The sequence below is a fragment of the Streptomyces sp. NPDC048751 genome (genome assembly GCF_043198595.1).
Classification (GTDB): domain Bacteria; phylum Actinomycetota; class Actinomycetes; order Streptomycetales; family Streptomycetaceae; genus Streptomyces.
In genome coordinates this window covers 1-55,845 of the sequence record NZ_JBICUX010000010.1, presented here as the reverse complement: position 1 = coordinate 55,845, position 55,845 = coordinate 1, and the positions used below count along the sequence as shown (strand labels likewise).

General features: G+C 70.6%; 55 protein-coding genes, 1 pseudogene and 1 riboswitch (1 of these 57 only partly in view). Of the genes and pseudogenes, 39 read left to right on the top strand and 17 right to left on the bottom strand.

Annotation, left to right across the window (positions count from 1 at the left end):
• The 3 genes from ACGFNV_RS29855 to ffh all read left to right on the top strand — a co-directional run.
• Positions 1 to 135, top strand: partial view of a P-II family nitrogen regulator gene (locus ACGFNV_RS29855; protein WP_030990174.1) — the 3' end only. The gene continues 204 nt to the left of window position 1, outside the view; the window shows 135 of its 339 coding nt (coding positions 205–339); the start codon falls outside the window, past its left edge; its stop codon occupies positions 133 to 135.
• Positions 136 to 171: 36 nt separating this feature from the next.
• The gene (locus tag ACGFNV_RS29850; RefSeq protein WP_393626517.1) at positions 172 to 2,622 is read left to right on the top strand and encodes a [protein-PII] uridylyltransferase; all 2,451 of its coding nucleotides are present in this window, start codon (positions 172 to 174) and stop codon (positions 2,620 to 2,622) included.
• Between the two features lie 125 nt (positions 2,623 to 2,747).
• Positions 2,748 to 4,301 (top strand): signal recognition particle protein, encoded by a 1,554-nt coding sequence (gene ffh / locus ACGFNV_RS29845; protein WP_393626515.1) that lies wholly within the window; start codon positions 2,748 to 2,750, stop codon positions 4,299 to 4,301.
• A gap of 89 nt (positions 4,302 to 4,390) precedes the next feature.
• On the opposite strand, the gene ACGFNV_RS29840 is transcribed toward ffh, so the two are convergent.
• Complete coding sequence (locus ACGFNV_RS29840; protein WP_393626513.1) at positions 4,391 to 5,248, bottom strand: SAM-dependent methyltransferase; 858 nt, start codon at positions 5,246 to 5,248, stop codon at positions 4,391 to 4,393.
• Positions 5,249 to 5,453: 205 nt separating this feature from the next.
• Between ACGFNV_RS29840 and proS the strand changes: the two genes are divergently transcribed.
• From proS to ACGFNV_RS29750, 18 genes are all read left to right on the top strand, one after another.
• Complete coding sequence (gene proS, locus ACGFNV_RS29835; RefSeq protein ID WP_393626511.1) at positions 5,454 to 6,869, top strand: proline--tRNA ligase; 1,416 nt, start codon at positions 5,454 to 5,456, stop codon at positions 6,867 to 6,869.
• Positions 6,870 to 7,130: 261 nt separating this feature from the next.
• Positions 7,131 to 7,727 carry a hypothetical protein gene (locus ACGFNV_RS29830; protein ID WP_133930233.1) on the top strand — a complete coding sequence of 199 codons (597 nt, stop codon included), beginning with the start codon at positions 7,131 to 7,133 and terminating at the stop codon, positions 7,725 to 7,727.
• Between the two features lie 374 nt (positions 7,728 to 8,101).
• Positions 8,102 to 8,521 (top strand): 30S ribosomal protein S16, encoded by a 420-nt coding sequence (gene rpsP / locus ACGFNV_RS29825; protein WP_393626510.1) that lies wholly within the window; start codon positions 8,102 to 8,104, stop codon positions 8,519 to 8,521.
• A gap of 2 nt (positions 8,522 to 8,523) precedes the next feature.
• A complete protein-coding gene (locus ACGFNV_RS29820; RefSeq protein WP_003973401.1) occupies positions 8,524 to 8,763 on the top strand; it encodes an RNA-binding protein in 240 nt (79 codons plus the stop codon).
• Between the two features lie 99 nt (positions 8,764 to 8,862).
• Positions 8,863 to 9,405, top strand: coding sequence for a ribosome maturation factor RimM (gene rimM, locus ACGFNV_RS29815; protein ID WP_393626508.1), 543 nt, complete (start codon positions 8,863 to 8,865; stop codon positions 9,403 to 9,405).
• Entirely contained in the window at positions 9,405 to 10,238 is an 834-nt protein-coding gene (trmD, locus tag ACGFNV_RS29810) for a tRNA (guanosine(37)-N1)-methyltransferase TrmD (protein ID WP_393626506.1), read from the top strand. The genes rimM and trmD overlap by 1 nt, the downstream gene beginning before the upstream one ends.
• Positions 10,239 to 10,372: 134 nt before the next feature.
• Entirely contained in the window at positions 10,373 to 10,723 is a 351-nt protein-coding gene (gene rplS / locus ACGFNV_RS29805; protein WP_013000407.1) for a 50S ribosomal protein L19, read from the top strand.
• A 45-nt stretch (positions 10,724 to 10,768) separates the two neighbouring features.
• Positions 10,769 to 11,485, top strand: a complete 717-nt coding sequence (gene lepB, locus ACGFNV_RS29800) for a signal peptidase I (protein ID WP_393626505.1) — start codon at positions 10,769 to 10,771, stop codon at positions 11,483 to 11,485.
• Positions 11,478 to 12,572, top strand: coding sequence for a signal peptidase I (gene lepB / locus ACGFNV_RS29795; protein WP_393626503.1), 1,095 nt, complete (start codon positions 11,478 to 11,480; stop codon positions 12,570 to 12,572). The genes lepB (ACGFNV_RS29800) and lepB (ACGFNV_RS29795) overlap by 8 nt, the downstream gene beginning before the upstream one ends.
• Positions 12,460 to 13,467, top strand: a complete 1,008-nt coding sequence (lepB, locus tag ACGFNV_RS29790; RefSeq protein WP_393626501.1) for a signal peptidase I — start codon at positions 12,460 to 12,462, stop codon at positions 13,465 to 13,467. Before lepB (ACGFNV_RS29795) ends, lepB (ACGFNV_RS29790) begins: the two co-directional genes overlap by 113 nt.
• Positions 13,468 to 13,518: 51 nt before the next feature.
• Positions 13,519 to 14,295 (top strand): signal peptidase I, encoded by a 777-nt coding sequence (gene lepB, locus ACGFNV_RS29785; RefSeq protein ID WP_393626499.1) that lies wholly within the window; start codon positions 13,519 to 13,521, stop codon positions 14,293 to 14,295.
• Between the two features lie 64 nt (positions 14,296 to 14,359).
• A complete protein-coding gene (locus ACGFNV_RS29780) occupies positions 14,360 to 14,836 on the top strand; it encodes an NUDIX hydrolase (protein ID WP_393626893.1) in 477 nt (158 codons plus the stop codon).
• Positions 14,837 to 14,892: 56 nt separating this feature from the next.
• Positions 14,893 to 15,201: a DUF2469 domain-containing protein gene (locus ACGFNV_RS29775; protein WP_003993268.1), complete on the top strand. Its 309-nt coding sequence runs from the start codon at positions 14,893 to 14,895 to the stop codon at positions 15,199 to 15,201.
• An 88-nt stretch (positions 15,202 to 15,289) separates the two neighbouring features.
• Entirely contained in the window at positions 15,290 to 15,691 is a 402-nt protein-coding gene (locus ACGFNV_RS29770; protein WP_393626498.1) for a YraN family protein, read from the top strand.
• A 1-nt stretch (position 15,692) separates the two neighbouring features.
• On the top strand, positions 15,693 to 17,318 hold the full coding sequence (locus ACGFNV_RS29765) for a YifB family Mg chelatase-like AAA ATPase (protein WP_393626496.1): 1,626 nt from the start codon (positions 15,693 to 15,695) through the stop codon (positions 17,316 to 17,318).
• Entirely contained in the window at positions 17,315 to 18,475 is a 1,161-nt protein-coding gene (dprA, locus tag ACGFNV_RS29760; protein ID WP_393626494.1) for a DNA-processing protein DprA, read from the top strand. Before ACGFNV_RS29765 ends, dprA begins: the two co-directional genes overlap by 4 nt.
• 262 nt (positions 18,476 to 18,737) lie before the next feature.
• On the top strand, positions 18,738 to 19,580 hold the full coding sequence (gene whiG, locus ACGFNV_RS29755; RefSeq protein WP_393626492.1) for an RNA polymerase sigma factor WhiG: 843 nt from the start codon (positions 18,738 to 18,740) through the stop codon (positions 19,578 to 19,580).
• 132 nt (positions 19,581 to 19,712) lie between these two features.
• A complete protein-coding gene (locus tag ACGFNV_RS29750; protein ID WP_393626891.1) occupies positions 19,713 to 20,270 on the top strand; it encodes a TetR/AcrR family transcriptional regulator in 558 nt (185 codons plus the stop codon).
• Between the two features lie 161 nt (positions 20,271 to 20,431).
• On the opposite strand, the gene ACGFNV_RS29745 is transcribed toward ACGFNV_RS29750, so the two are convergent.
• Positions 20,432 to 21,016: a M23 family metallopeptidase gene (locus ACGFNV_RS29745; protein WP_393626491.1), complete on the bottom strand. Its 585-nt coding sequence runs from the start codon at positions 21,014 to 21,016 to the stop codon at positions 20,432 to 20,434.
• A gap of 280 nt (positions 21,017 to 21,296) precedes the next feature.
• On the opposite strand from ACGFNV_RS29745, the gene rpsB reads away from it, so the two are divergent.
• The 6 genes from rpsB (at position 21,297) to ACGFNV_RS29715 (ending at position 26,783) form a co-directional block, all read left to right on the top strand.
• The gene (gene rpsB / locus ACGFNV_RS29740; RefSeq protein ID WP_393626489.1) at positions 21,297 to 22,214 is read left to right on the top strand and encodes a 30S ribosomal protein S2; all 918 of its coding nucleotides are present in this window, start codon (positions 21,297 to 21,299) and stop codon (positions 22,212 to 22,214) included.
• 184 nt (positions 22,215 to 22,398) lie between these two features.
• Positions 22,399 to 23,235, top strand: a complete 837-nt coding sequence (tsf, locus tag ACGFNV_RS29735) for a translation elongation factor Ts (protein WP_393626487.1) — start codon at positions 22,399 to 22,401, stop codon at positions 23,233 to 23,235.
• 200 nt (positions 23,236 to 23,435) lie between these two features.
• Positions 23,436 to 24,194 (top strand): UMP kinase, encoded by a 759-nt coding sequence (gene pyrH / locus ACGFNV_RS29730; RefSeq protein ID WP_393626485.1) that lies wholly within the window; start codon positions 23,436 to 23,438, stop codon positions 24,192 to 24,194.
• Positions 24,195 to 24,327: 133 nt separating this feature from the next.
• Positions 24,328 to 24,885: a ribosome recycling factor gene (frr, locus tag ACGFNV_RS29725; protein ID WP_030168208.1), complete on the top strand. Its 558-nt coding sequence runs from the start codon at positions 24,328 to 24,330 to the stop codon at positions 24,883 to 24,885.
• A gap of 140 nt (positions 24,886 to 25,025) precedes the next feature.
• Positions 25,026 to 26,054: a phosphatidate cytidylyltransferase gene (locus ACGFNV_RS29720; protein WP_393626483.1), complete on the top strand. Its 1,029-nt coding sequence runs from the start codon at positions 25,026 to 25,028 to the stop codon at positions 26,052 to 26,054.
• A gap of 279 nt (positions 26,055 to 26,333) precedes the next feature.
• Positions 26,334 to 26,783, top strand: coding sequence for an SRPBCC family protein (locus ACGFNV_RS29715; RefSeq protein ID WP_393626481.1), 450 nt, complete (start codon positions 26,334 to 26,336; stop codon positions 26,781 to 26,783).
• A gap of 6 nt (positions 26,784 to 26,789) precedes the next feature.
• Here the strand turns inward: ACGFNV_RS29715 and ACGFNV_RS29710 are convergent, their stop codons facing one another.
• A complete protein-coding gene (locus tag ACGFNV_RS29710) occupies positions 26,790 to 27,083 on the bottom strand; it encodes a hypothetical protein (protein ID WP_393626479.1) in 294 nt (97 codons plus the stop codon).
• Between the two features lie 177 nt (positions 27,084 to 27,260).
• Between ACGFNV_RS29710 and rlmN the strand changes: the two genes are divergently transcribed.
• The 5 genes from rlmN to ACGFNV_RS29685 all read left to right on the top strand — a co-directional run bounded on the left by rlmN (position 27,261) and on the right by ACGFNV_RS29685 (position 33,139).
• Positions 27,261 to 28,367 carry a 23S rRNA (adenine(2503)-C(2))-methyltransferase RlmN gene (gene rlmN, locus ACGFNV_RS29705; protein WP_133930253.1) on the top strand — a complete coding sequence of 369 codons (1,107 nt, stop codon included), beginning with the start codon at positions 27,261 to 27,263 and terminating at the stop codon, positions 28,365 to 28,367.
• 34 nt (positions 28,368 to 28,401) lie between these two features.
• A riboswitch (TPP riboswitch) is annotated at positions 28,402 to 28,509 on the top strand.
• A gap of 71 nt (positions 28,510 to 28,580) precedes the next feature.
• Positions 28,581 to 29,657: a thiamine ABC transporter substrate binding subunit gene (locus ACGFNV_RS29700; RefSeq protein ID WP_393626476.1), complete on the top strand. Its 1,077-nt coding sequence runs from the start codon at positions 28,581 to 28,583 to the stop codon at positions 29,655 to 29,657.
• 38 nt (positions 29,658 to 29,695) lie between these two features.
• Positions 29,696 to 31,297 carry an ABC transporter permease gene (locus ACGFNV_RS29695; protein ID WP_393626890.1) on the top strand — a complete coding sequence of 534 codons (1,602 nt, stop codon included), beginning with the start codon at positions 29,696 to 29,698 and terminating at the stop codon, positions 31,295 to 31,297.
• Positions 31,297 to 32,316, top strand: coding sequence for an ABC transporter ATP-binding protein (locus ACGFNV_RS29690; RefSeq protein WP_393626475.1), 1,020 nt, complete (start codon positions 31,297 to 31,299; stop codon positions 32,314 to 32,316). The genes ACGFNV_RS29695 and ACGFNV_RS29690 overlap by 1 nt, the downstream gene beginning before the upstream one ends.
• A gap of 25 nt (positions 32,317 to 32,341) precedes the next feature.
• Complete coding sequence (locus ACGFNV_RS29685) at positions 32,342 to 33,139, top strand: maleylpyruvate isomerase family mycothiol-dependent enzyme (protein WP_393626473.1); 798 nt, start codon at positions 32,342 to 32,344, stop codon at positions 33,137 to 33,139.
• Positions 33,140 to 33,230: 91 nt separating this feature from the next.
• On the opposite strand, the gene ACGFNV_RS29680 is transcribed toward ACGFNV_RS29685, so the two are convergent.
• The 7 genes from ACGFNV_RS29680 to ACGFNV_RS29650 all read right to left on the bottom strand — a co-directional run bounded on the left by ACGFNV_RS29680 (position 33,231) and on the right by ACGFNV_RS29650 (position 40,392).
• On the bottom strand, positions 33,231 to 33,935 hold the full coding sequence (locus tag ACGFNV_RS29680; protein ID WP_393626471.1) for an LAETG motif-containing sortase-dependent surface protein: 705 nt from the start codon (positions 33,933 to 33,935) through the stop codon (positions 33,231 to 33,233).
• Positions 33,936 to 34,128: 193 nt separating this feature from the next.
• On the bottom strand, positions 34,129 to 35,250 hold the full coding sequence (locus tag ACGFNV_RS29675) for an LOG family protein (RefSeq protein ID WP_393626469.1): 1,122 nt from the start codon (positions 35,248 to 35,250) through the stop codon (positions 34,129 to 34,131).
• 24 nt (positions 35,251 to 35,274) lie between these two features.
• A complete protein-coding gene (locus tag ACGFNV_RS29670) occupies positions 35,275 to 35,691 on the bottom strand; it encodes a VOC family protein (protein ID WP_393626467.1) in 417 nt (138 codons plus the stop codon).
• A gap of 111 nt (positions 35,692 to 35,802) precedes the next feature.
• Positions 35,803 to 37,542 (bottom strand): hypothetical protein, encoded by a 1,740-nt coding sequence (locus ACGFNV_RS29665; RefSeq protein WP_393626465.1) that lies wholly within the window; start codon positions 37,540 to 37,542, stop codon positions 35,803 to 35,805.
• On the bottom strand, positions 37,524 to 38,264 hold the full coding sequence (locus ACGFNV_RS29660; protein WP_393626463.1) for an ABC transporter ATP-binding protein: 741 nt from the start codon (positions 38,262 to 38,264) through the stop codon (positions 37,524 to 37,526). Before ACGFNV_RS29660 ends, ACGFNV_RS29665 begins: the two co-directional genes overlap by 19 nt.
• 242 nt (positions 38,265 to 38,506) lie before the next feature.
• Entirely contained in the window at positions 38,507 to 39,871 is a 1,365-nt protein-coding gene (locus ACGFNV_RS29655; RefSeq protein WP_393626461.1) for an aspartate aminotransferase family protein, read from the bottom strand.
• 2 nt (positions 39,872 to 39,873) lie between these two features.
• Complete coding sequence (locus ACGFNV_RS29650; protein WP_393626459.1) at positions 39,874 to 40,392, bottom strand: Lrp/AsnC family transcriptional regulator; 519 nt, start codon at positions 40,390 to 40,392, stop codon at positions 39,874 to 39,876.
• 168 nt (positions 40,393 to 40,560) lie between these two features.
• Between ACGFNV_RS29650 and ACGFNV_RS29645 the strand changes: the two genes are divergently transcribed.
• From ACGFNV_RS29645 to ACGFNV_RS29635, 3 genes are all read left to right on the top strand, one after another.
• A complete protein-coding gene (locus tag ACGFNV_RS29645) occupies positions 40,561 to 42,000 on the top strand; it encodes a gamma-aminobutyraldehyde dehydrogenase (RefSeq protein ID WP_393626457.1) in 1,440 nt (479 codons plus the stop codon).
• A 101-nt stretch (positions 42,001 to 42,101) separates the two neighbouring features.
• Positions 42,102 to 43,223: a spermidine/putrescine ABC transporter substrate-binding protein gene (locus ACGFNV_RS29640; RefSeq protein ID WP_393626455.1), complete on the top strand. Its 1,122-nt coding sequence runs from the start codon at positions 42,102 to 42,104 to the stop codon at positions 43,221 to 43,223.
• 388 nt (positions 43,224 to 43,611) lie between these two features.
• Positions 43,612 to 44,910 (top strand): SNG1 family protein, encoded by a 1,299-nt coding sequence (locus ACGFNV_RS29635; RefSeq protein ID WP_393626453.1) that lies wholly within the window; start codon positions 43,612 to 43,614, stop codon positions 44,908 to 44,910.
• 220 nt (positions 44,911 to 45,130) lie between these two features.
• On the opposite strand, the gene ACGFNV_RS29630 is transcribed toward ACGFNV_RS29635, so the two are convergent.
• The 3 genes from ACGFNV_RS29630 to ACGFNV_RS29620 all read right to left on the bottom strand — a co-directional run bounded on the left by ACGFNV_RS29630 (position 45,131) and on the right by ACGFNV_RS29620 (position 47,937).
• Positions 45,131 to 45,904, bottom strand: a complete 774-nt coding sequence (locus ACGFNV_RS29630; RefSeq protein ID WP_393626452.1) for a maleylpyruvate isomerase family mycothiol-dependent enzyme — start codon at positions 45,902 to 45,904, stop codon at positions 45,131 to 45,133.
• Between the two features lie 418 nt (positions 45,905 to 46,322).
• Entirely contained in the window at positions 46,323 to 47,093 is a 771-nt protein-coding gene (locus ACGFNV_RS29625; protein WP_393626450.1) for a transposase, read from the bottom strand.
• A gap of 226 nt (positions 47,094 to 47,319) precedes the next feature.
• Positions 47,320 to 47,937 (bottom strand): TetR/AcrR family transcriptional regulator, encoded by a 618-nt coding sequence (locus ACGFNV_RS29620; RefSeq protein ID WP_393626448.1) that lies wholly within the window; start codon positions 47,935 to 47,937, stop codon positions 47,320 to 47,322.
• A gap of 289 nt (positions 47,938 to 48,226) precedes the next feature.
• On the opposite strand from ACGFNV_RS29620, the gene ACGFNV_RS29615 reads away from it, so the two are divergent.
• Positions 48,227 to 49,036, top strand: coding sequence for an SDR family NAD(P)-dependent oxidoreductase (locus tag ACGFNV_RS29615; RefSeq protein ID WP_393626446.1), 810 nt, complete (start codon positions 48,227 to 48,229; stop codon positions 49,034 to 49,036).
• Positions 49,037 to 49,619: 583 nt separating this feature from the next.
• Entirely contained in the window at positions 49,620 to 50,723 is a 1,104-nt protein-coding gene (locus tag ACGFNV_RS29610) for a 4Fe-4S binding protein (RefSeq protein ID WP_393626444.1), read from the top strand.
• A 56-nt stretch (positions 50,724 to 50,779) separates the two neighbouring features.
• Here ACGFNV_RS29610 and ACGFNV_RS29605 read toward each other — a convergent pair whose 3' ends face one another.
• Genes ACGFNV_RS29605 through ACGFNV_RS29590 form a run of 4 tightly spaced genes read right to left on the bottom strand, consistent with a single transcriptional unit; the run spans position 50,780 to position 54,609 of the window.
• On the bottom strand, positions 50,780 to 51,448 hold the full coding sequence (locus tag ACGFNV_RS29605; RefSeq protein ID WP_393626442.1) for a response regulator: 669 nt from the start codon (positions 51,446 to 51,448) through the stop codon (positions 50,780 to 50,782).
• Positions 51,445 to 52,818 carry a sensor histidine kinase gene (locus ACGFNV_RS29600; RefSeq protein ID WP_393626440.1) on the bottom strand — a complete coding sequence of 458 codons (1,374 nt, stop codon included), beginning with the start codon at positions 52,816 to 52,818 and terminating at the stop codon, positions 51,445 to 51,447. Before ACGFNV_RS29600 ends, ACGFNV_RS29605 begins: the two co-directional genes overlap by 4 nt.
• A 25-nt stretch (positions 52,819 to 52,843) precedes the next feature.
• Positions 52,844 to 53,680, bottom strand: coding sequence for an ABC transporter permease (locus ACGFNV_RS29595; protein ID WP_393626438.1), 837 nt, complete (start codon positions 53,678 to 53,680; stop codon positions 52,844 to 52,846).
• A complete protein-coding gene (locus tag ACGFNV_RS29590) occupies positions 53,680 to 54,609 on the bottom strand; it encodes an ABC transporter ATP-binding protein (protein WP_393626436.1) in 930 nt (309 codons plus the stop codon). The genes ACGFNV_RS29595 and ACGFNV_RS29590 overlap by 1 nt, the downstream gene beginning before the upstream one ends.
• Before the next feature lie 309 nt (positions 54,610 to 54,918).
• Between ACGFNV_RS29590 and ACGFNV_RS29585 the strand changes: the two genes are divergently transcribed.
• Both ACGFNV_RS29585 and ACGFNV_RS29580 read left to right on the top strand, forming a co-directional pair.
• Positions 54,919 to 55,449 carry a hypothetical protein gene (locus ACGFNV_RS29585; protein WP_393626434.1) on the top strand — a complete coding sequence of 177 codons (531 nt, stop codon included), beginning with the start codon at positions 54,919 to 54,921 and terminating at the stop codon, positions 55,447 to 55,449.
• Between the two features lie 163 nt (positions 55,450 to 55,612).
• Positions 55,613 to 55,845 (top strand): annotated as a pseudogene (locus ACGFNV_RS29580) (helix-turn-helix domain-containing protein); the annotation flags it as partial.

The window sequence follows — 55,845 nt, the reverse complement described above, 5'->3', positions numbered from 1 at the left end:
GACGCCGAGCAGCTGATCGAGGTCATCGTCAAGGCCGCCCGCACCGGCAAGATCGGTGACGGCAAGGTCTGGTCCCTGCCGGTCGAGACGGCCGTCCGGGTCCGCACCGGCGAGCGCGGTCCGGACGCGCTGTAAAGAAAGAACCACCTGAATACAGGCAGGAGTCGCTGGGTGACGGGTACGGAGATGCGCACGGAAGCAGAGGACTCGGGACCCAGCGGCTACGCGGCGGCCCGGCTGCGCCTCCTCCAGGAGGGGGCGCGGTCCGGGCCGCCGCGCCGTGCCGCCCTCGCCGAACTGACCGACGAATGGCTCTCCGGCCTCTTCGACGCGGGCAGCGAGGAACTGCGCGGTGTCTCCCTGGTCGCGGTCGGCGGCTACGGCCGGGGCGAGCTGTCCCCGCGCAGCGACCTCGACCTGCTCCTGCTGCACGACGGGCAGGACCCCAAGGCCGTCGCCGCCCTGGCCGACCGACTCTGGTACCCCGTGTGGGACCTCGGCCTGGCCCTCGACCACTCCGTACGGACCCCGGCGGAGGCCCGCGGGACCGCGGGCGAGGACCTCAAGGTCCAGCTCGGCCTGCTCGACGCCCGCCACCTCGCGGGCGACCTCGGCCTCACCGCCGGCCTGCGTACGGCGGTCCTCGCCGACTGGCGCAACCAGGCACCCAAACGCCTCCCCGAACTCCAGGAGCTGTGCGCCGAGCGCGCCGAACGGCAGGGCGAGCTCCAGTACCTCCTCGAGCCGGACCTGAAGGAGGCCCGGGGCGGGCTCAGGGACGCCACCGCGCTGCGCGCCGTCGCCGCCTCCTGGCTGGCCGACGCCCCGCGCGAGGGCCTCGCCGACGCCCGGCGCCGCCTGCTCGACGTGCGCGACGCCCTCCACCTCACCACCGGGCGGGCGACCGACCGGCTCGCGCTCCAGGAGCAGGACCAGGTCGCCGCCGAGCTCGGGATGCTCGACGCCGACACACTGCTGCGGCAGGTGTACGAGGCGGCGCGGGTCATCTCGTATGCGAGCGATGTCACCTGGCGCGAAGTGGGGCGCGTGCTGCGCTCGCGCGCCGTACGGCCGCGTCTGCGCGCCATGCTGGGCGCCGGGAAGCCGGCCCCCGAACGGTCACCTCTCGCTGAGGGCGTCGTCGAGCAGGACGGCGAAGTGGTGCTCGCGCGCGCCGCACGCCCCGAACGCGACCCCGTACTCCCGCTGCGTGCCGCGGCCGCCGCCGCGCAGGCCGGCCTGCCGCTCTCCCTGCACGCCGTGCGGCGCATGGCGGCCGCCACCCGCCCCCTGCCCACTCCCTGGCCCGCCGAGGCGCGCGAACAACTCGTGACCCTGCTCGGCTCCGGACAGCCCACCATCGACGTCTGGGAGGCACTGGAGGCCGAGGGCCTGATCACCCGGCTGCTGCCGGACTGGGAGCGGGTGCGCTGCCGCCCCCAGCGCAACGCCGTCCACCTGTGGACCGTCGACCGGCACCTGATCGAGACCGCCGTCCGCGCCTCCGAGTTCACCCGCCGCGTCAGCCGCCCCGACCTGCTGCTCGTGGCCGCGCTGCTGCACGACATCGGCAAGGGCTGGCCCGGCGACCACTCCGTCGCGGGCGAGATCATCGCGAAGGACGTGGCCACCCGCATCGGCTTCGACCGCGCGGACGTGACGGTTGTCTCCTCGCTCGTACGCCATCACCTGCTGCTGATCGAGACGGCCACCCGGCGCGACCTGGAGGACCCGGCCACCGTCCGCTCCGTCGCCGAGGCGGTCGGCTCGCAGGGCACGCTGGAGCTGCTGCACGCGCTCACCGAGGCGGACGCGCTCGCGACCGGCCCGGCCGCCTGGTCGTCCTGGCGGGGCTCCCTCGTCGCCGACCTCGTCAAGCGGGTCTCGGCCGTGCTCGCCGGGGACGACCCCGAGGAACCCGAGGACACCGCGCCCACCGCCGAGCAGGAGCGGCTCGCCGTGGAGGCACACCGCACGGGCGGCCCGGTGCTGGCGCTGCGCGCGCAGACCGAGCCGCCCTCCGACGGCGAACCGTCCGGCGACCCCGAGCCACTGGGTGTGGAGCTGCTCATCGCCGTACCCGACCAGCCGGGCGTGCTGCCCGCGGTCGCCGGTGTCCTCGCCATGCACCGCCTCACCGTCCGCACCGCGGAACTGCGCTCCCTCGGCCTGCCCGACGGCGTCGACGAGGGCTCCGTCCTGCTGCTGAACTGGCGGGTCGCCGCCGAGTACGGCTCCCTGCCCCAGGCCGCCCGGCTGCGCGCCGATCTCGTACGGGCCCTGGACGGCTCCCTGGACATCGCCTCCCGCCTCGCCGAACGTGACGCCGCCTACCCGCGCCGCCGGGGCGTCGTGGCACCCGCGGCCCACGTGAAGGTGGCCTCCGCCGCCTCCCGCCTGGCCACCGTGATCGAGGTCCGTGCCCAGGACGCCCCCGGCCTGCTCTTCCGCATCGGCCGCGCCCTGGAGGACGCCGCGGTCCACGTCCGCAGCGCCCACGTCAGCACCCTGGGTGCCAACGCGGTCGACGCGTTCTACGTCACCGGCCCGAAGGGCGATCCGCTGCCGGCCGACGAGGCGGCGGGGCTGGCCCGGAAGCTGGAGGAGACGTTGCGGGCGTGACCGTGCGGTCACGTCACGCGTTCGTCCCCGCCTGCTGAATGCGGCAGGCGGGGACGAATGTCTTGCGCGGCCAGATACCCTGGAAGACGCTCAGACCGCCCCCGACCCCGAGGACCGACGCCGCCGTGTTCGATACTCTTTCCGATCGCCTCTCAGCGACCTTCAAGAACTTGCGCGGCAAGGGGCGCTTGAGCGAAGCGGACATCGACGCCACGGCGCGCGACATCCGCATCGCCCTCCTCGAAGCCGACGTCGCCCTGCCTGTCGTCCGCACGTTCATCAAGAACGTCAAGGAACGCGCACTCGGAGCCGAGGTCTCGCGGGCGCTCAACCCCGCCCAGCAGGTCCTGAAGATCGTCAACGACGAACTCGTCACGATCCTCGGCGGCGAGACCCGGCGCCTGAGGTTCGCCAAGCAGCCGCCGACCGTGATCATGCTGGCCGGTCTGCAGGGTGCCGGTAAGACCACCCTCGCGGGCAAGCTCGGCCGGTGGCTCAAGGAGCAGGGACACTCGCCGCTGCTCGTGGCGTGCGACCTCCAGCGTCCCAACGCCGTCAACCAGCTGAGCGTCGTCGCCGAGCGCGCCGGCGTCGCGGTCTTCGCGCCCGAGCCGGGCAACGGCGTGGGCAATCCGGTCCAGGTCGCCCAGGACTCCATCGAGCACGCCAGGACCAAGGTCCACGACATCGTGATCGTGGACACCGCGGGCCGCCTCGGTATCGACCAGGAGCTGATGCAGCAGGCCGCGGACATCCGCGACGCCGTCAGCCCCGACGAGATCCTCTTCGTCGTCGACGCGATGATCGGTCAGGACGCCGTCAACACCGCCGAGGCGTTCCGCGACGGTGTCGGCTTCGACGGTGTGGTGCTCTCCAAGCTCGACGGTGACGCCCGCGGTGGTGCGGCTCTCTCCATCGCCTCGGTCACCGGCAAGCCGATCATGTTCGCGTCGAACGGTGAGAAGCTCGAGGACTTCGACGCCTTCCACCCGGACCGGATGGCCTCCCGCATTCTCGACATGGGTGACCTGCTCACCCTGATCGAGCAGGCGGAGAAGACGTTCGACCAGGCCGAAGCCCAGAAGATGGCCGAGAAGCTGGCCTCCAAGAAGGGCCAGGACTTCACCCTCGACGACTTCCTGGCCCAGATGGAGCAGGTCAGGAAGATGGGCTCCATCTCCAAGCTGCTCGGCATGCTGCCCGGCATGGGGCAGATCAAGGACCAGATCAACAACCTCGACGAGCGGGACGTCGACCGCACGGCCGCGATCATCAAGTCGATGACCCCGGCCGAGCGCCAGGAGCCGACGATCATCAACGGCTCCCGTCGCGCCCGTATCGCCAAGGGTTCCGGTGTCGAGGTCAGCGCGGTGAAGAACCTCGTCGAGCGGTTCTTCGAGGCCCGCAAGATGATGTCCCGCATGGCCCAGGGCGGCGGTATGCCGGGCATGCCGGGGATGCCCGGCATGGGCGGCGGACCCGGCCGCACCAAGAAGCAGCCGAAGAAGGCCAAGGGCAAGCAGCGCTCCGGCAACCCGATGAAGCGCAGGCAGCAGGAGCAGGAGGAGGCCGCCCGCCGGGCCGCCGCCGCACAGGGCGGCAACGCCTTCGGCGTGCCGGGCCAGCAGGCCGGCCAGGACTTCGAACTGCCCGACGAGTTCAAGAAGTTCATGGGCTGACACGGCTCGTACGGCACGGCGACGCGTACGTCGCTGGGGGCGCTCCTCGTGAGAGGGACGCCCCCGGTGCTTTTTCGGCCAGATCGAGGTCAGGGCGTCCGGGCCACCAGGTACCGGAACACGTTCGGCATCCACACCGTCCCGTCCGGACGCTGGTGCGGATGCAGCGCCTCGGCCAGCTCCTTGTCGACCTGTTCCTGGTCCGTCGCGGCGATGGCCGCGTCGAACAGCCCCGTCGACAGCAGTCCACGCACCGCGCTGTCGAGGTCGGCGTAGCCGAAGGGGCAGGAGACCCGTCCCGAGCCGTCCGGCCTGAGGCCGGCCCGCTGGGCGACCTCCTCCAGGTCGTCGCGCTGGGCGGGACGCCAACCGCCCGAGGGGCGCATCGGATCGGCCAGCTTCGTGGCCACCCGCAGCACGGACGAGGTGTCGCACCGCTCGGGCGGACCCCAGCCCGCCAGCACCACGGGCGCCCCGCGCTCGGCGAGCGGCGCCGCCGCCGTGAGCAGCTCGCTCAGCCCCTCCGAGTCGCCCGCGAGGCACCCGATGGGCTCGAAGGCGGTCACCAGGTTGTACGGGGGTGTCTCCGCGTCGGCCGCGTCCGCGGGCCCGCCGTCGACGAGCCGGGTGGCCGCACGCGTGCGAGTGCCCCACGACTCCGGCAGCAACCGCTCCCGCGCCAACGCCAGGCGCTCCGGGCAGCGGGATTCGACACCGGTGACGGCGGCGCCTCTCGAGGCCGCCATCAGCAGGGAGAGCCCCGAGCCGCAGCCCAGGCCCAGCAGCCGGGTGGCCGGGCCCACGTCGAGCCGCTCGTGGACGGCCTCGTAGAGCGGGACCAGCATCCGCTCCTGAATCTCGGACCAGTCACGCGCGCGTGCACCGCGGTCCACGCGGGATTCGGGTCCCGCGTGGGGCAAGTGCTGCCGCACGAGCGTAGGTGTCATATGAAAGCGCCCCAATCCGCCGAGAGTTGTCAGATGTGTGCTCGTCGTGTCCGAGGCCCCCGTGGTGCGCGCTCGCGCTTCCCCCGTATGCCAGGAAACTCCCGGCTCGCGGCGGCGTCCAGGGGTTGTGGAGTCCGGCTTGGGGCTTTTCGGCGCCTGTGGCGAGAATTCACATTCCGGCAACGTGGGCCCGTACCATTTCGCCATGGCAAAAGCACCCGTTCTCACGCCCAGGGCGGACGACTTCCCGCGCTGGTACCAGGATCTGATCACCAAGGCCGAGCTGGCCGACAACGGGCCGGTGCGCGGCACCATGGTGATCCGACCGTACGGGTACGGGCTGTGGGAGCGCATGCAGGCCGAGATGGACGCCCGGATCAAGGAGACGGGCACCCAGAACGCCTACTTCCCGCTGCTGATCCCGCAGTCGTACCTCACGCGTGAGGCCGACCACGTCGAGGGTTTCGCGCCCGAACTCGCCGTGGTCACGCACGGCGGCGGCAAGGAGCTGGAGGAGCCGGCGGTGGTCCGGCCCACCTCCGAGACCATCATCAACGAGTACTTCTCCAAGTGGGTGCAGAGCTACCGCGACCTGCCGCTGCTGATCAACCAGTGGGCCAACGTGGTCCGTTGGGAACTGCGGCCCCGGCTCTTCCTGCGGACGTCGGAGTTCCTGTGGCAGGAGGGCCACACCGCGCACGCCACGTACGAGGAGGCCCGCGACTTCGCCGCGCGCATCCAGCGGCACGTCTACGGCGACTTCCTGGAGAACGTCCTCGCCGTCGACTTCGTCTCCGGTCGCAAGACGGTGAAGGAGCGCTTCGCGGGCGCCATCAACACGCTCACGCTCGAGAGCATGATGGGCGACGGCAAGGCCCTCCAGATGGTCACCAGTCATGAGCTGGGGCAGAACTTCGCCAAGGCCTTCAACACCTCGTACCTGTCGAAGGACGGCACCCAGGAACTGGTCTGGCAGACCTCCTGGGGCTCGACCACCCGCATGATCGGCGCCCTGGTGATGATGCACGGCGACGACGACGGCCTGCGGGTCCCGCCGCGCCTGGCGCAGATCCAGGCCGTCGTCCTCGCGATCAAGGGCGACGAGGCGGTTCTGGCCAAGGTCCGCGAGATCGGCGACCGGCTGAAGGCGGCCGGCGTCCGCGTCCAGGTCGACGACCGCACCGACACCCCCTTCGGCCGCCGCGCCGTCGACTGGGAACTCAAGGGCGTTCCGGTCCGCGTCGAGATCGGTCCCCGCGACCTGGAGAACGGCACCGCGATGCTGGCCCGCCGCATCCCCGGAGGCAAGGAAGCGGTGTCCCTGGACGCCCTGGCCGAGCTGCTGCCCACCGTCCTCGAAGAGGACCAGGCGCTGCTGCTGGAGCAGTCCCGGGAGCGCCGGGTCTCCCGTACGACGAACGTGTCCTCGATCGAGGAGGCCGTCGAGGCCGTCACCGCCGGCAACTGGGCGCGCATCCCGTGGGCGACCCTCGGCGAGGAGGGCGAGAACAAGCTCGCCGACCACGCGATGACCGTACGGTGTCTGGTCGCCGAGGACGGGTCGGTCCCGGAGGACGGCGACGCGCCGGGTAACGTCGCGATCGTTGCACGCGCTTACTGAGGTGAAGCCCTCCGCGCGCGAGAGCGACCGAAACGCCCCTTGCGCGCCTGTGAACCTCATATGCCCCGGCGCGCGGACACCGTCTACGCGCCGGGGCGTAGGGGGAACTACGCACCAGCTTGGTATGAGCTGTGAGGCTTCTCCACAGATCGACGCACCCGCCCTCGTCAGGGCGCATCATTCGCAACTGACGGGTACGTGCAAATTATTTGGGATGGCCCGGAATCGGAACACACGGGCACCCTGGCTCGTTGTCATTACGTGAGCACGACACAGACACCACCTGTTCTCGCCGCAGAGCTGGCACAGGCGTGGGCCGATATTCAGCGGTACCACCCCGAGCTGCCGGATCTCGCCGCGCCAGAGTCCCTGATCGGGGAGTCGTCGTCCGCGTGCGGTCACGAGCTCTCCTTCGAGCGACTGCTTCACGAGGCAGTCCACGGCATCGCGGCCGCCCGCGGGGTTCGCGACACCTCCCGCGCCGGCCGCTACCACAACCGCAGATTCCTCGCGATCGCCGAGGAGCTGGGTCTGGACCACCCCGAGGAGCCGCATCCCAGCAGCGGATTCTCGCTGGTCACGCTCAACCCCGAGGCGAAGCGCCGCTACCGGCCGACCATCGAGCGCCTGCAGCGCGCCCTGAAGGCGCACACGGCGGCCACCACCGCCGAGACCACCCGCGCCTTCCGTGGTCCCGCCGCCCGGCACGGCTCCTCCGGCGGCGGGGTCCGCGTCAAGGCGGTGTGCGACTGCGGCCGCAACGTCCGCGTCGTCCCGTCGGTCCTGGCCCAGGCCCCGATCGTCTGCGGCGGTTGCGGAAAGCCGTTCCGCATCCCGGAGGTCATGGGCGCGGCATAAGGGCCGCCCGACGCGACACCGGCATCTCGTGGCTGCCGGTTCGGTGTGCGGTGCGGGGTGGTGCTGTCCTGCTGAGCTGCGGGCAGTCGTGCCGCTTGGGCGGCACGGGTGGGCGCAGCGGCACCCCGTAGGGCGCCGGGTTGCGCGACCGACCGTGAGGGCACCCTTCGCGCCGGGTGCCCCTCAGGCGTGCCCGCGCACACCCGCGGCTCAAGGCGACCCGCAGGGTGTGGCACAATGGCTAGCTGTACTCGACAGCCGCACAGGACCCCTCTCTCCTCCGGCTGACGCGTCCATCGGGCACTCGGGTACCGCAACCCCACGCGGCCATCTCGCCGTGCCCAACCACGTCAAATCCAGGAGAACCCACTCCCGTGGCAGTCAAGATCAAGCTGAAGCGTCTGGGCAAGATCCGTTCGCCTCACTACCGCATCGTCGTCGCCGACTCCCGTACCCGTCGTGACGGCCGTGCGATCGAGGAGATCGGCAAGTACCACCCGACGTACCACCCCTCGGTCATCGAGGTGGACGCCGAGCGCGTCGCGTACTGGCTCGGTGTCGGCGCCCAGCCGACCGAGCCCGTGCTCGCCATCCTGAAGAAGACCGGCGACTGGCAGAAGTTCAAGGGCGAGCCCGCCCCGGCGCCGCTGCTCGTCGCCGAGCCGAAGTCCACGCGCGTGTCGTTCGAGTCCCTCGGCGGCGACGACGAGGGCAAGGGTGAGGCGATCACCCAGAAGAAGAAGGCTGAGAAGAAGGACGAGGCTGCGGCTGAGTCCGAGTCGACCGAGGCCTGAGCATGCTCGAGGAGGCTCTCGAGCACCTCGTGAAGGGCATCGTCGACAACCCTGACGATGTGCAGGTCGCCTCACGCAACCTGCGTCGCGGGCGTGTGCTCGAGGTCCGGGTCCACCCGGACGACCTCGGCAAGGTGATCGGCCGCAACGGCCGCACCGCACGCGCCCTGCGCACCGTCGTGGGCGCCATCGGCGGCCGCGGTGTCCGCGTCGACCTCGTCGACGTGGACCACGTCCGCTGACGCTTATCGCAACCGGCGGGATTCGCCGGACCGGCTCGGGCCGGGGAGGGCCACTGGGCCGTCCCCGGCCCGTAGTCGTACGACAGGAGACGTACACAAGTGCAGCTGGTAGTCGCTCGCGTCGGCCGCGCCCACGGCATCAAGGGCGAGGTCACCGTGGAGGTACGCACCGACGAGCCGGAGCTGAGGCTCGCGCCGGGCGCCGTCCTGGCCACCGACCCGGCCTCGGCCGGCCCGCTGACCATCGAGACGGGCCGCGTCCACAGCGGCCGCCTCCTGCTGCGCTTCGAGGGCGTGCGCGACCGCACCGCCGCCGAGGCGCTGCGCAACATCGTCCTGATCGCCGAGGTCGACCCGAACGAGCTGCCCGAGGACGAGGACGAGTACTACGACCACCAGCTCATGGACCTCGACGTGGTGACCGCGGACGGCGTGGAGGTCGGCCGGATCACCGAGATCTCGCACCTGCCCTCGCAGGACCTGTTCATCGTCGAGCGGCCGGACGGCACCGAGGTCATGATCCCGTTCGTCGAGGAGATCGTCACCGAGATCGACCTGGAGGAACAGCGGGCCGTCATCACCCCGCCGCCCGGGCTCATCGACGACCGAGCCGAGACCGCCTCGTCACGGGAAGAGTCCTGATGCGCCTCGACGTCGTCACGATCTTCCCCGAATATCTGGAACCCCTGAACGTCTCCCTCGTCGGCAAGGCACGCGCGCGTGGACAACTCAACGTCCATGTGCACGACCTGCGCTCCTGGACGTACGACCGCCACAACACGGTCGACGACACGCCCTACGGCGGCGGCCCCGGCATGGTCATGAAGACCGACCCCTGGGGCGACGCCCTGGACTCCGTCCTCGCCGACGGCTACGAAACCGGCTCCCGCGCGCCGGCCCTGATCGTGCCGACCCCCAGCGGCCGCCCCTTCACACAGGAACTCGCCGTCGAACTCTCCGAGCGCCCCTGGCTGATCTTCACACCGGCGCGCTACGAGGGCATCGACCGCCGGGTCATCGACGAGTACGCGACCCGGATGCCCGTATACGAGGTGTCCATCGGCGACTACGTCCTCGCCGGCGGCGAGGCGGCCGTACTCGTCGTCACCGAGGCCGTGGCGCGGCTGCTTCCCGGCGTCCTGGGCAACGCCGAGTCCCACCGGGACGACTCCTTCGCGCCCGGCGCCATGGCCAACCTCCTGGAGGGGCCCGTCTACACCAAGCCGCCCGAGTGGCGCGGCCGCGCGATCCCGGAGGTGCTGCTCAGCGGCCACCACGGGAAGATCGCCCGCTGGCGCCGCGACGAGGCACTACGGCGTACGACGGCCAACCGCCCGGACCTCATCGAGCGTTGCGACCCCAAGGCCTTCGACAAGAAGGACCGCGAGATGCTCTCCATCCTGGGCTGGGCACCCGACCCGGAGGGTGAGCCCCACGGGCGATTTTGGCGCAGGACAGAGGGCATGGAACAATAGGTCGCTGTTGTGCGCCGTCCGGTGTGCGCCCCTGCCACAGGGGGACACGACGCCCGCCCCGACGCGCACGGCTCTCATCCAGAACCTCTAGTTCCCGTTGATGACCTGTGGCATCAGCGAAGAAAGCAGACGAAATGTCTCACCTGCTCGACTCCGTCGACTCCGCGTCGCTGCGCAGCGACATCCCGGCCTTCCGCCCGGGTGACACCGTCAACGTCCACGTCCGCGTCATCGAGGGCAACCGCTCCCGTGTGCAGCAGTTCAAGGGCGTTGTGATCCGTCGCCAGGGCGCCGGTGTCCGTGAGACCTTCACGGTCCGCAAGGTCTCGTTCTCCGTCGGCGTCGAGCGCACCTTCCCGGTGCACACCCCGATCGTCGAGAAGATCGAGCTCGTCACCCGCGGTGACGTGCGTCGCGCCAAGCTGTACTACCTGCGCGAGCTGCGCGGCAAGGCCGCGAAGATCAAGGAGAAGCGCGACAACTGAGCGCTTCCCGGGGTTCACAGCGAGGCCGGATAGCATCTGGCCTCGATGGACACCGAAGCACAGCCGACGGAGCGCGACCGCTCCTCCCGCCCCTCCGAATCCGAGGCGATCTCGGACACAGGGGGGCAGGAGGGACGGTCGCGTTTCTCGTTGGTGTCGCGGATCACCGACTGGCTTCCGGGCGGCTGGATCAGTCTGACCCTGCTCGTCTGCCTGCTGTTTTTGCTGATCCTCAACAGGTTCGTGGTGCAACCGTTCCAGATTCCGAGCGGATCCATGGAACAGGGATTGAGGATCGGGGACCGCGTTCTCGTAAATAAGTTGGCGTACCGTTTCGGGGCCGAGCCGCGGCGGGGCGACGTGATTGTGTTCGACGGCACTGGGTATTTCGGGGACGCCGACTACGTCAAGCGCGTTGTGGGTGTGGCGGGAGACCACGTGGTCTGCTGCGACAAGGAGGGGAGGATCCGGGTGAACGGCCGGTCGGTCGACGAGTCGGGGTTTCTGTACCCCGGCGACAGTCCGTCCTCGGTGCCCTTCGACGTCGTCGTGCCGGACGGCACCCTCTTCGTCCTCGGCGACCACCGCAGCGACTCCAGCGACTCCCGCGACCACCTCGGGTCACCGGGCGGCGGCATGATCCCCGTCGGTGAGGTGATCGGGCGCGCCGACTGGATCGCCTGGCCCTTCGCCCATCTCACCCACCTGCAACGGCCCGACGCCTACGCGCGCGTGCCCGCCGCGGAGGGCGCCCATGGGTAACCGCGGCAAACCACGCGGCGCGGGGAGCAGTCCCGCCGACAGCCTGCTGCCCACCGGCTCCCGCCGGGCCGGCCCCGGCCCGTCCGCCGGCCGCAGCCGTGCCGAGCGGCGCAAGCTCCAGCGCAAGGTCAAGCGCCGCCGCAGGCGCTCGGCGGTCAAGGAGATACCCCTCCTCGTCGGCGTCGCGGTGCTCATAGCGCTGGTGCTGAAGACCTTCCTCGTGCAGGCGTTCGTGATCCCGTCGGGCTCCATGGAGCAGACGATCCAGATCGGCGACCGCGTCCTGGTCGACAAGTTCACCCCGTGGTTCGGCTCCAAGCCGCAGCGCGGGGACGTCGTCGTGTTCAAGGACCCCGGCGGCTGGCTGAAGGACGAGCAGACGACCACGAAGAGGAACGACCCGGTCGTCATCAAGCAGGCCAAGGAGGCGCTCACCTTCATCGGCCTGCTGCCCTCCGACGACGAGAAGGACCTCATCAAGCGGGTCGTGGGGGTCGGCGGGGACCGGGTGAAGTGCTGTGACGTGCAGGGGCGGGTCACCGTCAACGGCGTCCCGCTGAGCGAGGACTACCTGTATCCCGGGAACGCGCCGTCCGACACGCCGTTCGACATCACCGTCCCCCAGGGACGGCTGTGGGTGATGGGCGACCACCGGGCCAACTCCGCGGACTCCCGCTTCCACCAGGACACCGACTACGGGGGCACGGTCTCCGAGGAGGAGGTCGTGGGGCGGGCCATGGTGATCGCGTGGCCCTTCAACCACATGACCACCCTCGACGAGCCCGGCACCTACGCTTCCGTGTCCGACTCGGTGGCCGGGTCGACCGCTGCCCCCCGGCTGTCGCATAGGGTTGCCCCGGACGATTCGAACGGAACGATCCAGCTCCCGAGCCCTGCGGAACTCCCGCTCGTTATGGGAGTGGTGGGCCTGCGCCGCGTAGGGGGCAGGCGGCGGCACAGAGTTAGGAGTTGGCGTGGGGGATGTGGCGGTTGGCGCACGGTCCGGACACGACGGCGAGGAGCACCGCGGGCGTCCCGTGGAAGCTGCCGTCCCGGCCGCGGACAGCGCCGTGACCTCCGGGAGTGACTCCGGAGCGACTGAGGACGGCAGGCCGGTGGACATGGTGACCCAGGGTGGCGGCGAGGGGCCCGGAGCCCCTGGGCCCAAGCAGAAGAAACCCCGCTCCTTCTGGAAGGAGCTGCCCATCCTGATCGGTATCGCGCTCGTGCTGGCGCTGCTGATCAAGACGTTCCTGGTGCAGGCGTTCTCGATCCCCTCGGACTCGATGCAGAACACTCTCCAGCAGGGTGACCGCGTCCTCGTCGACAAGCTGACCCCGTGGTTCGGCTCCGAGCCGGAGCGGGGCGAGGTCGTCGTCTTCCACGACCCCGCCCAGTGGCTGGCGGGTGAGCCGACCCCCGACCCGAACGCCCTGCAGACGTTCCTCAGCTGGATCGGCCTGATGCCGTCCGCGGAGGAGAAGGACCTCATCAAGCGGGTCATCGGCGTCGGCGGCGACACCGTCGAGTGCAAGAGCACCGGCCCGCTGCGGGTCAATGGCAAGGCGCTGAACGAGCCGTACGTCTACCCGGGCAACACCCCGTGCACCATGGACGACCAGGGCGGACAGTTCAAGGTCAAGGTGCCCAAGGGCTACATCTGGGTCATGGGCGACCACCGCCAGAACTCGCGCGACTCGCGCTACAACCAGTCGGACAAGAACCACGGCATGGTCCCCGTCGACGAGGTCGTCGGACGCGCCATCGTCAAGGCCTGGCCGATCAACCGCTGGGGCACACTGCCCGTCCCGGACACCTTCGACCAGGACGGCCTGAACGACCAGTCGTCGGCGGCCGCCGGCCTCACGGTCGCCCCGCAGGGTCTCGCCCTCGCCGGCGTGGTGCCGGTGGCGCTGTGGCGGCGCAGGCGGCTGACCCCGGCCGAGCCCGCGCAGCAGCGCCGGCTCAAGGGCCGGTCATGATCTCGACCATGGGCTGACCCGGGCCCGTACCCCCGGGTAGGGTGCGGGTCCATGAGTGGCGAGAGCGCGACACGTACGGTCCCGCGCAGCGGTGGCGCGGGCAAGGGCCCCGTGGGCAGCCGGACCGGACAGAGACTGTCCGGGCTGGCCGTCGCACTGGGCCTGCTGCTGTTCCTGGGCGGTTTCGGCTGGGGAGCGCTGGTCTACCGGCCGTACACCGTTCCGACCGGCTCCATGACGCCGACGATCGGTGTGGGCAACCGCGTGCTGGCGGAGCGAATCGACAGCGACGAGGTGCGCCGCGGTGACGTCGTCGTCTTCCAGGACACCGAATGGGCCAACGCTCCCGTGGTCAAGCGTGTCGTCGCCGTCGGCGGGGACACGGTCGCCTGCTGCACCGACGGCAAGTTGACCGTCAACGGCAAGCAGATCGACGAGCCGTATCTCGCTCCGGGCAGCCCGGCCGAGGAGAAGAAGATCCCGACGGTGGAGGTTCCCAAGGGGCGACTCTTCCTCCTCGGCGACGAGCGGCACAGTTCCCTGGACTCCTCCGCACACCTCACGGACGCGGCCAGTGGCACGGTGGCCGTGAAGGCCGTGCGGGCCCGCGTGGACGCCGTCGTGTGGCCCATGAACGGCATGCTGAAGCGTCCCACCGGCTTCGAGGCGCTCGGCGCCATCTCCTCGCCCGGACCGCTCGGCACGATCGGCCTCATGATCGTCGCGGGTGCGGTGCTGGTCCTGGGCGGCGGGGCCTACGGTCCCATCGCCAAGCGGCTGGGCGGCGGCCGGGGCGGTACGCGCACGGAGCCTGCCGGTGTCCGCTGAGAAGACGGACGCGGAGCCGGGCACGGACTCGACGGACACGGACACGGATCCGTACGAGGGCGGCCTGCGCAAGGTCGCCAGGGTGGTCCTGCTCGACCCCCAGGACCGCATCCTCCTGCTGCACGGCCACGAGCCCGACGATCCGGCCGACGACTGGTGGTTCACCCCCGGAGGCGGCCTGGAGGGCGACGAGAGTCGTGAGGAGGCCGCGCTCAGGGAACTCGCCGAGGAGACCGGCATCACCGAGGTCGAACTCGGCCCGGTGCTGTGGCGCCGGGTGTGCTCCTTCCCGTTCGCGGGCCGACGCTGGGACCAGGACGAGTGGTACTACCTGGCCCGTACGACCCAGACGGCCACCCGGGCCGCGGCCCTCACCGAGCTGGAACGGCGCAGTGTCGCCGGAGCGCGCTGGTGGACGTGTCAGGAACTGAGCCGGGCACATGAGACGGTGTATCCGACCAGACTCGCCGAGCTGCTGCGCAGGCTGCTCGACGACGGTCCCCCGGCCAGGCCCGAGATCCTTGACACGGAAATCGTCTAGAGGCTCACGGGACTGGCGCACAATGGTGGGATCGCACGGCTGAAGGGGAACATGCCATGAGCGCCGAGGACCTCGAGAAGTACGAGACCGAGATGGAGCTGAAGCTCTACCGGGAGTACCGCGATGTCGTCGGTCTGTTCAAATACGTGATCGAGACCGAGCGGCGTTTCTACCTGACCAACGACTACGAGATGCAGGTGCACTCGGTCCAGGGTGAGGTGTTCTTCGAAGTGTCCATGGCGGACGCCTGGGTGTGGGACATGTATCGGCCCGCGCGGTTCGTCAAGCAGGTGCGTGTCCTCACGTTCAAGGACGTGAACATCGAGGAGCTCAACAAGAGCGACCTGGAGCTCCCGAGCGGCTGAGGGGCGGGTCCACGGAACCCGAGTGGGTGACGGAGTTGTCCACAACCGCTGAGTTCTCCACCAAGATCCACTGCGTGGAGGCGGATGCGTGACCGTTGGCGCCGGAGGTGGTGCCGACATGAACGCACATCGGGCACGCAGTGCACTCGGCAGGTACGGCGAGACGCTGGCCGCGCGGCGGCTGGCCGAGGCCGGAATGACGGTCCTGGAGCGCAACTGGCGCTGCGGCAGGACCGGGGAGATCGACATCGTGGCGCGGGACGGTGACGTCCTGGTCGTCTGCGAGGTGAAGACCCGCAGGGCGGGGCCCTTCCAGCACCCCATGGCCGCGATCACGCCCGTCAAGGCGGACCGCCTGCGGGGCCTCGCGCAACGCTGGACCCAGGAACACGGCGGAGCCCCACCCGGAGGCGTCCGCATCGACGTCGTCGGGGTCCTCCTGCCCCAGCGGGGCGCGCCCGTGGTCGAGCACGTGCGGGGGGTGGCCTGAGATGGGGTTCGCGCGTACGTGCGCCGTGGCCCTCGTAGGCGTCGAGGGCGTCGTCGTCGAGGTCCAGGCCGACCTGGAGCCGGGCGTGGCGGCGTTCACGCTGGTGGGGCTGCCGGACAAGAGCCTGACGGAGAGCCGGGACCGGGTCCGGGCTGCGGTGGTCAATTCGGGAGGCGAGTGGCCGCAGAAGAAGCTCACGGTGGGCCTCAGCCCGGCATCGGTGCCGAAAGCGGGCAGCGGCTTCGACCTGGCGGTCGCCTGCGCCGTGCTGGGCGCCGCCGAGCGCATCGACCCCCGGGTGCTCTGCGACATCGTGATGATCGGAGAGCTGGGCCTGGACGGGCGGGTGCGACCCGTCCGGGGCATCCTCCCGGCGGTGCTCGCCGCGGCGGACGCCGGGTACGAGCAGGTGGTCGTTCCGGAGTGCGCCGTCGCCGAGGCCTCCCTGGTGCCGGGGATCTCCGTGCTCGGCATCCGCAGCCTGCGCCAGTTGATCGCCGTACTGACGGACGAGCCCGTGCCCGAGGAGGAACCTGAGGACCCGGGGCGCCCCGATCCCCTCCTCGCGGGCCTGCGTATGCCCGGCACGGGCGCGGCCACCGGCATGCACAGCGCCGGCGCGGCCCAGCACGACCAGGGGCACGACCTCGCCGACGTCGTCGGCCAGATCTCGGCGCGCACCGCGGTCGAGGTGTCCGCGGCCGGTGGTCACCACCTGTTCCTCGAGGGCCCGCCAGGGGCCGGCAAGACGATGCTCGCGGAGCGGTTGCCGGCTGTCCTGCCCCGCCTCGCCCGGGAGGAGTCGCTGGAGGTCACGGCGGTGCACTCGGTGGCGGGGCTGCTGCCGCCAGGGAAGCCGATGATCGACCTCCCGCCGTACTGCGCGCCGCACCACTCGGCCACGATGCAGTCGCTCGTCGGCGGCGGCCCGGGCGTCGCCCGGCCCGGGGCGGTGTCGCTCGCTCACCGCGGAGTGCTCTTCCTCGACGAGACGCCGGAGTTCAGCAGCCACGCGCTCGACGCCCTGCGGCAGCCCCTGGAAGCGGGCCATGTGGTGATCGCGCGGAGTGCGGGGGTGGTGCGGTTCCCGGCGAGGTTCCTGATGGTGCTGGCGGCCAATCCATGCCCCTGCGGGCGGTTCTCGCTCAGGGACAACCTCTGCGAGTGCCCGCCGTCGGCGGTCCGCCGTTACCAGGCGAGGCTCTCCGGACCGCTGCTCGACCGGGTCGACCTGCGCGTCGAGGTCGACCCGGTCGGCAGGGCCGAGCTCACGCAACGCGGAGCCTCGGGCGAGTCCACGGAGACGGTGGCCGCCCGGGTGCGGGCCGCCCGGGAACGGGCCGCCGTGCGGCTCGCGGGCACACCGTGGCGGACCAACAGCGAAGTCCCGGGCCGGGAACTGCGCAGCCGCTGGCACGCCGCCCCCGGGGCGATGGACGAGGCCGAGCGGAGCCTGGAACGCGGTGTGCTGACCGCGCGTGGCCTCGATCGCGTCCTGCGTGTCGCCTGGACCGTCGCCGACCTCGTCGGTCACGACCGGCCCGACGCCACGGACGTCGCCCTGGCGCTGCAACTGCGCACCGGCGTGCCGCGCGGTGTGCCGATGGCCATCGGGGCGCTGACATGAAGGGAGGCGACGATCCGGACGCCGAGATGCTCGCCCGTGTCTTCCTCACCCGTGTCATCGAGCCCGGCGACGAGGTCGCCGGGCGGTGGGTGCGGGAGATCGGGGCGGTGGGGGTGGCGCGGCGGTTGCGCGGTGGCGGGGTCGCCCTGCCCGGGGCGAGTGACACCCGGTGGGCGGGGCTGGTCGCGCGGGCCGGGACGGCGGAGCCCGAGCGGGATCTGATCGTCGCGCGGGAGGCCGGAGTGCGGTTCGTGTCTCCTGGTGGGGTCGAGTGGCCAGGAGTGCTCGACGATCTCGGGGACGCCCGGCCCCTGGGGCTGTGGGTGCGCGGGCGGCCCAGCCTGCGGATGTGGGCGCTGCGGTCGGTCGCCCTCGTCGGTGCCCGCGCCTGCACCGAGTACGGCGCCCACATGGCCGCAACCCTCGCCGCGGGCCTTGCCGAGCGCGGCTGGGTGGTGGTCTCCGGCGGGGCCTACGGGGTCGACGGCGCCGCCCACCGGGGCGCCCTCGGTGCGGGCGGAGCGACCGTCGCCGTCCTCGCCTGCGGAGTCGACCGGCCCTACCCGCGCGGGCACACCGAGCTGATCACCAGGATCGCGGAACAGGGGCTCGTGATCGGCGAGCTGGCACCCGGTGATCATCCGACGCCGAGCCGGTTCGTCCTGCGGAACCGGGTGATCGCCGCGCTCACCCGCGGCACGGTGGTGGTCGAGGCGGCGTACCGCAGCGGCTCACTTGTGACGGCGCGGGCGGCGCAGCGCCTCGGCCGGCACACCATGGGCGTGCCGGGGCCCGCCACCAGCGGCCTCTCCGCGGGGGTGCACGAACTGCTGCGCGGCGAGGCGGTGCTCGTCACCGACGCCGCTGAGGTCGTCGAACAGGTGGGCGACATCGGGGAGCTGGCTCCGGACCGGCGCGGCCCCGTACTGCCCCGTGACCTGCTGGAACCGGGAGCCCGGCGTGTCCTCGCCGCACTGCCGGCGAGGCGAGCGGCGAGCGTCGGAGAGATCGCGAGGGGCGCTCAGACGGCCGAGGACGACGCGATCGCGAGACTGTACGAACTTAGAGCACTTGGTTACGTCGAACGACACGGCGATGGCTGGAAGTTGACACGCCAGGCGATGCTCTCCGCCTACGAGGGCCGCGACGAACGTTGACCGAGCGTGTTCGGCCGTCCGGGGGAACCCCGAAGCCCTTGGGGTTTCCCCGGAGTTGGGGCCCATCGGCCGTCACCGAGAGCAACCGTCCCGACCCTGCCAAGCACCCGGCGACACCGTGCCGCTTACGGGTAAGGCCTCGCTCTTCGCGCACCGCAACACTTCAGTCACGCTACGCTCACGAGGATCCGGGCACAGTCCGGCAACTCGACACCAGACCGACACCTCACGTACTTCACGGCAGAACGGCACAAGGCGACGAATGCCCCAGCACACCTCCGGGTCCGACCGGGCGGCTGTCCCCCCAGCCGCCCGCGACGGTGGCAGCGTGCGGCCGCCCGCTCCCTCGACGCTCGACGAGCTGTGGCGGTCCTACAAGGCGACGGGGGACGACAGGCTGCGGGAGCAGCTGATCCTGCACTACTCACCGCTCGTGAAATACGTGGCGGGACGCGTGAGTGTCGGCCTGCCGCCGAACGTGGAGCAGGCCGACTTCGTGTCCTCGGGCGTCTTCGGGCTCATCGACGCGATCGAGAAGTTCGACATCGACCGGGAGATCAAGTTCGAGACGTACGCGATCACCCGTATCCGCGGCGCCATGATCGACGAGCTGCGCGCGCTGGACTGGATCCCGAGGTCCGTGCGGCAGAAGGCGCGGAACGTGGAGCGGGCGTACGCGACGCTGGAGGCGCGGCTGCGGCGCACGCCCACGGAGGGTGAGGTGGCCGCCGAACTCGGCATCGCGGTGGACGAGCTGCACGCCGTGTTCAGCCAGTTGTCCCTGGCCAACGTGGTGGCCCTGGAGGAGCTGCTGCACGTCGGGGGCGAGAGCGGGGACGGCCTGAGCGTCATGGACACGCTGGAGGACACCGCCGCGGACAACCCCGTGGAGGTGGCTGAGGACCGGGAGCTGCGGCGCTTCCTGGCGCGGGCGATCAACACGCTGCCCGAGCGGGAGAAGACCGTGGTCACGCTCTACTACTACGAAGGGCTGACGCTGGCCGAGATCGGCAACGTGCTGGGTGTGACCGAGAGCCGGGTCAGTCAGATCCACACCAAGTCCGTGCTGCAACTGCGCGCGAAACTGGCGAGCTTCGGCCGTTGAAGCCCTTAAAGCCCTTGAAGCCGCGTTGAGGCCGTCGAAGCGGCCGTCCGGGGGCAGGTCGGCGGGAGTCACTCCCGTCGGGGGTGGCACGTCCGTAAAGTGGTCGACGTGCCAAGGATTAGAGCGGCCTCCGTGGCCGAGCACCGGTCGATGCAGCGTGCCGCCCTGCTGGACGCGGCGCGTTCTTTGTTGTCCGAGGGTGGGACGGAGGCGTTGACCTTCCCGGCCCTCGCCGAGCGGACGGGGCTGGCGCGGTCGTCCGTCTACGAGTACTTCCGGTCGCGGGCGGCCGTCGTCGAGGAGTTGTGCGAGGTCGACTTCCCCGTCTGGGCGGCCGAGGTCTCGGCGGCGATGGCCGCGGCGGACGAGCCCGAGGCCAAGGTCGAGGCCTATGTGCGGCAGCAGCTGGCGCTGGTGGGAGACCGGCGGCACCGGGCCGTCGTGGCGATCTCGGCGAGTGAGCTCGACGCGGGGGCCCGGGAGAAGATCCGGGCGGCGCACGGGGGGCTCGTGGCGATGATCGTGGAGGCGTTGGGGGAGATGGGGCACGCGGAGCCTCGGTTGGCGGCGATGTTGCTGCAGGGCGTTGTGGACGCGGCGGTGCGGAGGATCGAGCTCGGTGCGGCGGAGGACCCCGTGGCGATCACCGATGCGGCGGTGTCCATGGCGTTGCGGGGGGTCCAGGGCTGAGGTTCGGCTGCCCCCGTGGTGGGGGATGGTTCGCTCGCCCGCGCTCGCGGGGGTGCCGCTGCGCCCACCCTCCCCCACTCTCGACTTCGCTCGAGCAGGCGGACCCCCATCGCCCCAGCGGCACGACTGCCCGCAACTACCCCAGCAGTCGGCTGGGGGAGCTACGGCAGTGGCACCCCCAGCACCGGCAGCAGGCGTGAAGGCCCCCGGTGGAGCAGCCACGGCGGCAGCAGGGTGAGTGGGTCCAGGTAGGTGTCGCCCCTCAGCAGGCCCCAGTGCACGCACGGTGCCGAACAGTGGGAGCCGGTCGGCTCCGCCGAGCCGATCACCTGGCCCGCCTCGACCTCCTCGCCCTTCGTCACGGCCGGGCGTACCGGTTCGTACGTCGTCCGCAGGGGTGGGGCGCCCGTGTCGGGCAGTTCCACCGAGACGACCGGCTTGCCCGCCACCCGGCCGGCGAAGGACACCCGGCCCGCCGCCACCGCGCGTACCGGTGTCCCCGGTGGGGCCGCCAGGTCCACGCCCCGGTGGCCGCGGGCGTACACCGTCGCCGGGGGTTCCCAGCCGCGCAGGATCACGGGGCGCGTTCCCACCGGCCAGGCGCGGCCGATGGCCGGTACCGATGGTGTGGGCGCGGGGGCGGGTGGTGGCGGCGGGTCGTCCGCCCAGGCCGTGGGGGCCAGAAACGCGAAGGTCAGGCCCAGCAGCAACGCCCAGGCCGCTCGCGGGTGTCGGTTCGCTCGCATGGTGAGGAGCCTTGCGCAGGCCCGCCGATCATGGCCGGATCTGTGGACAACTCGCCGGTTGTGGAGAGCGGCGTCACCCGGTACCTCCCGGGTCCCGTACACTTCTTCTGGCGATCCGGGTCACCGGGTCGACTTCGCACGCCCCGATATGAGACGGCCGGCAACGGCCCGTACATATCAAGCGCCCCTCGGTCCTTCGTGGCACGGCGCGTCGTGGGCGTCAGGCGCGGGAGCCGTCCGGCATCCGCGGCACAACCGAGAAAATCAAGGAGATACGGCCATGGCCGTCGTCACGATGCGGGAGCTGCTGGAGAGCGGCGTCCACTTCGGTCACCAGACCCGTCGCTGGAACCCGAAGATGAAGCGCTTCATCTTCACCGAGCGCAACGGCATCTACATCATCGACCTGCTCCAGTCGCTGTCGTACATCGACCGCGCCTACGAGTTCGTCAAGGAGACCGTCGCCCACGGCGGCACGGTCATGTTCGTCGGCACGAAGAAGCAGGCGCAGGAGGCCATCGCCGAGCAGGCCACCCGCGTCGGCATGCCCTACGTCAACCAGCGCTGGCTGGGCGGCATGCTCACCAACTTCTCGACCGTCTACAAGCGTCTGCAGCGCCTCAAGGAGCTCGAGCAGATCGACTTCGAGGACGTCGCCGCGTCCGGTCTGACCAAGAAGGAGCTTCTCGTGCTCTCGCGCGAGAAGGCCAAGCTGGAGAAGACCCTCGGCGGTATCCGCGAGATGTCCAAGGTTCCCAGCGCCGTCTGGATCGTGGACACCAAGAAGGAGCACATCGCGGTCGGTGAGGCCCGGAAGCTCAACATCCCGGTCGTCGCGATCCTCGACACCAACTGCGACCCCGACGAGGTCGACTACAAGATCCCGGGCAACGACGACGCCATCCGCTCCGTCACCCTGCTCACCCGTGTGATCGCCGACGCGGTCGCCGAGGGTCTCATCTCCCGCTCCCGCGTCGCCACCGGCGACAAGGGCGAGAAGGCCGCGGGCGAGCCGCTCGCCGAGTGGGAGCGCGACCTGCTCGAGGGTGAGAAGAAGGCCGACGAGGCTCCCGCCGCTGAGGCCGCCGAGGGCGAGAAGCCGGCCGAGGCCGCTGCCGAGGAGGCCCCCGCTGCTGAGGCCCCCGCCACGGAGGCCCCCGCCACGGAGGCCCCGGCCGCTGAGGCCGAGCAGGCCTGACCCGTCAGCGTCCGTGGTGACGGCGGGAGCGGTACTGCACGCACCAGCGCCCCCGGCGCGGTGAAAACCGCTCCCGCCGTTCACCCGTAGGTCAGCGGAGAGTCGGCGGCCCCCGCTATTCCATGGGAGCTGCAGACCCCGTAGATCTTCGATCTTCCAGACTTCGAGAAAGATTCACAGACTCATGGCGAACTACACCGCCGCCGACGTCAAGAAGCTCCGTGAGCTCACGGGCGCCGGCATGATGGACTGCAAGAAGGCGCTGGACGAGGCCGAGGGCAGCGTCGAGAAGGCCGTCGAGGCGCTTCGCATCAAGGGCCAGAAGGGCGTCGCCAAGCGCGAGGGCCGCTCCGCCGAGAACGGCGCCGTGGTCTCGGTCATCGCCGACGACAACTCCTCCGGTGTCATCGTCGAGCTGAAGTGCGAGACGGACTTCGTCGCCAAGGGTGACAAGTTCCAGGCCGTGGCCAACACCATCGCCGAGCACGTCGCCAAGACCTCCCCGGCCGACCTCGAGGCCCTGCTCGCCTCCGAGATCGAGCCCGGCAAGACCGTCCAGGCGTTCGTGGACGAGGCCAACGCCAACCTCGGCGAGAAGATCGTCCTGGACCGCTTCGCGCAGTTCACCGACGGCTTCGTGCTCGCGTACATGCACCGCACGATGCCCGACCTGCCCCCGCAGATCGGTGTGCTCGTCGAGCTGGACAAGCCGAACGCCGAGGTCGCCAAGGGCGTCGCCCAGCACATCGCCGCCTTCGCGCCGAAGTACCTCTCCAAGGACGAGGTGCCGGCCGAGGTCGTCGAGTCCGAGCGTCGTATCGCCGAGGAGACCACCCGCGCCGAGGGCAAGCCCGAGGCCGCGATCGCCAAGATCGTCGAGGGTCGCCTGAACGGCTTCTTCAAGGACGCCACGCTCCTCGGTCAGCCCTACGCGCTCGACAACAAGAAGTCGGTCCAGAAGGTCCTGGACGAGGCCGGTGTCACCCTGAAGCGCTTCTCGCGCATCAAGGTCGGCATCTGAGTCCGTACGGCGATCGAAGCGCGACCCCGATAGGGTCGACAGCAGTCGTCCCTGTCACTCGCGCAGGCGGCCACGCACGCGTGCGCGACGGACGACAGCAGATCTGACGAGGAGGCCATTGCCGAGCATGGGTTGCGAACGACACCCCACCGGCAATGGCCTTCTTCGTATGTGCAACAGGTGAAAGAGGCGGGATCCCCATGACCACCAAGGCCCAGAAGAGCGACGACGGCAAAGTACGCGGCCGGTTTCTGCTGAAGCTGTCCGGAGAGGCGTTCGCCGGTGGCGGGGGCCTGGGTGTGGACCCCGACGTGGTGCACAAGATCGCTCGTGAGATCGCCGCCGTCGTCCGGGACGGCGCCGAGATCGCCGTCGTCATCGGCGGCGGCAACTTCTTCCGCGGCGCCGAACTCCAGCAGCGCGGCATGGACCGCGCCCGCTCGGACTACATGGGCATGCTCGGCACCGTGATGAACTGCCTGGCCCTCCAGGACTTCCTGGAGAAGGAGGGCATCGACAGCCGGGTCCAGACCGCCATCACCATGGGCCAGGTCGCCGAGCCGTACATCCCGCTGCGCGCGGTGCGCCACCTGGAGAAGGGGCGCGTGGTCATCTTCGGCGCCGGCATGGGCATGCCGTACTTCTCCACCGACACCACCGCCGCCCAGCGTGCCCTGGAGATCGACGCCGAGGCGCTGCTGATGGGCAAGAACGGCGTGGACGGGGTCTACGACTCCGACCCGAAGACCAACCCGGACGCCGTCAAGTTCGACTCCCTCGGCTACGGCGAGGTCATCACGCGGGACCTCAAGGTCGCCGACGCCACCGCCGTCACGCTGTGCCGCGACAACAAGCTGCCCATCCTCGTCTTCGAGCTTCTGGCGGAGGGCAATATCGCGCGCGCCGTCAAGGGTGAGAAGATCGGCACGCTTGTGGGTGACCAAGGCAGCCGGGACTGACCATGGACCCCGACCAGGGGTGGACAATGTCCTGCCGGTCGGGAACCGTGCAGAAAGAAGACGCGACGCAGCCGGCCGCCGCCACCGCCAAGGAACCGCAGCCGGGCCTACTCAAGACACGCAGGAGCAAGTGGTGATCGAAGAGACCCTCCTCGAGGCCGAGGAGAAGATGGAGAAGGCCGTCGTGGTCGCCAAGGAGGACTTCGCCGCGATCCGCACCGGCCGTGCGCACCCGGCGATGTTCAACAAGATCGTGGCCGACTACTACGGCGCGCCGACGCCGATCAACCAGCTGGCTTCGTTCTCCGTGCCGGAGCCGCGCATGGCGGTCGTGACCCCGTTCGACAAGAGCGCGCTGCGCAACATCGAGCAGGCGATCCGCGACTCCGACCTGGGCGTCAACCCGAGCAACGACGGCAACATCATCCGTGTGGTGTTCCCCGAGCTCACCGAGGAACGCCGCCGCGAGTACATCAAGGTCGCCAAGGGCAAGGGCGAGGACGCCAAGGTGTCCATCCGCTCGGTCCGCCGCAAGGCCAAGGACGCCATCGACAAGCTGATCAAGGACGGCGAGGTCGGCGAGGACGAGGGCCGTCGTGCGGAGAAGGAGCTCGACGACACCACGGCGAAGTACGTCGCCCAGGTGGACGAGCTCCTCAAGCACAAGGAGTCGGAGCTGCTCGAGGTCTGATGAACGACTCCTCCTGGGGCGCTCCGCCACAAGCCGGGTCACACACCGGGTACTGGGGACCGTCCGACCAGGGGCCTGTCCAGGGGGCTGCCCCGGCGGGTCCCGCGTACGATGCGCCTGAGGCGCAGCACACTCGCCCCATGCCCATCGTGCCCGACGTGCCCGCATACGGCGGAAACCAGGATGACGACCGGGGGGCCGCTCGGCTGAGCGGCCCCTTGTTCCGCAACGAGACGCCGCAGGCCCGGCCCAACGGGTCGTACGACACGCCGCAGGCACAGCCCTATGGGGCGGTGCCGCAGAATCCGGAGCCCATGCCCGACGCCCCTCAGCCGGCGCCCGCACCGCAGAAGAAGAGTGCGGGCCGCGACCTGAGCGCGGCCATAGGGGTCGGGGTCGGGCTCGGCGCGGTCATCGTGGCGTCCCTGTTCGTCGTCAAGGCCGTGTTCGTCGGCGTGATCGCGGTCGCCGTCGTCGTGGGTCTGTGGGAGCTGACGAAGCGGCTCGAGGAACGCAAGGGCATCAAGGCGCCCGTGGTGCCGCTCGCGGTCGGTGGCGCGGCCATGGTCGTCGCCGGGTACGCGCGGGGCGCCGAGGGCGCGTGGATCGCCATGGCGCTCACCTCGCTGGCCGTCCTCGTATGGCGTATGACGCAACCGCCCGAGGGCTACCTCAAGGACGTCACGGCGGGTGTCTTCGCGGCGTTCTACGTCCCGTTCCTGGCCACGTTCGTCGCGATGATGCTGACGGCCGACGACGGCCCCTGGCGCGTCCTGACGTTCCTGCTCCTCACGGTCGTCAGCGACACCGGCGCGTACGCCGTCGGCTGGCGCTTCGGCAAGCACAAGCTCGCTCCCCGCATCAGCCCCGGCAAGACCCGTGAGGGCCTGCTCGGCGCGGTCACCTTCGCCATGGTCGCCGGGGCGCTCTGCGCGCAGTTCCTGATCGACGACGGCACCTGGTGGCAGGGCCTGGTCCTGGGCCTGGCCGTCGCGGCCAGCGCCACGCTGGGCGACCTCGGCGAGTCCATGATCAAGCGTGACCTCGGCATCAAGGACATGGGCACCTTGCTGCCGGGCCACGGCGGCATCATGGACCGGTTGGACTCGCTGCTTCCCACGGCTCCGGTGGTGTGGTTGCTGCTCGTCGTTTTTGTGGGGTCCGGGTGAGGAAGGGCCACGGAGCCACGCCGCGGTAGCGGCACATGGGTACAGCATGGACCGGTTGGACTCTCTGCTTCCTACGGCTCCCGTGGTGTGGTTGCTGCTCGTGCTCTTCGTGGGGTCCGGGTGACCGGTCGGCACGTCAGTGCGCCGTGAGTGAGCCCCCGTCCGATACGGACGGGGGCTCGGTCGTTCCGGGTGGGATGGAGCCCGGCGCCGTGAAGTGGGACGATTCCGGTAGAAGCCCATGACAGGGAAGAGACTCCCTGAAAGGAGGCGGACGCGATGTCCGACTTCCGAGAAGTGGTCGACATCGACCGCACCCCCGACGACGTGTGGGCCTACATCATCGACCCCGAGCACCTGCCGGAGTGGCAGGAGAGCGCCGTCGCCGTGGAGCAGCTCGACGAGGGGCCGGTCCACGTCGGCTCCCGCCTGCGCATCACCCGGCACGTCGGGCGCCGCGACATGCCGTTCCTCATGGAGTACACCGAGTGCGACCCGCCGCACGCCTGGGGCCTGCGCGCGGTGGAAGGCCCCGTCCGGCCGCGCGTCCACGGCGAGATCACCCCGCTCGACGACGGCCGTCGCTCCCGCGTGACGATGGAGATCGACTTCGAGAGCCACGGGGTGGGCAAGATTCTCGTCCCCCTGGTCGTACGCCCACAGGTCCGCAAGGAACTCCCGTACGACGAACAACTCCTCAAGCAGCACCTGGAGCAGACCACCGCGTGAACCGCCTCAAGAGCCCTTCGCCGGAACCAGCGCGTTGTAGAGCTCGGTCACCTTCGCCTCGAAGGGCGGCGCGTTGAACTCCTCGGCGACCGGCATCACCTTCTCCTGGATGAAACGGTCGTGCTGTTCCGCCGACTCCCAGATGTCGACGACCTGCCAGCCTCCTCCCTTCGCGGGAGCCGCGTAGTGGGCGATCAGCCCACTGGGCAGGTCGTCGGGGTCGGGGAAGATCCGCTCCAGAGTCGCCTGGTAGAGCTCCTCGGTCCAGTCGGGGCCGTAGTGATATCCCAGAACGGGCATGCCGGGGCCGTCCCTTCCGCGTGATCGCAGTGATCGCAGTCCTTCCCCCACGACGCTAGGCCCGCGCCCCGGACCGTGCGACCGGCGCTACTCCGTCCGACGCCCGGCACGACGGCCGCGGGGGCACACCGGACGGCCGCATGGCACACCCAGTGGATCTGCGACACTGGTACAGCCATGCCTAAGCCCGGAGAACTCACATTCGTCGCCCCCCGCGGAGCCAAGAAGCCGCCGCGGCATCTCGCTGATCTCACGCCTGCCGAGCGCAAGGAGGCGGTGGTCGAGGTCGGGGAGAAGCCGTTTCGTGCCAAGCAGCTCGCTCAGCACTACTTCGCGCGGTACGCGCACGACCCGGAGCAGTGGACCGACATCCCGGCCGCCGCGCGGCCCAAGCTGCAGGAGGCGCTGCTTCCCGAGCTGATGACGGTCGTACGGCATCTGGCGACGGACCAGGGGACCACGCGCAAGACGCTGTGGCGGCTGTTCGACGGGACGCTCGTGGAGTCCGTGCTGATGCGGTACCCGGACCGGGTGACGATGTGCATCAGCTCGCAGGCGGGGTGCGGGATGAACTGCCCGTTCTGCGCGACCGGGCAGGCGGGTCTGGACCGGAATCTGTCCACCGCCGAGATCGTGCACCAGATCGTGGACGGGATGCGGGCGCTCAGGGACGGCGAGGTTCCCGGTGGGCCCGCCCGGCTCTCCAACATCGTCTTCATGGGCATGGGCGAGCCCCTCGCCAACTACAAGCGGGTCGTGCAGTCCATCCGGGCCCTCACCGACCCGGCGCCGGACGGGCTCGGGCTGTCCCAGCGCGGGATCACCGTGTCGACCGTCGGGCTCGTCCCGGCGATCCACCGGTTCGCCGACGAGGGCTTCAAGTGCCGCCTCGCCATCTCGCTGCACGCCCCCGACGACGAGCTGCGCGACACCCTCGTCCCCGTCAACACGCGGTGGAAGGTGCGCGAGGTCCTCGACGCGGGCTTCGACTACGTCGAGAAGTCGGGGCGCCGGCTGTCCATCGAGTACGCGCTGATCCGGGACATCAACGACCAGGCCTGGCGCGGTGACCGGCTCGGCCGGCTGCTCAAGGGCAAGCCCGTGCACGTCAACCTCATCCCGCTGAACCCGACCCCGGGCTCGAAGTGGACCGCGTCGCGGCCCGAGGACGAGAAGGCGTTCGTGGAGGCCATCGCGGCGCACGGCGTGCCGGTGACGATCCGGGACACCCGTGGGCAGGAGATCGACGGGGCCTGTGGCCAGCTCGCGGCCACCGAGCGGTAACCTGGCTGGGTTCCATCGGTCCCACCACATCTTCATATTCCGACAGGGGAGCGCCACAGCGCTGAGAGTGCGGCAAGCGGGCCGCAGACCCTCTGAACCTCGCCCAGGTCATTCTGGGTAGGAAGTTCGGTCACCCACTCAAGCTGTTGCGCCCCGCCCGGGGATTCCGGGCGGGGCCGCGTCTCTTCCTGGCCAACCCCAGGAGGAAAACCAGTGCACACCAAGACGTTCGTGGCCGCTGCCGTCGGCCTCGGTCTCGTCACGCTGTCCGCGTGCGGGTCGTCGTCCGACGGCGGGGGCTCGACGGACTCCAAGACCGTCACCCTCGTCAGCCACAACTCGTGGGCCGTCTCCAAGAGTGTCCTCGCCGACTTCGAGAAGCAGTCCGGCTACAAGGTCAAGGTCCTCGAGGACGGCGACGCCGGCCAGGCCGTCAACAAGGCGATCCTGACCAAGGACAACCCGCAGGGCGACGTCTTCTTCGGCGTCGACAACACCCTGCTGTCCCGGGCGCTCGACAACGGGCTGTTCCAGTCGTACGAGGCGAAGGGGCTCGACCAGATCGACCAGCAGTACCAGCTCGACAAGGACAAGCACCGGGTCACCCCGGTCGACTACGGCGACATCTGCGTCAACTACGACAAGAAGTACTTCGCCGACCACAAGCTGGCCCCGCCGGCCTCCTTCGACGACCTGGCCAAGCCCGCGTACAAGAACCTCCTCGTCACCGAGAACGCCTCGACCTCCTCGCCCGGCCTCGGCTTCCTGCTCGCGACCGCCGCGAAGTACGGCGACGACCAGTGGCAGGGCTACTGGAAGAAGCTCAAGGCCAACGGTGTGAAGGTCGTCGACGGCTGGGAGCAGGCCTACAACGAGGAGTTCTCCGGGTCCGCCGGCGGCAAGAAGGCCAAGGCCGACCGGCCGCTCGTCGTCTCCTACGCCTCCTCGCCGCCCGCCGAGGTGATCTACGCCGACCCCAAGCCGACGACCGCGCCCACCGGCGTGGCGACCGGCACGTGCTTCCGGCAGATCGAGTTCGCGGGGCTCCTGAACAACGCGAAGAACACCAAGGGCGGCAAGGCCTTCATCGACTTCCTTCTCTCGAAGGAGTTCCAGGAGGACATGCCGCTGAACATGTTCGTCTACCCGGTGCTCGCCGGGGCGAAGGTGCCCGCCGAGTTCACGAAGTACGGGCCCGCCGCCAAGGATCCCGAGACGATGGACCCGGCGAAGATCGCCGACAACCGTGACCAGTGGGTCAAGTCGTGGACCTCGCTCGTACTCAAGTGAGGGGCAAGGCCCGCGGGGGCGCGGCGCGGCTCGGGCTGATGGTCCTGCCCGTCGCGTTCTTCGGGCTGTTCTTCGCCTACCCGGTCGCCGCGATCGTCGCCCGAGGGCTCGACACCGACGGCGGCTGGCGGTTCGGGCGGCTTCTGGACGTACTCGGGCAGTCGGACATCCGGCACGTCCTGTGGTTCACCACCTGGCAGGCCCTCGCCTCCACCGCGCTCACCCTGCTGATCGCCCTGCCGGGTGCCTATGTCTTCGCCCGCTTCGACTTCCCCGGCAAACAGGTGCTGCGGGCCGTCGTCACCGTCCCCTTCGTGTTGCCGACGGTCGTCGTCGGTACGGCGTTCCTGGCCCTGGTCGGACGCGGCGGACTGCTCGACGAGCTGTGGGGCGTACGGCTCGACACCACCGTGTGGGCGATCCTGCTCGCGCATGTCTTCTTCAACTACGCGGTCGTCGTACGGACGGTCGGCGGGCTCTGGGCGCAGCTCGACCCACGGCAGGAGGACGCGGCGCGGATGCTGGGCGCGTCGCCCCTGAGGGCCTGGCGAAACGTCACTCTGCCGGCGCTCGTGCCCGCCGTGGCCGCCGCCGCGCTGATGGTCTTCCTGTTCACCTTCACCTCCTTCGGTGTGGTGCAGATCCTCGGCGGCCCCACTTTCTCCACGCTGGAGGTGGAGATCTACCGGCAGACCTCCGAGATCTTCGACCTGTCCACCGCCGCCGTCCTCACGCTCGTGCAGTTCGTGGCGGTGGGCGCGGTCCTCGCCGTGCACGCCTGGACGGTACGGCGGCGGGAGACCGCGCTGCGGCTGGTGGACGCGTCGGTGACGGCGCGGCGGCCGCGCGGGGCCGGGCAGTGGGCGCTGCTGGCCGGTGTGCTGCTCACGGTCGTCGTCCTGCTGGTGCTGCCGCTCGCCGTGCTGGTCCAGCGGTCGCTGGGCGCGCCGGACTTCGGCTACTACCGGGCGCTGACGTCGGCGGACGGGGGCGTGTTCCTCGTCCCGCCGATCGACGCGATCGGCAACTCGCTGCAGTACGCCGTCACCGCCACCGCCATCGCGGTCGTGATCGGCGGACTCGCCGCCGCCGCGCTGACCCGGCGGGACGCGGGCCGGTTCGTACGCGGCTTCGACGCGCTGCTGATGCTGCCGCTCGGCGTCTCGGCGGTGACCGTCGGCTTCGGGTTCCTGATCGCTCTCGACGAGCCCCCGCTGGACCTGCGTGCCTCCTGGATCCTGGTGCCGCTCGCGCAGGCGCTGGTGGGGGTGCCGTTCGTCGTACGGACCATGCTGCCGGTGCTGCGGGCGGTCGACGTACGGCTGCGGGAGGCGGCCGCCGTGCTCGGGGCGTCGCCGTGGAAGGTGTGGCGGGAGGTCGACCTGCCGATGGTGCGGCGGGCGCTGCTCGTCGCCGCCGGGTTCGCCTTCGCGGTGTCGCTGGGGGAGTTCGGGGCGACGGTGTTCATCGCGCGGCCCGACAACCCGACGCTGCCGGTCGCCGTGGCGAAGCTGCTCGGCCGGGCCGGTGACCTCAACTACGGACAGGCGATGGCCCTGTCGACGATTCTGATGCTGGTGTGCGCGGTGGCGCTGCTGATCCTGGAGAGGCTGCGCACGGACCGGACCGGGGAGTTCTGATGCTGCTGAGTCTTGGGGGCGCGACCGTGCGGTTCGGGGGGCGGGCCGTGCTCGACGCCGTCGATCTCGGCGTCGCCGAGCACGAGGTCGTGTGTGTGCTCGGGCCGAGCGGCAGCGGCAAGTCGACGCTGCTTCGGGCGGTGGCCGGGCTGCAGCCCCTGGACGCGGGGCGGGTCCTGCTCGAAGGACGCGACCAGGCGGGGGTGCCCGCGCACCGGCGCGGGGTGGGCCTGATGTTCCAGGACCATCAGCTGTTCCCGCAGCGGGACGTGGGCGGCAATGTGGCGTTCGGGCTGCGGATGCAGGGCGCTTCCCGGGGCGAACGGGACTCCCGGGTAGGGGAGTTGCTGGACCTCGTCGGACTGCCGGGGGCCGCCGGCCGGGCCGTCGCCGCGCTCTCCGGCGGTGAGCAGCAGCGCGTCGCGCTGGCCCGGGCCCTCGCGCCCCGGCCGCGGCTGCTGATGCTGGACGAACCGCTCGGGCAGCTCGACCGGTCGCTGCGGGAGCGGCTCGTCGTCGAACTGCGGGAGCTGTTCGGGCGGTTGGGCACCACCGTGCTGGCCGTCACCCACGACCAGGGCGAGGCCTTCGCGCTCGCGGACCGGGTCGTGGTGATGCGGGACGGGCGGATCGCCCAGTCCGGTACGCCTCTTGAGGTGTGGCAGCGGCCCGCCGACGCGTTCGTGGCCCGCTTCCTCGGCTTCGACAACGTGGTGCCGGCGACGGTCGCCGGGGAGGCCGCGGACACCCCGTGGGGCAAGGTGCCGGTCCCCGACGACGCCCCGCAGGGACCACGCACACTGCTCGTACGGCCCGCCGGGGTCAGGCTGGTGGCCGCGGACGCGGGCCTGCGCTGCACGGTGACCGCCCGCACCTTCAAGGGCACCCATGTCTCCGTGCGCCTCCAGCCGGAGGAGGCACCCCGCCTGGAGGCGGCGTGCGCGCTGCGGACCGCGCCCGAGGTCGGGGACGAGATCGGAGTGGAGTTCGACGCGGCCGAAATCGTCGTGCTCGACTGAGCGTGATGCCCCTAGGGTGTTACGTATGACGCCACTCCCGTATGACCGCTACTGCGACGAAGTCGCCCACCAGGTGGGCCGGTTGAGGTCCGTGGTGACCTCCGGCGCCGACCTGTCCGCCACCGTGCCCACCTGTCCCGACTGGTCGCTGGAACAGTTGGTACGGCACACGGGTGCGGCCCTGCGCTGGACGGAGTTCATCGTGCGCACCCGGGCGCAGGAGCAGGCCCCGATCGAGAAGGTCCCGCTGTACCGGGGACCGGAGGCCGAGGGGGACCCCGCCGCGCTGGACGCCTGGCTGGCCGAGACCGGCGAGATGCTCGTCGGCGCGCTGCGGGAGGCAGGACCCGACACGCGGGTGTGGGGGTGGGCCGGGGTCCTCGACACCCGCTTCTGGGCCCGCCGAATGACGCACGAGCTCGTCGTGCACGGCGCGGACGCCGCGCTGGCCGCGAAACAGCCGTACGAGGTCGCGCCGGAGGTGGCGGCCGACGCGCTGGACGAGTGGCTCCAGCTCGTGGAGTTCGTGCAGCGGACCGGGGCCCACGAGGCGGCGCGGGAGCTGCCGAGGGACGGGCGCAGCATCCATCTCCACGCGACGGACACGCCTGGCGAGCTGAACGCCGAGTGGGTCGTCGAACTCGCCGAGGACGGGGTTCGCTGGCGGCGTGGGCACGAGAAGGCGACGGTCGCGCTGCGCGGGCCGCTGACCGACGTGCTGCTCGCCTTCTACCGCCGGCAGCCGCTGGACACCCCGGGGCTGGAGGTCGTCGGGGAACGGGAGCTGCTGGAGCTCTGGCTGGAAAGGGTCACCTTCGGCTGAGCGGACATGCCTGTGGCCCGGCCCCCTGCGGGGTCGGGCCACAGAAACGCGCGGGGCCGACGGGTGCCGACGCCCCTACGGGCGGACGGGGTCAGCGCGTGCTGGCCCCGCGGCGGCGCATGCCGAAGAAGATCGCGCCGCCGCCGATCACGACCAGGGCGGCCGCGACGCCGGCGATCACACCGGTACGGGAGCTCGCGCCGGTCTCGGCGAGGTTCGACTCACCGGCCGCCGCCGAGGGGGCGCTGCTCACGGTGCCCGCGGGGGCGGAGCTGCCGGCCTCGGGGGCCGCGGGGGACGGGGGAACCGTCGGTTCGGCGGCCGGGGCCGAGGCGGTGTCCGAGGCCGCGTCCGACGGCGACGGGCCGGCGTCCGACTGCGTCGGAGTCGGGGTCGGGGTCGGAGTCGGAGTCGGGCTCGCGCTTTCCTCGGCCTTGCAAGCGGTGGACGGCGTGGTCAGGTTGGGGGCGATGTCCGCGTCGAGGTCCTTGCCGATCTTGACGTGGACACGGTAGATGGCGTTGGGCTCCCAGGCCTCCTCGAAGGTGACGGTGCCACCACCCGAACCCTTGACCTTGACCTCACCGACCTTCTTCACGTCGGCGCCGTTGTTCTCCAGGAAGACCGACACGGTGGCCGGGGTGCCCTTGGGGTCCACGTCGGTGACCGTGATGACGCCCTTCGCGCCGTCGCACTTGGCTTCGGCGGAGAACTCGTCTATGCCGCTCGCGAACGCGCCGCCGGCGGCGCCGAGCGCGAGAGCGGACGAGGCGGTGGCGACACCGAGGATGCGCACGGAACGTGCGACGGTACGGCGGGATATGGACACGTTTGTCCTTTACAGATGCGCAACTGCGGGGGGCTGAGGGGGTGATGACGCCCCGACTGGATGGAACAACACCGCCCCCACGAGTCTCTCAGGTCTATAAGCGTTCCATAAGGAGTGTCAATCCGAGCGCCCGTTTCAAGCCTCCGGTTTTGCCATCTCATTAACCACCGAGGCGTTTCAGCGCGGCCGGCGCCTCCTCGATCCGGTCGACCAACGCGATGCGGGACTCCATCGACCGCTCCCGCGCCAGTGCCTGCAACAAAGGCCAGGTGGGCAGCCGTTGCGTCCAGTGCGCCCGGTCCACGAGCACCATGGGCGTGGGCTCGCCCCGCGACTCGTAGTAGTTGGGCGTCGCGTTGTCGAAGATCTCCTGTACGGTGCCGGCGGCGCCCGGCAGGAAGACGACACCCGCGTTGGAGCGGGCCAACAGGCCGTCCTCGCGGGTCGCGTTGGCGAAGTACTTGGCGATGTGCGTGGCGAACGGGTTCGGCGGCTCATGGCCGTAGAACCACGTCGGTATGCCGATCGAGGCACCGCCGCCCGGCCAACGCCCGCGCACCTCGAAGGCGGTGCGCGCCCAGTCGGAGATGGACGGCGTGAACGACGGGGACTTGGCCAGGAGCCGGAGCGCGTCGTCGAGCATCCCGTCGTCGAACGGGGCCGCGTACGCGCCGAGGTTCGCCGCCTCCATCGCGCCCGGGCCGCCGCCCGTGGCCACGGTGAAGCCGGCGCGGGCCAGTTCGCGGCCGAGACGGGCCGCACCGGCGTACGCCTCCGTGCCGCGTGCCATGGCGTGGCCGCCCATGACGCCCACCACCCGTGCGCCGACGAGGAGTTCGTCGAGGGCGTCCGAGACGGAGTCGTCGTGGACCGCGCGCAGCATCGAGGTGAAGATGTCGCGGTCCGCCTTCGTCCGCTGGAACCAGGCGTAGGCGAGCGCGTCGGGGGTGGACTCGTAGCCGTCCGGCAGGGACGCGAACAGCTCGTCGGGGGAGTAGACCCGGCCCCGGTACGGATCGAACGGCAGGTCCGGGATCGGCGGGAAGACCAGGGCGCCGTCCGCGCGGACCTTCGCGGCCGCGTCCTCACGCATCGGGCAGCCGAGGAAGACGGCGCCCACGGTGTCCGTGGTGAGCAGTTCGCGCGTACGGTCCGTCAGGTCCACGGCCTGGACACGGAATCCGGCGAGGGTGCCGCGCGCCGAGACGGTCGCGTCGAACTCCTCCAGCGTCTCTATCTCACGGTCGTCGTGGTGGGCCGCATGGGCGGGCATCGTCTGCACCCGCCCATGCTGGCACAGCGGGGCTCAGCCCTGGACGGCCGCCGGGTCCATCCACACGACCTCCCAGGTGTGGCCGTCGAGGTCGTCGAAGGCACGGCCGTACATGAAGTCCATCTCCTGGACCTTGTCCGAGGCGGTGCCGCCTGCGGCGACGGCCTTCTCGACCAGCTCGTCCACCTTCTCGCGGCTCTCGGCGCTCAGACACAGCAGGACCTCGCTGGTCTTGGTGGCGTCCGCGATCTCCTTGCCGGTGAAGGTGGCGTAGAACGGCTTGGTGAGCAGCATCGCGACGATGGTGTCGCTGATCACGACGGAGGCCGCGTTCTCGTCGCTGAACTGCGGGTTGAGCGTGTAGCCCAGCTCCGTGAAGAACTTCTTCGAGGCGTCGAGGTCGTTCACGGGCAGGTTGATGAAGATCATCTGCTGGTACGTCGTGGTCATCGGAGTCTCTCCCGTCGGGGCGTGTGCTGTTCGCTCGGGTAGACCGGGGGGTGGGGCGGAACTCATCGGCGGGCGGGGATCTTTTTCGGGCTGCTTTTTGGGGGCGCCGCGTCAGCTGGTGAGGGGGAGGGCCGACAGCTCGGCCACGAGCAGGGTGAGCGGGGCGAAGAGGGCCAGGAGGCTGCCGGCGCGCAGGGCGGCGGCGCTGCGGAGCATCGTGGCGGGTGCGCCGAGGCGGAGCAGGGCGGCGGTGGTGTCGGCGCGGGCCTGGCGGGCCTCGACGGCGGCGGTGAGCAGCGTGGCGACCGTGCAGCCGGTCACGAGCAGCGTGCCGAGGGTGGTCAGCGGGCCGAACGCGGGGTCGCCCGGGGTGGAGAGCGCGGCCATCGTGTACGTACCGGACGCGACCGCGCAGACCACGCCCAGGGGGCGGCCGATACGGGTGGCTTCCGCCATGAGGACACGGCCCGCGAGGAGGCGGAGGGCGCCGGGGCGGGCGGTCTGCAGGAGGCGGCCGCACAGGTGGGTGAGGCCGGGGCCCGCGAGCGCGAGGCCCAGGGCGGTCAGGGTCCAGCCGATGAGGACGCTGAGGGGGCCGGGGGGCAGGCCGCCGGGGAGCGTGAGGTGGGTGGTCGCCCCGGTGTGGTTTCCGTACGCCTCCACGGCGAGGCCGGCGGCGAGGGTGGCGATGCCCCAGGGGAGGCCGGTGGGGGTGGGGCCCGGCGCCGGCGGGATGTCGTCGGCCGGGGTCGAGGGGTGGGTCACGTTGCCCGGGGGCTGCGGGGCGTTGTCGGTCGCGGCCGGGGGGTGGGTCGCGCTGCCCGGCGCCGTTGGGGTGCCGTCCTTCGGTGGGACGGGGGCCGCCCCGGCGGCACGACTGCCCGCCCGACGGCGGGAGGAGGTGGGGGCGGCTTCGGCGGTGCGGCCGGACGCGGGACGGCGGGAGGGTGCGTGGGCGGCGTCGGTCGCGGCGCGATGGCCCGAGAGAAGACGGGAAGGCCCGGAGGCCGCGGGGGTGCCGTCGTCCGCGGTGGCCGGGGGGTGGGGCACGCTGCCCGGCGCTTGCCGGGTGCCGTCCGCGCCCGACCGTGCCGCCCCGCCGGCACGACTGGCCGCGGGAAGACGGGAGGGCTCGGCGTGGTCGAGGATGCCGTCGGCTGCCATGTGGGGGTCCGCAGGGTGGCCGTAGGGCTCGGAGGCGGTGTCTTGTGTCGGGCTGACTCGGGGGCGTACGGGCAGGTGGGCCCCGAATCTGGCGTAGGTGCCGAAGGAATCGCGGCCCGGTGTGCGGTTCCGGGTGCCGAGGCGGCCGGGTGTGGGGCGGGGGGTGGGGGTGTCGGGGTGTCGGGGGCGCAGGGAGAGGGCGACAGTGAGGGAAGCCGTGGTGGGGAGGAGGGAGAGGAGGGTCAGGGCCGCCGGGAGGGGGAGGGGGCTGTCCGCGGCCAGGAACTGCGCGGCGGCGCCGTCGAAGGGCATGCCCGTGAGGTCGCCTCGGAGGTGGAGGAAGACCAGGAGCGCCAGCATCGAGCCCAGGGTGCAGGAGAGGACCGTCGTCGTCGCCGCGACGGCCATCAGGCGGGCCGGGCCCAGGCCGATCGCCGCGAGGCCGGGCCGTGGGCGGGTGCCGGGGTCGGTGCGGGCCACGGCGAGGGCGAAGTGGACCGTGGCGGCGAGCGGGACCAGGCACCAGGCCAGGCGGAGCACCGAGCCGTCCGGGTCGTCGGGGTGGCTCATCGCGTAGCCGAGGGTGCACAGCAGGAGGAAGCCCGTGCCCGCCGACGCCGCGGCCACCAGCAGCCGGCGGAGCTGGACGGCGGGATGGGAGCGGCGGGTCAGGCGGAGAGCGAGCACGAGGCCCGGCCTTCCGTCTCCTTGACCGGCGGCAGGTGCACCGTCCTGACACGCCGCCCGTCGAGCAGGGACACCGTACGGTCGGCCAGCGCCGCGGTCTCCGGGTCGTGGGTCGCGAGCACCACCGTGATGCCGTGCGAGCGGGCCGCCGTCGTCAGGGTGCGCAGGACGTGCGCACGGTCCGCGCGGTGCAGCGGAGCCGTCGGCTCGTCGGCGAACAGCACCGAGGGCGCCGGGGCCAGCGCCCGGGCGATGCAGGCCCGTTGCCGCTCGGCCTGCGTCAGCTCGTGCGGCCGCTTACGGGCCTTGTCGCCGACGTCGAGGCGCTCCAGCCACTCCTGGGCGGCGACCTTGGCGCGCCGGCGGCTGGTGCCGCGCAGCATGAGGGGGAGCGCGGCGTTCTCCCAGACGTTCAGCTCCGGCACCAGCACGGGCGCCGTGTCGACCCAGCCGAAACGGTCGCGGCGCAGCCGCTCACGGCTGAGGGGGCCCATGGTGTGCACGGGGACGCTGTTGAACCAGACCTCGCCGCGTCGGGCCGGCACCTGGCCCGACAGGCACCGCAGCAGCGTCGTCTTGCCGCTGCCGCGCGGGCCGCTGACGGCGAGGATCTCACCGTCGCGGACGCCGAGCGAGACGCCGCTGAGCGCGGGGGAGCCGTCGTCGTGGGTGAAGTGCAGCGACCGTGCCCAGAGCACGTCGTTGTCCGGCGGGGCCACCATGGGCAAACACCTCGTTCAGATCAGAAATGCCGTGCGCGATGCGCGAAATCCCCCGTGCGGGGGAACGAAGGCAGGGCCGATCGGTCACTGGCACGCTAGGCAGCCCACGACAGGCATGCGGACAGCACACGGCCCCGGGTCGCCGTTTCTCACTCGTACGGTCGACACCAGGGCCGGTGTTGATCACAGATTCAGTTGATCAGCTTCGTTGACCGAGGCTTCGGCGACACAGCCGGCGTCGGTCACAGCTTCGTCCACGCCTCCGTCAGCGTCGCGCGCAGGATCTGCTCGATCTCGTCGAACGTCTCCTGGTTGGAGATCAGCGGCGGCGCGAGCTGGACGACCGGGTCGCCGCGGTCGTCGGCACGGCAGTACAGGCCGTTGTCGAAGAGGGCCTTGGACAGGAAGCCGTAGAGGACGCGCTCGGTCTCCTCCGCGTCGAAGGACTCCTTCGTCGCCTTGTCCTTGACGAGCTCGATGCCGTAGAAGAAGCCGTTGCCGCGGACGTCGCCGACGATCGGCAGGTCGTGCAGCTTCTGGAGGGTGGAGAGGAACGCGGACTCGTTGTCGAGGACGTGCTGGTTCAGGCCCTCGCGCTCGAACAGGTCCAGGTTGGCGAGGCCCACCGCGGCGGAGACCGGGTGGCCGCCGAAGGTGTAGCCGTGCAGGAAGGTGTTGTCGCCCTTGTAGAACGGCTCGGCCAGCCGGTCGGAGATGACGCAGGCGCCTATGGGGGAGTAGCCCGAGGTCATGCCCTTGGCGCAGGTGATCATGTCCGGGACGTAGTCGAACTTGTCGCAGGCGAACATCGTGCCCAGGCGGCCGAAGGCGCAGATGACCTCGTCCGAGACGAGCAGGACGTCGTACTGGTCGCAGATCTCGCGCACCCGCTGGAAGTAGCCGGGCGGGGGCGGGAAGCAGCCGCCCGCGTTCTGCACGGGCTCCAGGAAGACCGCGGCGACGGTGTCCGGACCCTCGAAGAGGATCTGCTGCTCGATCTGGTCGGCGGCCCAGCGGCCGAAGGCCTCCGGGTCGTCGCCGAAGATCGGGGCGCGGTAGATGTTGGTGTTCGGGACCTTGTGCGCGCCCGGGACCAGCGGCTCGAACGGGGCCTTCAGGCCCGGCAGACCGGTGATGGACAGGGCGCCCTGCGGGGTGCCGTGGTAGGCGACCGCGCGGGATATGACCTTGTACTTGGTGGGCTTGCCGACCAGCTTGAAGTACTGCTTGGCGAGCTTCCAGGCGGTCTCGACCGCCTCGCCGCCGCCGGTGGTGAAGAAGACCTTGTTCAGGTCGCCGGGCGCGTAGTCGGCGAGTCGCTCCGCGAGCTCCACGGCCTTGGGGTGGGCGTAGGACCACACCGGGAAGAACGCCAGCTCCTGCGCCTGCTTGAACGCGGTCTCCGCGAGCTCCGTGCGGCCGTGCCCGGCCTGGACCACGAACAGACCCGCGAGACCGTCGAGGTAGCGCTTGCCCTTGTCGTCGTAGATGTGGGTGCCTTCGCCCCGGACGATGGTGGGGACGGGTGCGTTCTCGTACGAGGACATGCGGGTGAAGTGCATCCACAGGTGGTCGTACGCGGACTTGCTGAGGTCCTTTGTGCTCACGGTTATCGGGTTCCCCACATGTAGGTCTGCTTCTTGAGCTTGAGGTAGACGAAGCTCTCGGTGGAGCGCACGCCGGGCAGGGCCCGGATGCGTTTGTTGATGACGTCCAGCAGGTGGTCGTCGTCCTCGCAGACGATCTCGGCGAGGATGTCGAAGGAGCCCGCGGTCATCACCACGTACTCGACCTCCGCCATGTCGCTCAGCGCGTCCGCGATCGACTCCACGTCGCCCTCGACGTTGATGCCGACCATCGCCTGTCTGCGGAAGCCCACGGTGAGCGGGTCCGTGACGGCGACGATCTGCATCACGCCCTGGTCGAGCAGCTTCTGCACACGCTGGCGCACGGCCGCCTCGGAAAGGCCGACGGCCTTGCCGATCGCGGCGTACGGCCGGCGGCCGTCCTCCTGGAGCTGCTCGATGATGGCGAGGGAGACGGCGTCCAGGTGGGGGCTGCCGTTCTTCGACTCGCGCCCGGGGTCTCTCTGCTCTGCGCTTCGACTGGCCACGGCCTCACTGTGCACGAGGTCTCGTCGGTTCCGCAAGGTGTGACCGATGAAATTCGTTGTTACGAGCGTGCATCTCTGCGGATTCCGTAGCGGTGGCGCGATCAGGGGTGTTGAAAACGTCGAGGCACGGACTAGGCTGGTGTCTCAGTAACTGGACACATCCCCGACCTTGGAGGGCCGGCAGTGAGCACCGAGCTGCGTCGTCTTCGCAACTACATCGACGGTGAGTTCCGGGACGCCGCCGACGGACGGACCACCGACGTGGTCAACCCCGCGACGGGCGAGGCGTACGCGACCGCGCCGCTGTCCGGGCAGGCGGACGTCGACGCCGCGATGGCGGCCGCCGCAGCGGCCTTCCCCGGCTGGCGCGACACGACCCCGGCGGAGCGGCAGAAGGCGCTGCTGAAGATCGCGGACGCCTTCGAGGAGCGCGCCGAGGAACTCATCGCGGCGGAGGTGGAGAACACGGGCAAGCCGATCGGCCTGACCCGCTCCGAGGAGATCCCGCCCATGGTCGACCAGATCCGCTTCTTCGCGGGCGCGGCCCGGATGCTCGAGGGCCGCTCGGCCGGTGAGTACATGGACGGGATGACCTCGATCGTGCGCCGTGAGCCGGTCGGCGTCTGCGCGCAGGTCGCGCCGTGGAACTACCCGATGATGATGGCCGTGTGGAAGTTCGCCCCGGCGATCGCCGCGGGCAACACGGTCGTGCTGAAGCCGTCGGACACGACCCCCGCGTCCACCGTGCTGATCGCCGACATCGTCGGCTCGATCCTGCCCAAGGGCGTCTTCAACGTCATCACCGGCGACCGCGACACCGGCCGCCTGATGGTCGAGCACCCGACCCCGGCGATGGCGTCCATCACCGGTTCCGTGCGCGCGGGCATGTCCGTCGCAGAGTCGGCCTCACGCGACCTCAAGCGGGTCCACCTGGAGCTGGGCGGCAAGGCGCCGGTCGTCGTCTTCGACGACACCGACATCGCCAAGGCCGTCGAGGACATCTCCGTGGCGGGCTTCTTCAACGCCGGCCAGGACTGTACGGCGGCCACCCGCGTCCTCGTCCAGGAGGCCATCCACGACGAGTTCGTCGCGGCGCTGGCGAAGGCCGCGTCCGAGACGAAGACCGGGCAGCCGGACGACGAGGACGTGCTCTTCGGCCCGCTGAACAACCCCAACCAGCTCAAGCAGGTCTCCGGCTTCATCGAGCGGCTCCCCGCGCACGCCAAGGTCGAGGCGGGCGGCCACCAGGTCGGCGAGCGCGGCTACTTCTACGCGCCGACCGTCGTCTCCGGCCTCAAGCAGGACGACGAGATCATCCAGAAGGAGGTCTTCGGGCCGGTCATCACCGTCCAGTCCTTCTCCGACGAGGAGCAGGCGGTGGCCTGGGCGAACGGTGTCGAGTACGCGCTCGCTTCGTCGGTGTGGACCAAGGACCACGGGCGTGCGATGCGGATGTCCAAGAAGCTGGACTTCGGGTGCGTGTGGATCAACACGCATATTCCGCTGGTCGCGGAGATGCCGCACGGTGGGTTCAAGAAGTCGGGCTACGGCAAGGACCTCTCGGGGTACGGGTTCGACGACTACACGCGGATCAAGCATGTGATGACGTCCCTGGACGCGTAGTCGGCCGCGGACTCGATGTGGCTTGTCACGCAGTTCCCCGCGCCCCTCTGGGGCGCGGGGTTTCCCGTCGCTCCGTTCTGCGTGCGCTCGGTGGTGCCGTCGTGCTCGGTGGCACCGCCGGCTGCGGGGTGCCCGCGGCCTACGTGAAGCCGGGGGAGCGGGCCGCTGTCGATCACTCCGGTGACGAGAAGCGGCTCGACTGGGCCAACTGGCCTCTCTACATCGACACCGATGACGAGGACCCCGAGGCGCGGCCCACGCTGGAGGCCTTCGAGAGGCGCACCGGAATATCCGTCGACTATGTGGAGGAGATCAACGACAACGACGAGTTCTTCGGCAAGGTCAGCCCCGCGCTGATGAACCACCAGCCGACGGGCCACGACCTGATCGTCATGAGCGACTGGATGTGCGCGCGGTTCGTGCGGCTGGGCTGGGTGCAGGAGATGGACCGGGCACGGCAGCCGAACGTCACCGAGCACCTCGATCCGCTGCTGCGCTCGCCCGCCTTCGACCCCGGGCGGCGGTTCACGGTGCCGTGGCAGTCCGGGATCACCGGGATCGCCTACAACCGGCGGAAGTTGGGCCGGGAGATACGCCATGTCTCCGACCTGTGGGCGGCCGACCTGAAGGGCCGGGTCTCCCTCCTGTCCGGTCTGGACGAGGCGTTCGCGTTGCTGATGCAGGGCAACGGGGTCGACGTCACCCGGTGGACGGCCGACGACTTCCACGCCGTGTGCGACCAGGTGGCCGCGCAGGTGAGCAAGGGCCAGATCCGCCGCTTCACCGGCAACGACTACACCAAGGACCTGGTCAGCGGTGATGTGCTGGCCTGCCAGGCGTACTCGGGGGACGTGATCCAGCTCCAGGCGGACAACCCCGACATCCGCTTCGTCGTGCCCGAGGAGGGCGCGGAGCTGTGGTCGGACTCGCTGATGATCCCCGACCTGGCCCGCCACAAGGCCAACGCCGAACGGCTCGTCGACCACTACTACCAGCCCGAGGTCGCGGCCGAACTCGCCGCCTGGGTGAACTACGTCTGCCCCGTCCCGGCGGCCCGCGAGGTCCTCGCCGCCTCCGACGACGAGGACACGGCCGCGCTCGCCGACAACCCGCTGATCTTCCCGGACCCGACGATGCGGGAACGCCTCGCGATCGCACGGGACATCACGGGCGCGGAGCGGGTGGAGTTCGCGAAACGGTGGAACGCGATCGTGGGGTTGTGAACCCGCCGGCCGGAGATGTGACGAGGATGATCGTTGCTGCCGGGCGAGGCTCATGTGTATGCCGGCCTCTGTTCGGGCCGTTGCCATACGAGGGTCGCGTAGGAGCCCGCGACGGCCGGCGCCCCGCCTGCCCCTGAGCGACTCACACACGCCGATCCACCACGACACCGAAGGGCGCCGACCGGCTCGCCCCGCTGGGCCACCTCGACGCCGACGGCCCGCCACCGCGATGGGGCAAGCCTTTCGATTTGGATGTGGAAACCGATCGGTTTACCATGAGGTGAAACCGGCCGGTTTCCGTTCGAGGGGCGGTCGGGCCGATTCCCGGTTTGGCGACGGTGCCGCCCGGTCTTCCTTCGATGTGGCTGTGTCCAGGCCGGAGTAAGTCATGAATGGGATTCATCCCTTCCGCGTGCTGCGCGCGAAACCCCTGTGGATCGCCAGCGGCGTCATCACCGGCGCACTCGCGCTGCTGTTCGCCGTGCTGTACGTCGGCGCCAACATCGACCCGGCCGACCACATGAAGAAGCTGCCGGTCGGCCTGGTCAATGCCGACAAGGGAGCTGCCGTCGGCGGCAAGCAGGTCAACCTGGGGGCCCAGATCACCGACTCGATCGGAAAGTCCACCGCGGGAGGGGACAAGATCGACTGGAAGGTGATGGACGAGCGGGAGCTGAAGGAGGAGCTCGGCAAGGGCAAGCTGTACGGCGCGCTTGTCGTGCCCGCCGACTTCACGTCCTCGGTCACCGCCCTGACCGGCACCACGGCCGCGGAAACCCCGGTCCGGCCGACGCTGACCGTGCTGACGAACCAGTCCGCCGGCAGCGTGGGCTCCAGTCTGGCGCGGGTCGCCACGACGCAGGCGGCCGAGAGCGCCTCGCTCCACATCGGCAAGGAACTGACCGCACAGATCGGCGCCCAGCGGGCGAAGCTGCCCGCCGCGGCGCGCGTCCTGCTCGCCGACCCGGCCGCCGTCACGGTGAAGGACGGCCATCCGCTCGACTCGCACAGCGGTTTGGGCCTGACGGCGTTCTACTACGCCCTCGCCCTCGTGGTGTGCGGCATGCTCTCCGCCAACGTGATCAGCGGCCAGGTGGACCACGCCCTGGGCTACACCCACAACGACATGGGCCCCCTGCGCCTGCACCGCCCGCTGATCCGGGCGACCCGGGTGCAGACCCTCGCCATCAGCAGCACCCTCATGGCGGCCCTGTCCCTCCTGATGGGCACGCTGGTCATGGTGGGCGCGGTCGGCATCATGGGCATGGACGCCTCCCACCTGCCGCTGCTGTGGCTGTTCTCGGTGTGCGCCGTCGCGGTGTCCGGGACCGGCGCGCTCACCCTCCTCGCCGTATTCGGCACGCCCGGCATGCTGGTGGCCACGCTGGTCTTCATCGGGATGGCGGTGCCGACGGCCAACGCCACCACGCCGATCCAGGCGCTGCCCGGCTTCTACCGCTTCCTCGCGGAGTTCGAGCCGCTGCGGCAGATCGCCGGCGGTGTCCGCTCGATCCTCTACTACGACGCGCAGGGCGACGCGGGGCTGACCCGGGGCTGGGTGATGATGGCCGCCGGCCTCGTGGTGGCCGTGCTGTTCGGATTCGGCGTGCTGGGGTGGTACGACCGCAAGGGGCTGCACCGCATCCCGGTCGAGACGGAGCCCGAGAAGAACGCCACCTCGGTGTAGCGGAACTCCTCCCGCATCCCAGGGCGGGGCCGTTGAGCGGAGTGGCCCCGTGTGTCGCCCCCGTGGGGACGAGGGGCGTGCACACCGTCAGGGCTCGGCGACGGTCTTGCTTCCTCCGAGAGCGTCGCCGAGCCTCTGAGCCGTCTCAGGGCCCCGGACGGCGCCAAACTTGCGCGAGGACGAGTCGGAGAGGCCGTCCGGTGGCAGTCTGCTCGCTCGTCTACGGCGCTGTGAAGAGCATCGGGAAGCGCAGGCCCAGCCACGGTTTGCGGCCCCAGACGACGACCTTGGCGCGGGCCATGGCGGTCGGGGCGGTCCAGCGGCCCAGGGCGAGGAGGAGGAAGGCGACCGGGTCGATGGCTATCGTGCAGTCAGGCCGCCGGGGCGGGGCGTCGGTGACGGTGGGCACGCCGTCCGCGAAGGTGACGGAGAAGCGGTCGCGGCCGATCCGCAACAGGTAGCACGCATGGTGGTCGGCCGCGCCGGCGTTCACTACACGCGGCATGGCCAGTCGCATGAAGGGCAGCGTGAACGCGACCACTTCACGGTCGACCATGTGGGCCCCGCGCAGCGCGACCGCGATGTCGTATCCGTGCCCGAGCAGGTGCGTGAGCAGGTACGAGCCCAAGGTGGCCATGTTCATCGGCCCCATCGGCGTCAGCACCGCCTCCCGCGGACCGCGGCCGGCCGCGGCCGCGACGAAGGCCCGGGCACTGTCCGCGATCTCCGCGCCGAGGACTGCCGGATTCCGCTGCGGGAAGACAGCCAGAGCCGCCCGGTTGGCCGCCGCGAGGCCGCTCGGCGTCCCATTGCCGTAGGGGCGGTCCTCGCCCGCCCCGATGTCGGCCATCAGCTTCCCTGCCAGCGCGAGGTGCGCCGCCGCCTCTCCCACCGTCCACTCTGCGCCCCGCAGCGGCGTGTGCGGGTCGGCCCCTGCCCGCAGCAGCTCCGCGATCCGGTCGGCAGTGGCGACAATGGCGTCCTCGGGTGTCATGAACGCGATCGTGTCGGCGCTCGGACTTGCTGTCCAGTGCCCCGTCGGTCCCGTTCCCGCCTGTACCTGAAGGACCACTTACCGGGGGGTACGGCGTTCATGACCGGGTTCTGGCAGCGAAGGGGCCGTCTCGGTCAGGGGCCGTGGGGTGAAGTCGGCCGGTTCACCGACGTCGTCGGCGGCTGCTAGGGCCTGTTGCGAAAGTGGCGCCTGCCGCGCGACGCCCGGCACGCGCTCTCGCCGCACCGCCCGAAAGCCCGAGTACGCCCAGTACGAGGGCTTCCGGGCGGCACGCCGAGAGCACGCACCGGACGCCGCGCGGCCGCCCGGGGCGACGACGCCACTTTCGCAACAGGCCCTAAAGGGTGTTGCACAAGTGTGGCTGTTTGCATGGCTCAGCGGTTGTTGACCTGCTGTTTCACCCGGCGAGGGCGAGGTTGTGCAGGGTGGCGACGGCCTGGACGGCATGGTGGAGGCCGTCTCCTTTCTGACGGCAGTCGCGCAGGATCTTCCAGTGCTTCATCCGGGCGAAGGTGTGCTCGACGCGGGCTCGGACACGCCGGTGCTCGGCGTTGTCCTCCTCCTGCCCGCGCAGGAGGGGCCGTCCGGCGCGTCTGCGATGCGGAACGATGAGGCCCGTGCCCAGGTAGGCGCCGTCGGCGATCACGGTCGTGCCCGCAGCCGTCGCGGGCAGATCGGACTCGCGCCACACATGGGCGTCGGCCTTGTTCCCGGGCGCCGGACGCGCTGATGCGACGACCAGGCGGGTCTCGGCGTCGATGATGACCTGCACGTTCGCCGAGAACCGGTAGTCACGGGACGAGGCTGCGACCGTACGATCGCGGACCGGGATCAACGTGCCGTCCACGATCCACAACCGCTCCACCCCCGCGACCGGCCGCGGTGCCGGCTCCAGCGCGAGCAGCGGCCGCAGGCGCTTGATGCCCCGGCATACCGTGGCCGGGGAGATCCCGAAGAGCGGGGCGAGCTGCCGCATCGTGAGGTTCGTGCGGTAGTACACGGCCACCAGCAGCACCCGCTCGGCCAGCGGCAGACACCACGGCCGACCGCCACCGGGACCGTTCCCGCCCCGCTCCCGCACCACCCTCAGCAACTTCTCAAACCGGTCCATCCGCAGCCCTGTGAACGTCTCCACCCACAACGGCTCAGCCCTCAACACCCCACGCATACAAGGGAAATGCCCGGATCGCAGCCTTGTGCAACACCCTTTAGCGGGGTTCGGCGGCGATGATCTCGGCGACGGACTTGCCGCCGGCGCAGTCGAGCACCGATCTCAAGTGTGGCTCCAGGCCGCCTTCAGCGGCGTGTCCGCTCGCCGCGTCCCTGGTGGCGTCGCTGCGTGAAAGGCAGCACGATGGGTGCGGTTTCCTGGACGTTCGGCAAGCCGTCCTGGCTCAGGCATGCCCCTTGTGCCCGACGGCGCGCAGGAGGAAGGGCAGGAGGCGGTCGGCGGTCTCCGCCGCGGTTGCCGCGTCCACCTCGTCAGGCGGCAGCGGGGTGAGGAAGAACCTGCTGACCATGGGACCGAGGACCAGATCGCCGAGCAGGTCGGCGTCCTCTACCGGTGGGATCTCGCCTCGCTCCGCCGCGCGTTGCGTGATCTCCTCCATGCGCCGGCGCATGGGCAGCACGAACACGTTCGTGAGGGCCTCGGCCAGCGGGGTGTTGTGCCGGGCCTCGCCAATCAGGGTCTGCAACACCCCTCCTTCCCTCCCGGTCAGGGAAGCCGCTTTGTCCCGGAGCAGGGCGCGAAGGTCGCCTTCGAGCGTGCCGGTGTCGGTTTCCGTCGTGAGTTCATGGGCGTAGGCGGCGGCCGCGGCGACAACCATGACCTCCTTGGACGGCCAGCGGCGGTAGAGCGTGGCGGTGGACACTCCGGCGCGGGCCGCGACGGCGGCGGTGGTGAGTGCGCGGTAACCGCTCTCGGTCAGGACGGCCATGGTTGCCTCCAGCAGCGCGCGGTCGCGGGAGGCGTCGCGGGGGCGCCCCCGGCGTGCCTGGGCCCCGGTCATCGGGCGGCTCCCGCGGCGGAGCGCACTGGTTGGTCGGGCTGTCGTACGGAACGTTGAGTAACGGTGGGACAGGTCACACGATCAGTATACAAGCAAACGAAACGAAAGCATTTCGTTTCGTATATGCTTCTGGGTATGGCCACCAACGCACCCACCGGCCGCACCAAGCCCGTCGCCTGGTGCAAGCAGCAACTGCGGGCTCGGGACCAGATGACGGTCGCCGACCGTCGCAAAGATTGAAAGGAGAAGGGGAAGAGGTATCCGCAGGGGCACCGCCTTCCCGACCGTCATGAACAAGATCGACTACCGCACCCAGACCACCTTGATCACTGGGGCGAGTGCCGGACTCGGCGCCGAGTTCGCCCGCCAGTTCGCCGAGCGCGGCTCGAACCTCGTGCTGGTCGCCCGCCGCGCGGACCGGCTTCAGGCCCTGGCCGACGAGCTGTCCGCGAAGTACCGGATCACCGTCACGGTGGTGCCTTTCGACCTCACCGTGCCGGCCGCGGGCGAAGCACTGGCCAAGGAGGTGGCCCGGCGCGGGATCACCGTCACCAGCCTCGTCAACAACGCCGGCTTCGGCACCCACAGCGCGTTCCGCCTGGAGGACCCGGCACGGGTCCAGCAGGAGATCGGCCTGAACGTGGCCAGTCTGGTCGACGTCACCAGGGCCTTCATCGGCCAGCTGACCGGTGTCCTGGTCAACGTCGCGAGCTCTCTCGGGTACCAGCCGTGGCCGAACGCCGCCGTCTACGGGGCGACCAAGGCCTTCGTGCTGAGTTTCACCGAGGCGCTGTGGCAGGAATCGCGAGGAACCGGGCTGCGCGTGCTCGCCCTCTCTCCGGGCCCGACCCGCACCGAGTTCTTCGACACGGCCGGCTCCGACGACATGGCCCGCGGTGTCCGGCTGCAGACCCCGCGCCAGGTGGTCACCACCGCACTGCGCACGCTGGACCGGCGCAACCCTCCGCCCAGCGTCGTCTCCGGCACATTCAATTGGGTGATGACCCTGACCTCGCGCTTCACCACCCGCCGAGCCAATGTTCTGGCCTTCGGTGCGGTGACCCAGTGGCAGATGCGCTCGAGCCGGTCCGGCCACTGACACTCCCCGGACCACCGTCACATCGCATGGACGGTGCCCCCTGTACGACTTCCGGTCGGTGCCGTCGGAGACGAACGCACCCAGGCCGCTGGCGGTGAACCGCGGTACCAGACTTCCATCGGCGACGATCCTGCCGACCCGGCCCTGTTCACCAGCCCGGACGCGAGCTCGTAGGCAGCGATGCGCCGCCTGCGTGGCGACGCTCCTGCCTTCGCCGGACAATCGCTCACCCGTCGGCGGATCCTGCACCTGTTCGACCAGTTGGCGTCTCAGGCCGGTGTGCCCGACTTTCAGGGCTGTCGGTACCTGGTCGATCAGATCGACAGCTGATCCTGGCCTTCGGCGGCGCCAGTGCCCGCGCGGGAATCGGAGCCGACACGCCGGCGGGACTTATCGCTCCGACGGTTACCGCCCTGCTCGACGCGATGGTCGTGCGCTGAGGCATCACGAAGGCGGGAGGTCGGTGGGGGGCGGTCCGTCGCTCAGCCTTGCATGGGGAAACCGATCGGTTTACGGTAGTGGAACTGATCGGTTTCTCGTCGTGAAGGCGAGTCCGAATGCTGGGCTCACCGAGGAGGGGTGGATGACTACCGGGGATGACTCCGAGGGCCAGTCGGTCGGTCCGAGGCTTCCGGCGAAACTGGCTGCGCACCCGTCGGTGCAGGCCGTCCTCACTCGACGTGCGGCCGGTGCGGCGGCGCGCCCGCCGGCGGTGATCGACGCGGCCTGGCTGCGCGAGCTGTGCCTGGCGGCCGGCGCGGACGACGCGGCCGCGGTCAGCCTGGACCACCCCGACCTGGCCGGCGAGCGTGAACACGTACAGTCCGCACTGCCCGGCACTCGCACCCTGATCGCGATGGCGGTCCGGATGAACCGCGACAACTGCCGCTCCCCGGCGCGCAGTGTGGCAAACCAGGAGTTCCACCAGGCCGACGAACAGGCCAACCACGCCGCCCGCGGCGTCACCCAGGCGCTCCAGGACGCCGGTTACCGCGCCCTCAATCCCTCCGTCGGTTTCCCTCAGGAGATGGATCGCTTCCCCAGCGAGCGGATCTGGGTGGTGGCGCACAAGACGGTCGCGGTGGCCGCCGGGCTCGGTGTGATGGGCCTGCACCGCAACGTCATCCACCCGAAGTTCGGCAGCTTCGTCCTGCTGGTCACCGTGCTGGTGGACGCGGAGGTGAGCGCGTACGGGCAGGCGCTGGACTACAACCCCTGTATCGACTGCAAGTTGTGCGTCGCCGCCTGCCCGGTCGGCGCCATCGCCAAGGACGGCGCCTTCGACGCGCTGGCCTGCACCACGCACAACTACCGAGAGTTCATGAGCGGGTTCACCGACTGGGCGCAGACCCTCGCCGACAGCGAGGACGCCGCCGACTACCGGTCCCGGGTCAGCGATTCCGAGAGCGCCTCCATGTGGCAGAGCCTGAGCTCGCCCCCCGGCTACAAGTCCGGCTACTGCCTTGCCGTCTGCCCCGCCGGCGAGGACGTCCTCGGCCCCTACCTGGACGACCGCAAGACCTTCATGGACACCGTGCTGCGCCCGCTTCAGGACAAGAAGGAAACCCTGTACGTCCTCCCCGGCTCCCATGCGCAGGAATATGCCAGGCGCCGCTTCCCGCACAAGCCGGTCAAGGAAGTCACCGGCGGCTGGCAGCCTCCGGCACCCCGCCCGGCATCCTCCTGACCCCCCGCCCGCACGTGCCGGCCCCCGCGACCCCTGCATGATCCACAAGACACCCCCTAGGACCTGGCTCTGACCAGCCCCGTGTCGTACGCCGTGATCACGGCCTGGATGCGGTCGCGTGCTCCGATCTTGGCGAGGACCCGGCCGACGTGCTTCTTCACCGTGGACTCGGTGAGGACGAGCCGTTCGGCGATCTCCGTGTTGGTCCAGCCCCGGCCGATGGCGATCAGCACCTCGCGTTCGCGGTCGCTGAGGGTGTGCAGCCGCGGGTCCTCGGGGGCGGGGGGGTGGGCCGGTGCGAGGACCTGGTGGGCGTAGGCGTCCAGCAGGCGCCGGGTGAGGCGGGGGGCCACGACGGCGTCGCCGGTCGCGACCGCGTGGATGCCCGCGACGAGTTCCTCGGGGCGGGCGTCCTTCAGCAGGAAGCCGCTCGCGCCGGCCCGCAGGCCTTCGTAGGCGTACTCGTCGAGGTCGAAGGTGGTCACGATGAGCACGCGGGTACGGCCGCCGGTGGCGATGATGCGGCGGGTGGCCTCGATGCCGTCCATACCGGGCATACGGACGTCCATGAGGACGACGTCGGGGCGGAGTTCGGCGGTCATGCGGACGGCCTCGGCGCCGTGCTCGGCCTCGCCCACCGGGGTCAGGCCGGGGGTGCCCTCCAGGAGCATCCGGACGCCCATGCGTTGAAGGGGCTGGTCGTCGGCGATCAGCACGGTGGTCATGGCAGCTGTTCTCCCGGTACTCCTGGGGCCGACGGGGCGGGTGCGGAGGGCACGTCGAGCACGACGTCCACGAGCCATCCGTGGCCGGTGTCGCGCGGTCCGACGACGACGGTGCCGCCGTACATGGCGGCCCGCTGGCGGATGCCGACGAGACCGTGGCCGGGGCCGTCGCCGTGCGCCTCCGGCTTCGCCGGCGGCGGCGCACCCGGCGGTACGCCCGTGTCGGCGACCAGGATCCGCACCTCGCCCTCCTCGACGGCGATCGTGACCTCGGCGGACGCGCCGGTTCCCGCGTGCTTGAGCGTGTTGGTCAGCGACTCCTGGACGACGCGGTACACGGTGAGCTGCACGCCGCTGCTCAGCGAGTCGATCCCGCCCACGGTCCGGTAGGTCACCGTCAGTCCCGCCGCGCGGACCCGCGACAGCAGGGCGTCCAGGTCCCGGACGCCGGGCTGCGGGCTGAGCATCCGACCGTCGTCCTCGTCCTCGCGCAGGACGCCCAGGACGCGGCGCAGTTCGCTCATCGCCTGGCGGCCGGTGTCACCGAGGATGCGCAGGGCCTGGGTGGACTGCTCGCCCCGGTTGGCGGCGAGGGTCGCGGCGCCGTCGGCGACGCTGACCATGACGGAGAGGTTGTGGCCGACGATGTCGTGCATCTCGCGGGCGACCCGGGAGCGCTCGGCGGCGGTGGTCAGCCGGACCCGTTGGTCCTGCTCGACCTCCAGACGTCTGGCGCGGTCCTCCAGCGCCTCCAGGTACATGCGGCGGATGCGGAGCGTCAGACCGAGGGTGATGGCCGCCGTCGCCGTTCCGACCAGGAAGAACGCGGCGAGCAGCGGGTGTTCGGTCGGCACCAGGACGAAGACGGCCAGCACCGCCTCGGCCACGGACAGCGCGGCGGCCCAGCCCAGCACCCGCAGGGACCCCTTCCGGGCCAGGGTGTACAGGGCGATGAGCGCGCCGATGCCGGTCGGCAGCCAGACGCCGAGCGACCACTGGGCCAGGGACACCGCCGTGATCACGAAGTACGTGACGGCGGGGGCCCTGCGGCGCCACCACAGGGGAACAACGAGCGCGGCGGCGCAGACGAACAGGACCCCGGACGGCAGTTGGTCACGGACGTCGGTGTCCCCGAACGGGGAGTCGCCGTGGGGCCGTAGCAGGACCGGCAGGCTGAACAGGGCGACGGCCAGCACCACCGCGGTGTCGAGCAGCCACGGATGCCGGCGGTCCAGCCGCTTCAGGCGGCTCTGGTCGCGCAGCAGACGGCCCAGGAGTGGATGTGCCCACGCGGCGTCGAACCCGGCGGACGGCAGGGCCGCCGTCCCCCGGGCGGTGTCCGCGGGGGCCGCCGCACGGTGCGCAGTCATGGACACCATTGTCCTCGTGCCCAGGTCAGGCGTCGGTCTTGACGAGCCGGTAGGCCGCCCCGGCGAGGGCCAGGGCCACCCAGCCGGCGAACACCGCGAGCCCCGCCCCGGGTGAGAGGGCGTCGGAGGACTGGTGCAGGGCGTAGACCGCCGATCCCGCGTTGCTGGGGAAGTAGGGGTTGATGCTGTCGTACAGCGAGTCGGGCAGCAGCGAGGCCAGGCCGGGGAGGATGAGCAGGACGCCGACCAGGGCCGCGATGGCCCCGGCGGAGGAGCGCAGCAGTACGCCCAGCGCGACTCCGAACACGGCGACCAGACCGAGGTAGACGCCGGCGCCGGCCAGGCCGCGCAGGACGCCGTCGTCGCCCAGGCCGAGCGCGATCTTCTCGCCGTCCAGGCCGGGGACGCCCAGCAGGAAGGCGGCCAGCGCGCCCACGGTGGTGAGGACCAGGGCGATCGGCCCGATCACGGCGGCCTTCGACCACAGCACCGGCAGCCGGCGCGGGACCGCGGCGAGAGTGGAGCGGATCATGCCGGTGCTGTACTCACCCGCAGACAGCAGCACCCCGAGCACGCCGACGGCGAGCTGCGCGAAGGACACGCCCGTCAGGGCCAGACTGACCGCGTCGCTGTCTCCGGAGCTGCCCGGGCCGGGCGGTCCGCCGGTCGCGGCGGCGTCGGGACTGTAGGTGTAGGAGGCGATCGCCCCGAACAGCACCAGCAGGAACACGGCGACCCCGAGGGTGATCCAACTGGAGCGCAGCGACCAGAACTTGGCCCACTCCGAGCGCAGCACCCGGATGCCGGTGACCTTGTAGTTCGTCGTGCGGGCAGGAACGGGGGCGAGGCTGGTGACGGTCATCAGGCGGCCTTTCGTTCGGTGTCGGCCGGAGCGCTCTGGTACTCGACGACATCGCGGGTGAGGTCCATGAACGCCGCCTCCAGGGAGACGGACTGCGGGGTGAGTTCGTACAGCGCCACCCCGTGCTGGGCGGCGATCGCCCCGATCTCCCGGGCCTCACGTCCGGTGACCAGCAGTTCCTCGTCGGAGGAGGAGCTGATGGTGACGTCGGGGCCGGCCAGCAGCGAACGCAGTCTCGCGATGTCGGCGGAGGCGACCTTCACCCCGCCGCCGGAGGCCTCCCGGGTGAAGTCGGCGACGGTGGTGTCGGCGAGCAGCCGGCCCCGGCCGATGATCACCAGGTGGTCGGCGATCAGTGCCGTCTCGCTCATCAGGTGGGAGGAGAGCATCACGGCCCGGCCCTCGTCGGCCAGGCCGCGCAGCAGGTTGCGCACCCACAGCACGCCCTCGGGGTCGAGGCCGTTGACCGGCTCGTCGAGCATGACGATCGCCGGGTCGCCCAGCAGGGCCGAGGCGATGCCCAGGCGCTGGCCCATGCCGAGCGAGAAGGCGCCCACGCGCTTGCCGGCCACGCTCGTCAGTCCGGCCAGCTCGATCACCTCGTCCACCCGGCGGCGCGGAATGCCATGCGTGTGGGCGAGCGCCATCAGGTGGTTGAACGCGCTGCGCCCCGGGTGCACGGACTTGGCCTCCAGCAGGGTGCCGATCTCCTGCAGGGGCGCGGCGTGCCTGGCGTAGGAGCGACCGCCCACGACGACCGAGCCCTTGGTGGGGGAGTCCAGGCCGACGATCATGCGCATGGTCGTGGACTTGCCCGCTCCGTTGGGGCCGAGGAAGCCGGTCACCTCGCCGGGCTTGACGGTGAAGCTCAGGTTGTCGACGACCGTCTTGTCGCCGTACCGCTTGGTCAGCTCACGGGCTTCGATCATGGGAGGGGGCCTTTCCTGCCTCGAACTCGGCGGCGGACGTGCCGCGGTGTCTGTGTTCGAAGCTAGGAGCGCGGCAGGCCGCGACCCTGGGACCGCGGGGGAATCTTCGGCGGGCGAGTGGTACCGCGGTACCACTGGGGGTCGCGCGGTTGTCCTCCCCCGGTACCAGCGCCTCCCGCGCGCGGGTTCCTCGCGTTGCGGGTGAGACCGGGGTGCGCGTCCCGGGCCGTTCACGGCGGCTCCACAGGGGGCAGTCCTCCCACTGGAATCTTTTTTGAACACGTTCAATTCAAGGCGTAGGCTTCCCCCATGAGCGACAGAGCCGCCCTTCTCAAGGGCATCCGCGCATGGTTGGTCCTCTTCGTCGTCTGCCTGGTGCTCAGCGGTGCCACGGCCTTCCCCCTGGTGCACGAACTGCGCTGGACCGAGGACCTGCTGCGGACCCTGTCCGTGCCGGAGCACCTGCCCGCGCTGATGGACTGGATCGCGTACGTGCGGCGCGGGCTCGACGACACCGACGCGGCTTACCCGTTCGTCCTGTACGGCACGGACTGGCTGGCCTTCGCGCACCTCGTGATCGCGGTCGCGTTCTACGGGCCGTACCGCGACCCGGTCCGCAACATCTGGGTCGTCGAGTTCGCGATGATCGCCTGCGCCGGGATCATCCCCCTGGCGCTGGTCTGTGGGCCGGTGCGCGGGATTCCGTTCTGGTGGAGCGTGATCGACATGTCGTTCGGGGTGTTCGGGGCGGTGCCGCTGTACATCGTGCGGCGGAAGATCAAGCGGCTGGAGGCGCTCACCCCGAACACCGCGCCGGTGCTCGCTACCGGACATCATTAGCGGTGCTCCGGCCTTCAGGCCGGGGGTGAAGCGAATCTTGTGGCTGCGACGCGGAGCGTCGCGGTCTCGTTTCCGGCGGAGCCGGACCCCGCTTCGTGACGGTGACGGATCGTCCACATGTTCCCGGTGACGACGCGGGTTCGGCTTGCCTAGTGTGATCGTCATGCAGCTCCGGTACGCCTTCAGGGTGTACCCCGACGCCGCTCAGCAGGCCGCGCTGGCCAGGGCGTTGGGTGCGCACGCGTCGTGTTCAACGACGCCGTGCGTGCCCGCGAGGACGCCCGTAAGGCCGGGCAGCCGTTCCCGACGGCCGGGCAGCTGTCCACATGCCTGATCACGGAAGCGAAACGGACGCCGGAGCGGGCCTGGCTGGGTGAGGTGTCCGCCGTCGTCCTC

What these genes read in the sequence shown, in the direction of transcription:
- ACGFNV_RS29840 (WP_393626513.1), bottom strand. Translation starts at nt 5,248, where the DNA reads ATGACACCTACGCTCGTGCGGCAGCACTTGCCCCACGCGGGACCCGAA.
- proS (WP_393626511.1), top strand. Translation starts at nt 5,454, where the DNA reads ATGGCAAAAGCACCCGTTCTCACGCCCAGGGCGGACGACTTCCCGCGC.
- ACGFNV_RS29820 (WP_003973401.1), top strand. Translation starts at nt 8,524, where the DNA reads ATGCTCGAGGAGGCTCTCGAGCACCTCGTGAAGGGCATCGTCGACAAC.
- trmD (WP_393626506.1), top strand. Translation starts at nt 9,405, where the DNA reads ATGCGCCTCGACGTCGTCACGATCTTCCCCGAATATCTGGAACCCCTG.
- rplS (WP_013000407.1), top strand. Translation starts at nt 10,373, where the DNA reads ATGTCTCACCTGCTCGACTCCGTCGACTCCGCGTCGCTGCGCAGCGAC.
- lepB (WP_393626505.1), top strand. Translation starts at nt 10,769, where the DNA reads ATGGACACCGAAGCACAGCCGACGGAGCGCGACCGCTCCTCCCGCCCC.
- lepB (WP_393626503.1), top strand. Translation starts at nt 11,478, where the DNA reads ATGGGTAACCGCGGCAAACCACGCGGCGCGGGGAGCAGTCCCGCCGAC.
- lepB (WP_393626499.1), top strand. Translation starts at nt 13,519, where the DNA reads ATGAGTGGCGAGAGCGCGACACGTACGGTCCCGCGCAGCGGTGGCGCG.
- ACGFNV_RS29775 (WP_003993268.1), top strand. Translation starts at nt 14,893, where the DNA reads ATGAGCGCCGAGGACCTCGAGAAGTACGAGACCGAGATGGAGCTGAAG.
- ACGFNV_RS29765 (WP_393626496.1), top strand. Translation starts at nt 15,693, where the DNA reads ATGGGGTTCGCGCGTACGTGCGCCGTGGCCCTCGTAGGCGTCGAGGGC.
- dprA (WP_393626494.1), top strand. Translation starts at nt 17,315, where the DNA reads ATGAAGGGAGGCGACGATCCGGACGCCGAGATGCTCGCCCGTGTCTTC.
- whiG (WP_393626492.1), top strand. Translation starts at nt 18,738, where the DNA reads ATGCCCCAGCACACCTCCGGGTCCGACCGGGCGGCTGTCCCCCCAGCC.
- ACGFNV_RS29745 (WP_393626491.1), bottom strand. Translation starts at nt 21,016, where the DNA reads ATGCGAGCGAACCGACACCCGCGAGCGGCCTGGGCGTTGCTGCTGGGC.
- rpsB (WP_393626489.1), top strand. Translation starts at nt 21,297, where the DNA reads ATGGCCGTCGTCACGATGCGGGAGCTGCTGGAGAGCGGCGTCCACTTC.
- tsf (WP_393626487.1), top strand. Translation starts at nt 22,399, where the DNA reads ATGGCGAACTACACCGCCGCCGACGTCAAGAAGCTCCGTGAGCTCACG.
- pyrH (WP_393626485.1), top strand. Translation starts at nt 23,436, where the DNA reads ATGACCACCAAGGCCCAGAAGAGCGACGACGGCAAAGTACGCGGCCGG.
- ACGFNV_RS29720 (WP_393626483.1), top strand. Translation starts at nt 25,026, where the DNA reads ATGCCCATCGTGCCCGACGTGCCCGCATACGGCGGAAACCAGGATGAC.
- ACGFNV_RS29715 (WP_393626481.1), top strand. Translation starts at nt 26,334, where the DNA reads ATGTCCGACTTCCGAGAAGTGGTCGACATCGACCGCACCCCCGACGAC.
- ACGFNV_RS29710 (WP_393626479.1), bottom strand. Translation starts at nt 27,083, where the DNA reads ATGCCCGTTCTGGGATATCACTACGGCCCCGACTGGACCGAGGAGCTC.
- rlmN (WP_133930253.1), top strand. Translation starts at nt 27,261, where the DNA reads ATGCCTAAGCCCGGAGAACTCACATTCGTCGCCCCCCGCGGAGCCAAG.
- ACGFNV_RS29695 (WP_393626890.1), top strand. Translation starts at nt 29,696, where the DNA reads ATGGTCCTGCCCGTCGCGTTCTTCGGGCTGTTCTTCGCCTACCCGGTC.
- ACGFNV_RS29690 (WP_393626475.1), top strand. Translation starts at nt 31,297, where the DNA reads ATGCTGCTGAGTCTTGGGGGCGCGACCGTGCGGTTCGGGGGGCGGGCC.
- ACGFNV_RS29685 (WP_393626473.1), top strand. Translation starts at nt 32,342, where the DNA reads ATGACGCCACTCCCGTATGACCGCTACTGCGACGAAGTCGCCCACCAG.
- ACGFNV_RS29670 (WP_393626467.1), bottom strand. Translation starts at nt 35,691, where the DNA reads ATGACCACGACGTACCAGCAGATGATCTTCATCAACCTGCCCGTGAAC.
- ACGFNV_RS29660 (WP_393626463.1), bottom strand. Translation starts at nt 38,264, where the DNA reads ATGGTGGCCCCGCCGGACAACGACGTGCTCTGGGCACGGTCGCTGCAC.
- ACGFNV_RS29635 (WP_393626453.1), top strand. Translation starts at nt 43,612, where the DNA reads ATGAATGGGATTCATCCCTTCCGCGTGCTGCGCGCGAAACCCCTGTGG.
- ACGFNV_RS29630 (WP_393626452.1), bottom strand. Translation starts at nt 45,904, where the DNA reads ATGACACCCGAGGACGCCATTGTCGCCACTGCCGACCGGATCGCGGAG.
- ACGFNV_RS29625 (WP_393626450.1), bottom strand. Translation starts at nt 47,093, where the DNA reads ATGCGTGGGGTGTTGAGGGCTGAGCCGTTGTGGGTGGAGACGTTCACA.
- ACGFNV_RS29620 (WP_393626448.1), bottom strand. Translation starts at nt 47,937, where the DNA reads ATGACCGGGGCCCAGGCACGCCGGGGGCGCCCCCGCGACGCCTCCCGC.
- ACGFNV_RS29615 (WP_393626446.1), top strand. Translation starts at nt 48,227, where the DNA reads ATGAACAAGATCGACTACCGCACCCAGACCACCTTGATCACTGGGGCG.
- ACGFNV_RS29610 (WP_393626444.1), top strand. Translation starts at nt 49,620, where the DNA reads ATGACTACCGGGGATGACTCCGAGGGCCAGTCGGTCGGTCCGAGGCTT.
- ACGFNV_RS29605 (WP_393626442.1), bottom strand. Translation starts at nt 51,448, where the DNA reads ATGACCACCGTGCTGATCGCCGACGACCAGCCCCTTCAACGCATGGGC.
- ACGFNV_RS29600 (WP_393626440.1), bottom strand. Translation starts at nt 52,818, where the DNA reads ATGACTGCGCACCGTGCGGCGGCCCCCGCGGACACCGCCCGGGGGACG.
- ACGFNV_RS29595 (WP_393626438.1), bottom strand. Translation starts at nt 53,680, where the DNA reads ATGACCGTCACCAGCCTCGCCCCCGTTCCTGCCCGCACGACGAACTAC.
- ACGFNV_RS29590 (WP_393626436.1), bottom strand. Translation starts at nt 54,609, where the DNA reads ATGATCGAAGCCCGTGAGCTGACCAAGCGGTACGGCGACAAGACGGTC.
- ACGFNV_RS29585 (WP_393626434.1), top strand. Translation starts at nt 54,919, where the DNA reads ATGAGCGACAGAGCCGCCCTTCTCAAGGGCATCCGCGCATGGTTGGTC.